Source organism: Pseudomonas sp. QL9, assembly GCF_041409665.1.
GTDB lineage: Bacteria > Pseudomonadota > Gammaproteobacteria > Pseudomonadales > Pseudomonadaceae > Pseudomonas > Pseudomonas knackmussii.
In genome coordinates, this window is the sequence record NZ_CP166971.1 from 2,754,684 (window position 1) to 2,802,500 (window position 47,817).

A 47,817-nucleotide genomic window follows, 5' to 3' on the forward strand; every position below is an offset into this window, starting at 1 on the left:
GTCCTTGGTGTTGAACATGCGAATGCGAGTGTGGGTAGGCATCGTCTTACTCCCAGGAGGCGGCTTTCTGTACGGGTACGCTGGCGTCGGACTGGCGTTGCCCGGCGTCGCGGTATTCGAGGTATTGGCGCTGCGTGGCGATGTGCCCGGCAACGTGCTTGGCGTCGTGCCACACACCCCAGATGAACGAGGAGCCACGGCGCGACAGCCACGGCAGGCCGACGAAGTACACGCCCGGCTCGCGGGATACGCCGCGCTGGTGCTTGGGCTTGCCCTTGTCGTCGAAGGCGTCCACCTGCAGCCAGCTGAAGTCCACGGCGTAGCCGGTGGCCCAGATGATCGAGGTGATGCCGGCGGCGGCCAGGTCCAGCTCGCGGATCGGGTTGCGGATGCACTCGGCGTCCGGGTAGACCTTGCGGGCTTCCGGCTCTTCCGGCAGGTCCAGGCCGTTGCGGGCGATGTAGGCATCGGCAGCATCGAGCAGGCCGAGGTAGTTCTCGTCGCCGGCCTTGAGGTTCTTCACCAGGTCGTCCTGGAAGCTCACCTTGCCGTCCTGGAAGGACTGGGTCAGGCCGACCAGGGTCATGCCCTCGTTGGCCAGGCGGCGGAAGTCGATGGTCTCGCCGCCACGCGCACCGCTCACGGCGATGGTCACGTGCTCGCGGCCCGGCTGCACTTCCTCGGCATCCCACAGGCCCAGCACGCCCAGCCACCAGCAGAAGTCGCGGTTGCGGTAGGAGCGCGGCGGACGGTCATGGGCGCCCACGGAGAGATAGACCTTCTTGCCGGCGCGCATCAGCTCGTCGGCGATCTGCACGCCGGAAGAACCGGCACCGACCACCAGCACGGCGCCTTCGGGCAGCTGCTGCGGGTTGAAGTAGGCGGCGGAGTGGATCTGGTACAGGCCTTCGTCCTTCGGCGCGATGGCAGGGATCACCGGGCGCTGGAACGGACCGGTGGCGGACACCACGCGGTTGGCGACGATGGTGCCTTCAGAGGTCTCGACGGTGAAGCCGGGACGGTCGGCGTTGCGGGTCACCTTCTTCACTTCCACGCCGGTGCGGATCGGCGCGTTGAACTGCTTGGCATAGGCCTCGAAGTAGGCAGCGACGGTTTCCTTGGGCGCGAAGGCGTCCGGATCGATGTCGAATTCCATGCCCGGGAAGCGGTCGTGCCAGGCCGGACCGTTGGCGACCAGCGAATCCCAGCGGCCGGTGCGCCAGGCTTCGGCGATGCGGTTCTTCTCCAGGACCAGGTGCGGGACACCGAGCTTGGTCAGGTGTTCGCTGACGGCCACGCCGGCCTGGCCAGCGCCGACCACCAGGGTATCGATTTCCATGTTGCCTACCGTCCTGTGCAGGGCGGTTTGATTCAGCTCGGTCATGGACTGCCTCCTTCCGACTCTGATCGTTGTTGTTCTAAGCGGCTGTCTGCCGGGTTGGCCGCATTCTGTTCAGAGCCGGGCAATAGCGAAATTATGTTTTTTGTAGTCGCTGGCTAGGGAAAAGCTGCACGCACGCCAAGCCCGCGGCCTGCGGGGCGGCGGGCAGGGGTTATAGGATTTTTGCGCTCAGGGCAGAGGAAAGCGCTGGGCTGGTGATGGGCGGTTGGCCAGGTCACCAGTAGTCGGGCTTGCAGGCCGGGCGTTTGCGGGTCGGAACCCGTGGCGGAAACTGGTGCGCCCGCAGCTATTCCTTGGTGATGATTCGGCGCATCCAGTGCGAATGTTCCTGCAGGGAGCCCGGCGGCTCGCGCTTCAGGCCTTCGCGGTGGGGAAGGATCACGCCGAGGCGCAGTTCAGGAAAGTCTTCCCGCATTGCCCTCAGGGCCGGCGCCATGTCCGTGTCGGCAGACACCAGAACGATCTGCTCGATGCGTTCTTCCGGCGGAAGGTCGGATTGCCGAGCCGCCAGGCGATACATGCTGATGGCCAGGTGGACGTCGGTTTCCTTTTCTTCCATTTCCCAGATATCGACCTGATCCGCCCTGGATGCCGGTATGTGCTTGCTGATGAATCGCGGAGCGCGGCCGGGCTCGATGCGGTGCCGCCCAAGAAATACCTCTACACCACGCGCTTTCAGGGCGCGGATGTAGGTGTCCTGGGCTTCCTTGGAGGCCACGCCTCGCGATGCCAGGTCGGGCTTCACGCTGGCAGTGAAGTAGCGGATCGCCGCTGTCTGGGCGGAAGGGTCCTGCACCCGCAGGACATGCTGGAGGAGGCCGGGGAGGTCCAGCCATTTGAATTCGGTGCCGGCCAGCAGGCCGTAGAAGAGGTTGTAACCGTCGACGAAGAAGGCGGTACGCACAGTTTTCCAATCCTCAGAAACGAAAAAACCGGCCAGCGGGCCGGTTTTTTCACCCCAACGGCCAGCGAACTGAATCGCTGCGTACGGGGCTGAGTCGTAAAGGAGATGCTAGGGAACGGGTGCGAAAGCTGTCAACCGGATTCAGTTGAGTGAAAAGGCTCACAAAGGGCGTCTAGCTTCGCCGCATTGCTGCTTTTCGTAGGAGCGAGGGGGACGCCCAGTTCTTGCTCGCGAACCGCATGGCAGGTTGTAACCGCTCCTACGTTGTTTTCTGGGTCTCCGCGTTCGCGGAGATGACGCAGGAGAAGGCGAAGCCTAAACCCGTCACTCCCGCGAAAGCGGGAGCCCAGAAGACAGTTGCTCCCACATAGAGCAAGTGCTCAGCCATCAGCGGCTCTCCGCCACCGCCTCCAGGAAGCGCTCCAGCACCAGGTTCGGCCGGCGGCCCTTGCGGGTCACCACGGTCAGCGGGATGTCGTAGTGGAAGCGCTCCGCGCGCAGCGCGCGCATGCTGCCCTGGGCTACCCAGTCCGCCGCGTAGTGGTCGGGCAGATAGCCGATGTAGCTGCCGGTGAGGATCAGGAAGGCCATGCCCTCGCGGTCAGAGGCGTTGGCGCTGCCGGTCAGCTCCTGGTGCCTTTCCTGGGCTTCGGCGGGGATGCGGTAGCTCGGCGCCACCGCGTCGCAGGCGTGGATTTCCGCCACCGTGATGCTCGCGTCGTCGCGCTCGAACATCGGGTGTTCCTGGCTGCAATAGAGCAGCGAGCGCTCCTCGTACAGCGCCGAGTACTCCAGCCCCGACAGCGGGCTGATGAGCGGCACCACGCCGACGTGCAGGCGGCCGTCGAGCACGCCCAGTTCGATCTCGTTGGGCGTGGTCATGCCGATATTGATGCGCACCCCCGGCCCGCTGCCCTTGAGCGCGCGCAGGGCGTGGGTGATGCGCATCTGCGGCAGGGTCACCAGGTTGTTGATGATGCCGATGTTCAGCTCGCCGCGCAGGTGCTGGTGCAGCTCGTTGACCTCCGCGCGAAAGCCCTCCAGCGCCGCCAGCAGCGAGCCGGTGGCGCGGTACACCTCGCGGCCTTCGTCGGTCAGCGCGAAGCCGGCGCGGCCGCGCTGGCACAGGCGCATGCCCAGGCGCTTTTCCAGGTCGCCCATGTGCAGGCTGATGGCCGAGCGGCTGATGCCGAGGGTGCTTTCGGCGGCCGAGAAGCTGCCGCATTCCACGATGGTCTTGAATATCCGCAGCAGGCGGATTTCGAAGTCGCTGACCTGGCCCAGGGAAGGGCTACGGGGTTTCGCCATTTTAGTTTTACCTAATCGAAACTGAGCGTGAGAAGAATAGGCTTTAACTCACGTTAAGTCAGGCCCAATCTTGCTTCATCGCAGCAGGTGTGACGCGGCCTGCGCGCCCAACAAGACAGTCGTCGAGGACGAGCTCCATGAACCAGCAAGTGAACGTCACCCCGTCGGTGGCCAGCGACCTGAACCTGAAGGCCCACTGGATGCCCTTCAGCGCCAACCGCAACTTCCACAAGGACCCGCGCATCATCGTCGCCGCCGAAGGCAGCTACCTGGTGGACGACAAGGGCCGTCGCATCTACGACAGCCTGTCCGGCCTGTGGACCTGCGGTGCCGGTCACTCGCGCAAGGAGATCGCCGAAGCCGTTGCCAAGCAGATCGGCACCCTCGACTACTCCCCGGGCTTCCAGTACGGCCACCCGCTGTCCTTCAAGCTGGCCGAGAAAATCACCCAGCTGACCCCGGCCGGCCTCGACCACGTGTTCTTCACCGGCTCGGGCTCCGAGTGTGCCGACACCTCGATCAAGATGGCCCGCGCCTACTGGCGCATCAAAGGCCAGGCGCAGAAGACCAAGCTGATCGGCCGCGCCCGTGGCTACCACGGCGTGAACGTCGCCGGCACCGCCCTGGGCGGCATCGGTGGCAACCGCAAGATGTTCGGCCAGCTGATGGACGTCGACCACCTGCCGCACACCCTGCAGCCGGGCCTGGCCTTCACCAAGGGCATGGCCGAAACCGGCGGCGTGGAGCTGGCCAACGAGCTGCTCAAGCTGATCGAACTGCATGACGCCTCCAACATCGCCGCCGTGATTGTCGAGCCGATGTCCGGATCCGCCGGCGTGATCGTGCCGCCCAAGGGCTACCTGCAGCGCCTGCGCGAAATCTGCGACCAGCACAACATCCTGCTGATCTTCGACGAAGTGATCACCGCCTTCGGCCGCATGGGCAAGGCCACCGGCGCCGAGTTCTTCGGCGTGAAGCCGGACATCATGAACGTCGCCAAGCAGGTCACCAACGGCGCCATCCCGATGGGCGCGGTGATCGCCAGCAGCGAGATCTACGACACCTTCATGGGCCAGAACCTGCCGGAATACGCGGTGGAATTCGGCCACGGCTACACCTACTCCGCGCACCCGGTCGCCTGCGCCGCCGGCCTCGCCGCGCTGGACCTGCTGGAGAAAGAAAACCTCATCCAGCAATCCCTGGAGCTGGCGCCGCACTTCGAGAAGGCCCTGCACGGCCTGAAGGGCGCGAAGAACGTCATCGACATCCGCAACTGCGGCCTGGCCGGCGCGATCCAGATCGCCGCCCGCGACGGCGACGCCATCGTGCGTCCGTTCGAAGCCAGCATGAAGCTGTGGAAAGAAGGCTTCTACGTGCGCTTCGGCGGCGACACCCTGCAGTTCGGCCCGACCTTCAACGCCAAGCCCGAAGACCTGGACCGCCTGTTCAGCGCCGTCGGCGAAGCCCTGAACGGAGTGGCGTAAGTGAGCCAGCGTCCCAAGGCCATCCCGACCGTGCAGATCGACAATGCCAAGGTCCTGGTCACCGAATGGCGCTTCCCGCCCGGTGCCGAGACCGGCTGGCACCGTCACGGCATGGAGTACGTGGTGGTCCCGGTGACCGGCGGCGAGCTGCTGCTGGAAACCCCCGAGGGCGAGCGGCGCGCGCCGCTGGTCCTGGGCCAGAGCTACACCCGCCAGATCGGCACCGAGCACAACGTGATCAACCCGTGCGACCACGAAGTGGCCTTCATCGAGATCGAGCTCAAGGACGGGCAGCCGCACGACCATTGAGCGCGCGGGCACGCAAGAAAGCGGCGCCGGGCGAGTCACCTTAGAGTGCTTCCCGGCGTCCCTTGCAGCCCACCGCAAACCGAACAATCCCCGCTCCCTTCTGGGCGCGGGCTAGGGAAAGGGGCTCCTGAAGGAGCCTCGCCCCGACCCACTTAGCGAGAAGAGAATTCCCATGACCACCGTCAAGCACCTGATCGGCGGCGAGATGATCGCCGACACCGGCCGCAGCGCCGACGTCTTCAACCCGTCCACTGGCGAAGCCGTGCGCAAGGTCCCGCTGGCCAGCCGCGCCACCGTGCAGAAAGCCATCGACGCCGCCAAGGCCGCCTTCCCGGCCTGGCGCAACACCCCGCCGGCCAAGCGCGCCCAGGTGCTGTTCCGCTTCAAGCAACTGCTCGAAGCCAACGAGCAGCGCATCGTCCAGCTGATCAGCGAAGAACACGGCAAGACCATCGAAGACGCCGCTGGTGAGCTCAAGCGCGGTATCGAGAACGTCGAGTACGCCACCGCTGCCCCGGAAATCCTGAAAGGCGAATACAGCCGCAACGTCGGCCCGAACATCGACGCCTGGAGCGACTTCCAGCCGCTGGGCGTGGTCGCCGGCATCACCCCGTTCAACTTCCCGGCGATGGTTCCGCTGTGGATGTATCCGCTGGCCATCGCCTGCGGCAACACCTTCGTGCTGAAGCCGTCCGAGCGTGACCCGAGCTCGACCCTGCTGATCGCCGAACTCTTCGAAGAGGCCGGCCTGCCCAAAGGCGTGCTGAACGTGGTGCACGGCGACAAGGAAGCCGTGGACGCGCTGATCGAGGCCCCGGAAGTGAAGGCCCTGAGCTTCGTCGGCTCGACCCCGATCGCCGAGTACATCTATTCCGAAGGCACCAAGCGCGGCAAGCGCGTCCAGGCCCTGGGCGGCGCCAAGAACCACGCGGTGCTGATGCCCGACTGCGACCTCGACAACGCCGTCAGCGCACTGATGGGCGCGGCCTACGGCTCCTGCGGCGAGCGCTGCATGGCCATCTCCGTGGCCGTGTGCGTGGGCGACCAGGTTGCCGATGCACTGGTCGAGAAGCTGGTTCCGCAAGTCAAAGGCCTGAAGATCGGCGCCGGCACCTCCTGCGGCCTCGACATGGGCCCGCTGGTCACTGGCGCGGCGCAAGCCAAGGTCACCGGCTACATCGACACCGGCGTAGAGCAAGGCGCCGAGCTGGTGGTCGACGGCCGTGGCTACAAAGTGGCCGGTCATGAAAACGGCTTCTTCGTCGGCGGCACCCTGTTCGACCGCGTGACCCCGGAGATGACCATCTACAAGGAAGAGATCTTCGGCCCGGTGCTCTGCGTCGTCCGCGTGAACAGCCTCGAAGAAGCCATGAAGCTGATCAACGACCACGAATACGGCAACGGCACCTGCATCTTCACCCGCGACGGTGAAGCGGCCCGCCTGTTCTGCGACGAGATCGAAGTGGGCATGGTCGGCGTCAACGTCCCGCTGCCGGTACCGGTGGCCTACCACAGCTTCGGCGGCTGGAAGCGCTCCCTGTTCGGCGACCTCCACGCCTACGGCCCGGACGGCGTGCGCTTCTACACCAAGCGCAAGGCCATCACCCAGCGTTGGCCGCAGCGTAAGTCTCACGAAGCGGCGCAGTTCGCTTTCCCCAGCAATAGCTGATTGGGGTTAGGGGGTACGAAAAGGCCGGTCTTTTGACCGGCTTTTTTTATGCTGGTGAGCGCTCTCTATTCAGAGAACTATCGCCTGCCCTTTCACTGGCTTCTTTTAGAAGTGCGTTGAATGTTGTGTTGTCATATTTTCCATAGAGGAAGTCGCGAAGAGCATCTTTCTCAATGGCTATGTTCTTCTCTTTGCTTGAGCTCAATAGCCTCGAGACCAAGGCGAGATCGACAGAAAGTAAAAAATTGACGGACTTGTCAACCGACCAAAGTTTTTCTCCATGTGCTTCAGGTTCAGCAGTTGGTGATTTAATTACACCGGACTTAATTAAAATTGTTAGTGCCTTGTTTATGTCGGCACGGGTCTCTGAGTTCTCTTCGTGAGCTAATACGGCCTGGGCTATTTGCTCTTTTGTTCTTAGGTCATGAGCTCCGCAAGTTTCATATACAAAACGGAGCGTATTGCTGGAAACAGGGCGCCATTGTTTCTTACGTAAGAGACTCTCGTATTGCTTTTCCAGGGGAGCGCTCTGCTCGGCAGATTGGATAGGGTTTGCTTGTTCTTCGGAGTTTATGCTGGCTGACCAGCTTTTGTTTTTTGGATCCTGAATGAGAGTTATCAATTCATTTGACTTGATGAAATCAGTAAAGGAACTAAAACCAAGAGAGCGCTCATTGAAGGCGCTATCGATGTTCAGGATGCTGTTCTTAATTGAAGACAACGCAAGCGGGCCACTTGCCTTGCGCAAAATTCCCTCGGCTACGTCCATCGCGTCATCTATGGCAGAGCGAATTTCCTTCTTGCTAACAGGCTGTTCGGTGTTCGTATAAATAAATTTTGAGCAAGATGTCTTGACGCTTTCACTTAAAGGGGATTTTGGGCCGACACCTATTACATCTTTTCCTTTTTCGCGAAGTCGGCGGAACAGAGGGGAGAAATCTGAGTCTCCTGTAGCGAGTACAAACCACTGAACGTCTTCTAATTTAAGGGCGTACTCCATTACATCTATGGTTAGCTGGATGTCGGATGAATTCTTTTTGCTGACGGGGTGATAGTTGTGAACTAACTCGAAGCCAAGCCTGTTTAGTTCGCTCTGAAAGCCTTGTACGCAAGGGTTTCCCCAATTTCCATACGCTCGTCGGACGATAAGTTGTCCGGTGGCGCCTAGCTCGGAAATTAGAGCTTCCGGACCGTTATGCTTAATCCAATGAGTGAGGTTCTCAACATCGATGAATAGAGCGATCTTTGATCGTTCCATGAGCGAAATTCCCTTTTATTTGATGCGGTCTGCATGATGCTCTTATTAGCACAGGGCTAGCAGTTTTGGCATCTCCTCCCAAGCCATCCATAACTCTCCTTGCCACTCCAGCAAAATCATCTGCCTCTGTTGCCATTGCATCATCATTCGCCTGGGTGCGGGGCCGTCCGGGGCGTATTGGTCGCGGAGGGTGGGGATCACTTCCTGGGTCAGCCAGCGATCCAGCGCTTCCAGTTCCGGGTGGCCGAAGCGGATGAGTGCTTTGTAGACCGCGGCTTCGCTGAGCATCACGGTTTGTTCTTCGCTGCCTGTCGCGTAGGCGACGCGAACGGTTTGGACTTCGTGGGCGTAGAAGCGGTGATGGATGCTGTGGGGGAAGCGGTAGGCGAGCAGGCGGGCGAGGTCGGGGGCGGAGAACCAGGGTTGGTTGTCGATCATTACGCCGCGCAGGGGGCGGTTGTGGCGGATGAAGAAGGTGGGAATGTACGAATCGGTCATGGCGAAAGCTCTAGCAGTTCATTTCTGACGCCATAGCGCACATGCAAAAACGAAGGCCGTTCCTGAATGCGCCGATTGGCGCCGTTTGCCTACCAGTTCGAGTCGCCAAACTCGGTCGCGGGATTGACCGTGACCGGGGCAGGATAGGGATTGGACCGAGGGTGGAAAAGTGACCGGATGCCTCAGGGGCTCGTTGTAGGAGCGCGCCATGCGCGCGAATCGCGGCCATGGGCCGCTCCTACAGGGTTGTGCTGTGTTTTCCCTTCACGTCATCCCCGCGAACGCGGGGACCCAGAAAATGGATTTCCAGAGGAACATCCGCGCGCACCGGACCGCCCCTTACAGAAGGCCGAGCAAAGCCCACGCAGAGGAGGTTGCGCGACATGGATGTCGCAAAAGCCCCGATCAGTACAGGGACGTGCTGTCGGGGCGGGCCGCCGGGTGCGTGGGGATGTGCGAGGGAAGTCCGGCTCCGCCGGACCCGTATGTCGGGGCAAGCGTTCTTGGTTACTTCTTTGGCGTTTGAAAGAAGTGACTCGCCGAGGGGCGAAACAAGATCTATCCGAGCATGCCGGAGCGGCGCATACACACCGGGCCATACGTACTTATTCCCAGAGAATGGAGGGCGAGCGTCTTGTCTCGTGTAACGCGCCGCTTCGGCGTTTGTGGATGTTTTTTGTTTCGCCCCCTCGGGCGAGTCACTTTCTCAAACGCCAGAAAGTAACCAAAGCGCTTGCCCCGTCATACGGGCCCGATGAAGCCGGGCTACCCTCGCGAATTCCCCCGCACCGGAGGCACGCCGTCGAGAGTACGTCCCTGTACTCACGACGGCTCTTGCGACATCCATGTCGCATGACCTCCTCAGCGTGGGTTTCGTTCGGCCTTCTGAAAGGGGCGTTCGGCGTGTGTGGAGGTTTCTCTGGAAGTCTCAAGAGCCAGAGCGGTGGTCGGCGCGAAAGCTGGAGCGCTTTTCGTAGGGCGAATAACGCTCCGCGTTATCCGCCATCGCCCCGTGCCGATGCCTGGCGGCGGATAACCCCTTCGGGGTTATTCGCCCTACGGGAGATCGTGGAAGTCTGTGGGAGTGGTGCGCGGTGGGGCTGATCTTGCCTTCCCGCTAGGCGCGGGTCTTCTTGCTTGCCAGGCGCTTCAGGTTCGCCCCGCGCTTTTGCGGCGTTGCAGGTTCGTTGCCGAGCTTGTGGTCGTTTTCGTCGCGGTAGATCGAGCCGAGCGTCATGCCCATGCCGAACGGCCTCAGGATGTTGTTGAGGGTGTTGACGGTTGGATTGCCCTTGTCGTTTTCCAGGGAGGACAGGGTCCTCACGGTCATCTTGCACATCTTCGCGAACGTCGCCTGATCCAGCCCGGTGATTTCCAACCGTATTCGGCGAAGCGATGTCCCCAGGCTTTCTTTGCCCATAGCGCTCTGAGCCTTGATGTCGTCGAGAATGTTCTGTCGTTCTTCCAAGCTGAGTGTCTTCATTGCAGGCCTAATCCCCCCAACGTGCATCCAGGTTGTTCAATGGAATCAACTGAGCACATCGAAGTCGTCCGACAATTTCTATGGGCGTCGCCATTGAACAGGAAATATATTGCTTGATCTGGCGTGTTACTCCGAATAACTGGAAGTATGGTTCCAGTTCTATGGCGGGATTCCCTGTCACGGTCTATCGCCCAGCGGATTAGCCAGGACTTGCAGGAGCGAGGGGGATGCCTGGTTATTGATCGCGAACGGCCCGCTGCGGGGGTTGGTTCGCGAGCAAGCTCGCTCCTACCAAAAGCCCTGCGCGGTGTGGTCAGGCGCTGAGGCGTTTCTTCAGGTAGATGCGCTGGTGCCCCGGCGGGCAGTCTTCCAGTACGCCCATCACTTCGAAGCCTTGTTTCTGGTAGAAGCCCGGCGCCTGGAAGCTGTAGGTGTAGAGGAACACGCCCACGCATTCGCGGCGGCGGGCTTCTTCTTCGGCCAGCGCGATCAGTTGGGCGCCCAGGCCCGAGCCGCGTTGGTCGGATTGCAGCCAGAGGTAGTCGATGTACATCCAGCCCATGCCCGAGTGGCCGAACAGGCCGCCGACCACCTGGCCGCTTTCGTCGCGGGCGTAGAGTTCGACGTCGATGTAGCCGCCGGGCGTTTTCATCTGTTCGAGGTTGTAGGCCTCGAGGCCTTGGGTCACGACTTCGCGGGCCTGGGCGTCGGCGCCGAGGTTGAATTGGTAGTGCGGCATGGGGGGCTCCGGTAGGGCAAAGGCGCGAGTTTAGGCGAAACCCGTTCAGCCGTTGAGCCGTCGTACGTCGAATGCGTCGCGCAGCTCGTAGGCGGTGTAGGTCGCCTGGGCGGCGGCCATGCCGGCGAGGCCGAAGGCGTTGGGCAGGCCGAAGCGTTTGAAGCCTGCCGGCACCGCTTGCTTGCCGCTGATGGCGTCGGCGAGCACTTCGCCGGCTACCGTCGTCGGTGCCATGCCGTGGCCGCCGAAGCCGATGGCGTGCCAGATGCCGGCTTCGTCCTGGCCTATTTGCGCCATCAGGTGGCGGGCGTAGCTCATCAGGCCGCCCCAGGAGTATTCGACCTTCACGCCTTCGAGCTGTGGATAAACCGCCAGCAGGTCGCGTTGGAGCAGGCCGGCGATGGCCTCCGGGCCGCGGTTGAGGATGGAGATGCGGCCGCCCCAGAGGATGCGGGTGTCGGCCAGCGGGCGGTAGTAGTCGAAGGCGAAGCGGGTATCGTAGACCGCCGCGCGGGTGGCGATGGCGTCTTTCAGGCGTTCGCCCAGGGGTTCGGTGGCCATGACGTAGGTGGCGATCGGCAGTACCGAACGCTCGATGGGGCGGTACACGCCGCGTGCGTAGCCGCCGCCGCAGAACACCACTTGCTCTGCATGCACTTCGCCGCCGGCCGTGCGTACGACGTAGCGTCCGTCGCGCTTCTCGATGCCTTGCGCCGGGCTGCCTTCGTGGATGCGCACGCCCAGGCCGGCTGCCGCGCGGGCTATGCCGCCGCAGTATTTCAGCGGGTGGAAGTGGAAGGCGTTGCGTTCCAGCAGGCCGCCGAAATAGTGGGCGCTTTTCAGCTGCTCGCGCAGCGCGGCGGTGGAGATCGGCTCCCAGTCCACGCCGTAGGCGCTCTTCATCAGCTGGCGTGGTTTTTCCAGGCGCGAGGGTTCGTTGAACCAGTTGGCGAGGATCACGCCTTCGTCCACCAGGTCGCAGTCGATGCCGTAGTGGCGCACGCGCTGGCGGATCAGGTCGACCGCTTCGAGGGTCAGGTGGTAGAGCCGCCGCGCTTCCTCGGCGCCGAGGGTGGCGAGCAGGTCGGCGTTGCCCAGGCTGTAGCCGCCGAAGACGAAGCCGCCATTGCGCCCGGAGGCGCCGTGGCCGACCTGGTGCGACTCCAGCAGCACCACGTCGCTGACGCCGCGTTCGGCGAGCCCCAGGGCGGTGTTCAGGCCGGCGAGGCCGCCGCCGAGGATGCACACGCGGGCATCGAGGCGGCCGCGCTGGGCGGCGAAGGGCGGGCGTTCGGCGGTGGCTTCGTAGTAGGTCTGGCTGAAGGTGGGCATGGGCTGGGATCGATGAGTTATTTGAACGACTGTTTAGCGTCGCCGGCGGGGCGGGACAACTGAAAATTCCTCTGCATGTCATTCCCTGGCGGCATGCAGGGGCTCACTTGCGCACGTTGCGTACGTAGAAGTCCTTGCCGCCGCCGTTGCTGCCACCGCGCGCCTGCAGTTCGAAGCGCTTGGGCTGGCTCTTGATGAGGTCGCTGAGTTTCTTGAAGCCGTACAGCCGTGGATCGAAGGCCGGGCGCAGCTTGCTGATGGCCTGCCCGAGGGCGCCGAGGCCGACCCAGTCGTCCTCGTCGTCGGCGATGTCGTCGAGCAGCTTGGCGATGAAGTCCAGCGGCGGCTTCTGCGGCTTGGGCTTGGCGTCGGCCTTGGGCGCTTGCGGCTGGTCGGTTTCGGCCGGGGCTTCCGGCTCGGGGCGGAGGATCTCGGTATAGATGAACTTGTCGCAGGCACGCACGAAGGGATCGGGCGTCTTGCTCTCGCCGAAGCCGTAGACCATCAGCCCTTCCTCGCGCAGGCGGGCGGCCAGGCGGGTGAAGTCGCTGTCGCTGGAGACCAGGCAGAAGCCGTCGAATCGGCGGGTGTAGAGCAGGTCCATGGCGTCGATGATCAGCGCGCTGTCGGTGGCGTTCTTGCCCTTGGTGTAGGCGAACTGCTGGATCGGCTGGATGGAGTGGTCGAGCAGCACTTGCTTCCACTTGCCCAGCTGCGGCTGGGTCCAGTCGCCGTAGATGCGCTTGACGCTGGCGACGCCGTACTTGGCGATCTCCTCGAACAGGCCTTCGACGATGGCGGCGGGGGCGTTGTCGGCGTCGATCAGGACGGCGAGGTGGGTCTGTTGGCGGGGACTGGGGGACTTGATGGCCATGCGGGCTCCGAAAGACGGGTGTGCATGGACCTTAGACCGGGAGCGGGTGGGGTGCGAGTGCAGAAGTTGGCGTAGCCCGGCACGAAAATGGCGGATAACCCCTTCGGGGTTATTCGCCCTACGGGTATGGCGTCGCGCGATATCTCGGCGTGGGAGGGGGATTGGTAGGGCGCATAACCGCGAGGCGGTTATGCGCCGTGGGCGATCAGTACTCGATCACCACATCGCCCTTGGGCACGCTGCAGCACGACAGGATGTAGCCCTCGGCCACGTCCTCGTCGGTGATCCCGCCGTTGTGCTCCATGTCCACTTCGCCGGCGCGCTTCATCACCTTGCAGGTGCCGCAGATGCCCATGCCGCAGGCCTTGGGGATGTGCAGGCCGAGCTTGGCGGCGGCGGCGTGGACGGTTTCGCCCGGCGCCACGCGGATGCTCTTGCCGGTTTCGCAGAAGTCCACCAGGTGCAGGTCGGCGGCGGGCACGGCCGGGGCGTCGGCGGCTTCGGCGGCCAGTTCGTTCACTTCCTGGCGGACTTCCGGCGGGGTCGGGCCGAAGGCTTCCTCGTGGTAGCGCGACATGTCGAAGCCCTCGGCTTCGAGCAGGCGCTTGATCGCGTGCATGTAGGGCGTCGGGCCGCAGCAGAAGACTTCGCGTTCCATGAAGTCCGGGGCGATCAGCTGCAGCATGGCCTTGTTCAGGTAGCCGCGATAACCGGCCCAGGTCTCGCCGATCTCGTACTTCTCGCAGATCAGGTGCAGCTTGAAGTTGTTGATCCGCGAGGCCATGTGGTCGAGCTCGCGGTGGTAGATGATGTCCTTCGGCGTGCGCGCGCTGTGCACGAAGATCATGTCGACGTTGCCGTTGGTGTCGAAGAACCAGCGCGCCATGGACATCACCGGGGTGATGCCGACGCCGCCGGAGAGGTAGAGCACCTTGTCGGCCTGGAAGTCGATGGCGTTGAAGTTGCCCACCGGGCCGTGCACCGGGAGCACGTCGCCTTCCTTGAGGTTGTCGTGCAGCCAGTTGGAGACCTTGCCGCCGGGCACGCGCTTGATGGTGATGGAGAAGCTGTAGGGCACCGAGGGCGAGCTGGAGATGGTGTAGGAGCGCATGATCGGCACGCCGTCGATTTCCAGCTCCAGGGTCACGAACTGCCCGGGCTTGAAGAAGAACATCAGCGGCTGGTCGGCGGCGAAGCAGAAGGTGCGCACGTCCCAGGTTTCCTGGATGGCTTTCACGCAGCGCACCAGGTGGCGGCCGTTGGTCCAGGTCTGGGTGTTCACCGGATTGAGGAAGTTGCTCGACATGATGTCTCTCCGCGCACGCCGGCCGTCGTCGGCCTTGTAGGGGCAGCGCCGGGCGGGGGGAGCGTCGCTCTTGCGAGGGCGGCTCAGGCCCCGGCCATTCGGCATGCCTGATGGAACCGATTGTGCGCACGCCCCGTGCCACCCATTTACCTGCCTGCGACATTTGCATGCTTATCGCGACCTGCCGCCTGTGGCGGGGGCTGCCGCGTCGGAAACGGATGCGGTCGTGTCGCCCATGGATAAGGGTGTTTGTCGCCGGCAGCGCCACACTGGTCGCCAGCCGAGCAACGCTATGCCTTGAACGAGGACGGTGGAGAACGCGCACTCGGCGCGCCTCGCATCCGCCGCCATGCCCTGCGTGGCACACCGTATCAGCCACTTATTTCCGCCAGCAGCCACGCGGCTGCGGCATGAGGACCTACCGATGGACGTCACCACCACCCTGAGTCTGGGCGATCCGCTGGAACCGGCCCGCAAGGCCACCGCCGAGATGCTGCGCACTCGCGACCATTCCTTCTCGCTGCCGCAGCCGTTCTACAACGACGAGCGCCTGTTCCAGATCGACATGCAGGAGATCTTCCAGAAGGAATGGCTGATCGCCGGCATGACCAGCGAGATCCCCGCCAAGGGCAACTTCCTCACCGTGCAGATCGGCGACAACCCGGTGATCGTCCTGCGCGGCGCCGAGGGCAAGGTCCACGCCTTCCATAACGTCTGCCGCCACCGTGGCTCGCGCCTGTGCGTGAGCGACAAGGGCAAGGTCGCCAAGCTGGTCTGCCCCTACCACCAGTGGACCTACGAGCTGGACGGCCGCCTGTTGTTCGCCGGCACCGAGATGGGCGACGACTTCGACATGAAGGACTACAGCCTGAAGCCGGTGCATGTGAAGACCGCCGGCGGCTACATCTTCATCTCCCTGGCCGAGAACCCGCCGGCGATCGACGACTTCCTCGCCACCCTGGCTCACTACATGGAGCCCTACGACATGGAGAACACCAAGGTGGCGGTGCAGACCACCTTGATGGAAAAGGCCAACTGGAAGCTGGTGATCGAGAACAACCGCGAGTGCTACCACTGCAACGGTTCGCACCCGGAACTGCTGAAGACCCTGCTGGAGTGGGACGACGTCACCGACCCGCGCGCCAGCCAGGCGTTCAAGGACCAGGTCGCGGCCTGCACCAAGGCCTGGGACGAGGAGAAGATCCCCTACGCCCACGCCAGCTTCGGCCTGCGCAACCGCATCGTGCGCATGCCGCTACTCGACGGCACCGTGTCCATGACCATGGACGGCAAGCAGGGCTCGAAGAAACTCATGGGCCGCATCAAGAACCCGGACCTGGGCTCGATGCGCATCCTGCACCTGCCGCATTCGTGGAACCACTGCATGGGCGACCACATCATCGTCTTCACCGTGTGGCCGATCAGCGCGCAGGAAACCATGGTCACCACCAAGTGGCTGGTACACAAGGATGCCGTGGAAGGCGTCGACTACGACGTGCAGCGCCTGCGCGAAGTCTGGGACGCCACCAACGACCAGGACCGTCGCCTGGCCGAGGAAAACCAGCGCGGCATCAACTCCACCGCCTACCAGCCGGGCCCGTACTCGAAGACCTACGAGTTCGGCGTGATCAACTTCCTCGACTGGTACAGCGAGCGCCTGCTCAACAACCTCGGCGAAGAGTCCGCCCACGCGCGACTGGTCGCCGGCGAGTAAGCCCCTACCACCCGGCGCCCCCTTCGCGGGGGCGCCTGCGTTTCGCAGAGGTCCGCATGGACAGCCTGCTCTTCTACGCCAGTTCCACCTTCGTCGGCGCCCTGCTGGCGTGGAACCTGTTCGCCTGCTGGCGCAAGCGCTAGTCGCAGCGAAGCCCTGCTCTTCGTAGGAGCGAGCTTGCTCGCGAACCTGCCCCGCAGCGGAGTCGTTCGCGAGCAAGCTCGCTCCTACAAGGTGCTCCCTGTTCGTCCTTCCTCATTCCCCCGCGCTCTCTAAAACGTCGCGCTCATGCCCGCATGCGCCTGTGCGACGCGGTTGCCGTCGCCCATGTCGTTGCCTTGACGCTTTCGGTACGACCCTAGTCGTTTTCGAACCGGGTCGCCCGGATGGCCGGGGATATGCTGCCTCCAAAGCGTCGGCCAAAGCGCCGGCGCCACCAGCCTGACAAGGGGTAATGCCAGATGAGCCCAGCCGAACTTCACGCCGACAGCATCGTCATCGACGGTCTGATCATCGCCAAATGGAGCCGCGAACTCTTCGAGGACATGCGCAAGGGCGGCCTGACTGCCGCTAACTGCACCGTGTCCGTGTGGGAAGGCTTCCAGGCCACGGTGAACAACATCACCGCGAGCAACAAGCTGATCCGCGAGAACAGCGACCTGGTGATCCCGGTACGCAGCACCGCCGACATCCGCAAGGCCAAGGAGCTGGGCAAGACCGGCATCCTCTATGGCTTCCAGAACGCCCACGCGTTCGAGGACCAGATCGGCTACGTCGAGGTGTTCAAGCAGCTGGGCGTGGGCATCGTGCAGATGTGCTACAACACCCAGAACCTCGTGGGCACCGGCTGCTACGAGCGTGACGGCGGCCTCTCCGGCTTCGGTCGCGAGATCGTCGCGGAGATGAACCGCGTCGGCGTCATGTGCGACCTGTCCCACGTCGGTTCCAAGACTTCCGAGGAAGTCATCCTCGAATCCAAGAAGCCGGTCTGCTACTCCCACTGCCTGCCCTCGGGCCTCAAAGAGCACCCGCGCAACAAGTCCGACGAAGAGCTGAAGTTCATCGCCGACCACGGCGGCTTCGTCGGCGTGACCATGTTCGCGCCCTTCCTGGCCAAGGGCATCGACTCGACCATCGACGACTACGCCGAGGCCATCGAGTACGTGATGAACATCGTCGGCGAGGACGCCATCGGCATTGGCACCGACTTCACCCAGGGCCACGGCCAGTCGTTCTTCGAGTGGCTGACCCACGACAAGGGCTACGCCCGCCGCCTGACCAACTTCGGGAAGATCGTCAACCCGCTGGGCATCCGCACCGTGGGCGAGTTCCCCAACCTGACCGAGACCCTGCTCAAGCGCGGCATGCCCGAGCGCGTGGTGCGCAAGGTCATGGGCGAGAACTGGGTCCGCGTCCTGGCGGATGTCTGGGGCGAGTAACGCGCCTCGCAGTCCTCTTCTCCCTAATTCCCTCTTCCCAGCCCTCTCCCCCGACCGGAGAGGGCGCCCAAAGAATCCGGAGCTTTATCACCATGGCCAAACACGCCCCCGAACTGCCCATCGAAGTCGACAGCGAAACCGGTGTCTGGACCACCGACGCCCTGCCGATGCTGTACGTTCCGCGGCATTTCTTCGTCAACAACCACATGGGCATCGAGGAAGAACTGGGCGCCGAGCGCTATGCCGAGATCCTCTACAAGGCTGGCTACAAGTCCGCCTGGCACTGGTGCGAGAAGGAAGCCGAATGCCACGGCATCGAAGGCGTGGCGGTGTTCGAGCACTACATGAAGCGCCTGTCGCAACGCGGCTGGGGCCTGTTCCAGATCGAGCAGATCGACCTCGACAAGGGCACCGCCCAGGTCCGCCTGAAGCACTCGGCCTTCGTGTACGTCTACGGCAAGGTCAATCGCAAGGTCGACTACATGTTCACCGGCTGGTTCGCCGGCGCCATGGACCAGATTCTCCAGGCCCGCGGCAGCAGCATCCGCACCGTCGCCGAGCAGGTGTACAGCGGTTCGGAAGAAGGCCACGACGACGGCCTGTTCATCGTCAAACCCCTCTGACCCTGTAGGAGCGGCCCATGGCCGCGATAAGCGGGCTCGGCCCGCTTCCACAACAAGAACCTCTGATTCCGTGAGGACGCCGCAATGGCTTTCGAGGCAATGTTCCAGCCGATCCAGATCGGCAAACTGACCATCCGCAACCGCGTACTTTCCACCGCTCACGCCGAGGTCTACGCGACCGACGGCGGCATGACCACCGAGCGCTACGTGAAGTACTACGAGGAGAAGGCCAAGGGCGGCATCGGCCTGGCCATCTGCGGCGGGTCTTCGGTCGTCGCCATCGACAGCCCGCAGGGCTGGTGGAAGTCGGTGAACCTGTCCACCGACCGCATCATCCCGCACTTCCAGAACCTCGCCGACGCCATGCACAAGCACGGCGCCAAGATCATGATCCAGATTACCCACATGGGCCGTCGTTCCCGCTGGGACGGCGAGCACTGGCCGACCCTGATGTCGCCCTCGGGTATCCGCGAGCCCGTGCACCGCGCCACCTGCAAGACCATCGAGCCGGAAGAGATCTGGCGCGTGATCGGCAACTACGCGCAGGCCGCTCGCCGCGCGAAGGAAGGCGGCCTGGACGGCGTCGAGCTGTCCGCCGTGCACCAGCACATGATCGACCAGTTCTGGAGCCCGCGCGTCAACAAGCGCACCGATGAGTGGGGCGGCACCTTCGAGGGCCGCATGAAGTTCGGCCTGGAAGTGCTCAAGGCCGTGCGCAAGGAAGTCGGCGACGACTTCTGCGTCGGCATGCGCATCTGCGGCGATGAGTTCCACCCGGACGGTCTGACCCATGAAGACATGAAGCAGATCGCCAAGTACTACAGCGACACCGGCATGCTCGACTTCATCGGCGTGGTCGGCTCGGGCTGCGACACCCACAACACCCTGGCCAACGTCATCCCGAACATGACCTATCCGCCGGAGCCCTTCCTGCACCTGGCGGCAGGCATCAAGGAAGTGGTCAACGTGCCGGTGCTGCACGCACAGAACATCAAGGACCCGAACCAGGCCACGCGCATCCTCGAAGGCGGCTACGTGGACATGGTCGGCATGACCCGCGCGCACATCGCCGACCCGCACCTGATCGCCAAGATCAAGATGGGCCAGGTCGACCAGATCAAGCAGTGCGTCGGCGCCAACTACTGCATCGACCGCCAGTACCAGGGCCTGGACGTGCTGTGCATCCAGAACGCCGCGACTTCCCGTGAATACATGGGCGTGCCGCACATCATCGAGAAGTCCACCGGGCCCAAGCGCAAGGTGGTGATCGTCGGTGGCGGCCCGGCCGGTATGGAAGCCGCTCGCGTGGCGGCCGAACGCGGTCACGACGTGACCCTGTTCGAGAAGAAAGACCAACTGGGCGGCCAGATCACCACGGCTTCCAAGGCGCCGCAGCGCGACCAGATCGCCGGCATCACCCGCTGGTTCCAGCTGGAGCTGGCGCGGCTGAACGTCGACCTGCGCCTGGGCACCGCAGCCGATCCGGACACCATCATGGACCTGCGCCCGGACATCGTGGTGCTGGCCAACGGCGGGCATCCGTTCCTCGAGCAGAACGAGCACTGGGGCGCCGCCGAAGGGCTGGTGGTCAGCAGCTGGGACATCCTCGACGGCAAGGTCGCGCCGGGCAAGAACGTGCTGGTGTACGACACCATCTGCGAGTTCAGCGGCATGTCCGTGGCCGACTTCCTGGCCGACAAGGGCTCGCTGGTGGAGATCGTCACCGACGACATCAAGCCGGGCGTGGCCATCGGCGGCACCACCTTCCCGACCTACTACCGCAGCATGTACCCCAAGGAAGTGATCATGACCGGGGACCTGATGCTGGAGAAGGTCTACCGCGAGGGCGACAAGCTGGTGGCGGTGCTGGAGAACGAATACACCGGCGCGAAGGAAGAACGCGTGGTCGACCAGGTCGTGGTCGAGAACGGCGTGCGTCCGGACGAGACCCTGTACTACGCGCTCAAGCAGGGCTCGCGCAACAAGGGCCAGATCGACGTCGAAGCGCTGTTCGCCATCCAGCCGCAGCCCTGCCTGAGCCAGCCCGGCGACGGCTACCTGCTGTTCCGCATCGGCGACTGCGTGGCCCAGCGCAACACCCATGCGGCGATCTACGACGCACTGCGTCTGTGCAAGGATTTCTAAAAGCGGCGCTATCGAATCGTAGGAGCGGGCCATGCCCGCGATGGAACCACCGAGCCATGCCGGCCATTCGCGGGCATGGCCCGCTCCTACAGATCTCGTCCTGGTGAGGACAGACTGATGTTGAACACCCTCCTTCCCATCCTGCTCTTCGCCGCCCTGGCACTGGCCGTGCTGGGCGCCGTGAAGCGCTTCGCCATGTGGCGCCGCGGGCGGCCGTCGAAGGTCGACTGGCTCGGCGGCCTGCTGGCCATGCCGCGTCGCTACCTGGTGGACCTGCACCACGTGGTCGAGCGCGACAAGTACATGTCCAAGACCCACGTGGCCACCGCCGGCGGCTTCGTGCTCGCCGCGCTGCTGGCCATCGTCGTGCATGGCTTCGGCCTGCACAGCCGGATCCTCGGCTTCGCCCTGCTGGCGGCCACCGCGCTGATGTTCACCGGTGCGCTGTTCGTCGCCAAACGCCGCCTCGACCCGCCGTCGCGGCTGTCGAAAGGCCCCTGGATGCGCCTGCCGAAGAGCCTGCTGATGTTCTCCGCGAGCTTCTTCATCGCCACCCTGCCGGTGGCCGGCATCCTCCCGGAAGGCTTCGGCGGCTGGTTCGTCGCCGGCCTGCTCGCCATTGGCGTGGCCTGGGGCGTGTCCGAGCTGTTCCTCGGCATGACCTGGGGCGGGCCGATGAAGCACGCCTTCGCCGGCGCGCTGCACCTGGCCTGGCACCGCCGCTCCGAGCGCTTCGGCGGTGGCCGCTCCACCGGCCTGAAAGCCCTGGACCTGACCGACCCGACCGCGCCCCTGGGCGTGGAGAAGCCCACCGATTTCACCTGGAACCAGCTGCTCGGCTTCGACGCCTGCGTGCAGTGCGGCAAGTGCGAGGCTGTGTGCCCGGCCTTCGCTGCCGGCCAGCCGCTGAACCCGAAGAAGCTGATCCAGGACATGGTCATCGGCCTCGCCGGTGGCAATGACGCGAACTTCGCCGGCTCGCCCTATCCGGGCAAACCGCTCGGCGAGCACAGCGGTGGCCCGCACCAGCCGATCGTGTCGCTGGAGGGCAAGGCCCTGGTCGATGCCGAGACGCTGTGGTCGTGCACCACCTGCCGCGCCTGCGTCGAGGAGTGCCCGATGATGATCGAGCACGTCGACGCCATCGTCGACATGCGCCGCCACCTCACCCTGGAGAAGGGCGCGACCCCGAACAAGGGCGCCGAGGTGCTGGAGAACCTGATTGCCACCGACAACCCCGGCGGCTTCGCCCCCGGCGGCCGGCTGAACTGGGCGGCCGACCTGAACCTGCCGCTGATGAGCGAGAAGAAGCAGGCCGACGTGCTGTTCTGGGTCGGCGACGGCGCCTTCGACATGCGCAACCAGCGCACGCTGCGCGCCTTCGTGAAGATCCTCAAGGCCGCCAACGTCGACTTCGCCGTGCTCGGCCTGGAAGAACGCGACAGCGGCGACGTGGCCCGTCGCCTGGGTGACGAGGCGACCTTCCAGACCCTCGCCAAGCGCAACATCGCCACCCTGGCGCAGTACCGCTTCAAGAAGATCGTCAGCTGCGACCCGCACAGCTTCCACGTGCTGAAGAACGAATACGGCGCACTGGGCGGCAGCTATGACGTGCTGCACCACAGCACCTTCATCGACGAGCTGGTGAAGGCCGGTTCGCTGCAGCTCGGCCAGAGCAAGGCCGACAGCGTGACCTACCACGACCCGTGCTACCTGGGCCGCTACAACGGCGAGTACGAAGCGCCGCGCAACGTGCTCAAGGCCATCGGCATCGAAGTGAAGGAGATGCAACGCTCCGGCTTCCGCTCGCGCTGCTGCGGCGGTGGCGGCGGCGCGCCCATCACCGATATCCCCGGCAAGCAGCGGATCCCGGACATGCGCATGGTCGACATCAAGGAGACCGGTGCGGAACTGGTGGCCGTGGGTTGCCCGCAATGCACCGCGATGCTCGAAGGCGTGGTAGCCCCGCGCCCGGAGATCAAGGACATCGCCGAACTGGTCGCCGAAGTGCTGATCGAGTCCGCGGAGGCCCCGGCAAAAAAGTCCCCGGCCAAGCGTGAAGAAGCGGCGGAGGTGCATTGATGAACGCGCTGCACCTTTCCGTAGGGCGCATAACCACGAAGGGGTTATGCGCCATCCACACCTGCCTGGAGGCCCTGTCATGAGCGACATCATCCGCCGCGATCCCCGCGCCGAGTGGATCGCCCGCAACCGCCTGCACCCGCTGCATGCGGCCATGCAGTCCGCCCAGGGCGGCGAGGCACGCTGGATGGGCCCCCATGGCGTCATCCGCAAGAATCCCCATGCCGTCGGCTTCGTCGGCCCCAACGGGGTCAAGCGCATCGACCGTTCCGGCGGCCAGCAGGGTGGTCTCGGCAAGCGCAGCAGCGCGCCCGAGGTCGTGCAGCTGCCGTTGCATGTCGTCGAGCAACCGGCCTTCCACATCGCCGTGGTACCGGACATGGTCGGCGGCCGCCTCTCCAGCCACGACCGCGACCTGCTGGGCCTGGCCCGCAAGCTCGCCGGCAACGACGGCGCGGTGCTGGCGGTGGTCTTCGGCGAGCACAAGGAATCGGCCTTCGACACGGCTGGCGTCGACCGCCTGCTGCTCGTTGAGGGCGACGAATACGCCGGCTATGCCCCGGAACAACGGGTGCTGGCGCTGCGCGCCGTGGAGAGCCAGTTCGCCCCGCGTCACTGGCTGCTGCCCGACAGCCGCACCGGTGGCGGCGAGTTGGGCCGACGCCTGGCCGCGAGCTTGGGCGAACGCCCGGCCACGCGCGTCTGGCAGGCCGAGGGCGAACGCTGCATCGGCCGCGCCGGTGCCGGCCAGCAAGATATCCACCGGCCGCTGGCGCGGCTGATCCTGGCCGCCGCCGAGTGCGCCGAGCCGGTCAGCGAAACCCGCCACGAAGCCCGCGTCGTCGAGCTGCAAGGCGGCGTCGCACGCAATCTGCCGCGCATCGAAGACCTCGGCCCGGTGGCCGTGGACCCGGCGCAGATTCCTATGGCCGAGGCGGAGTTCATCCTCTCCGGCGGCAACGGCATCAAGGACTGGGACCTGTTCCACCGCGCCGCCGTCGCCCTTGGCGCCACCGAAGGCGCCTCGCGCGTGGCGGTGGACGACGGGCACATGCCGCGCGCCCGCCAGGTCGGCGCCACCGGCACCTGGGTCACCGCGCGGGTCTACCTGGCGGTGGGCATCTCCGGGGCGATCCAGCACCTGCAGGGCATCGGCTCCTGCGACAAGGTGGTGGCGATCAACCTCGATGCCGGCTGCGACATGATCAAGCGCGCCGACCTATCGGTGATCGGCGATTCCTCGGCGATTCTCCAGGCGCTGATCCGCCTGGCCGAGGAATACCGCGATGGAGCGGCGCGCGATGCAGCTTGAGTGCGGGATGAATCCCGTAGGGCGCATGACCGCAAGGCGGTCATGCGCCGTCCCCGGTACTTCGGCGGATAACCCTGCGGGTTATTCGCCCTACTTCGAGGTTGCGGTATGACCGACCTGAACATCATCGCCCTGGTCTCCATCGGCGCCCACCCGGCCTCCGGCCGCGCGCGCCGTGCCGAGCAGGACGCCCGCGCGGTCGAACTCGGCCTGCGCCTGGCCGGCAAGCGCCTGCAGGTGCTGCACGCTGGCAACCCGCAGGAAGAAGCGCTGCGCAGCTACCTGGGCATGGGCCTGGACGAGCTGGCCGTACTCGAACAACCGGCCGGCGCCGACGCCCTGCCGGCGCTCGCCGACTACCTGGACAACGCCAAGGCCCAGCTGGTGCTCACCGGCAGCCAGGCGGAAACCGGCGAAGGCTCCGGCATGTTGCCGTTCCTGCTCGCCGAGCGCCTGGGCTGGCCGCTGGTGGTGGGCCTGGCCGAAGTGGAGAAAGTCGAGGGCGGCAGCGCCCAGGTCCTGCAGGCCCTGCCGCGCGGTCAACGGCGTCGGCTGAAGGTGCGCCTGCCCTTCGTCGCCAGCGTCGACAACGCCGCACCCGTGGCGCGCCAGAGCGCGTTCGGCCCGGCGCGACGCGGCTTCATCGAGGCCCACGAAGTGGAAATCCTCGACGACGAACTGCTCGCCGACAGCAGCCTGCAACCGGCCCGCCCGCGGCCCAAGCGGCTCAAGGTGATCAAGGCCAAGACTGGCGCCGAACGCATGAAGGCCGCGACTGCCAAGGCTTCCGGCGGCGGCGGGCAGGTGCTCAAGGACCTCAGCGCGGAAGCCGGCGCCGAAGCCATCTTCAAGCTGCTGCGCGAGGAAGGCGTTATCCGCTGAATCGCGTAGCTCACTACTGTAGGAGCGGGCCATGCCCGCGATTCGCGCGCATGGCGCGCTCCTACGGTTGTATTTGGACAGGTCGTGAACCTATCCAGATGTCCAATTCGGCACGGCGCTCGTTGCAGCATGGGTTTCGCTTCGCTCAACGCCATCCTACGTCGCCATGTGGTTGAAATGGCGCGAAAAATCGCGTCTAAGCCATTGAATTGACAGCATACTTTCCGTCCGGAAAACGTGATTTTCCCTGGCCGGAACGGGTGCTTTTCTTTATCCTCCGCGACCTTTCAAACGGCCTCGGAGACTCCCATGCTCGACAGCACAATCGAACAGCTCGAAACCCTGGTGGCTGAGCTGCTGCAGCAGAACCAGCAACTGGCCAACGACAACGCGCAACTGCGCGACAGCCTGGGCAAGGCCAGCGAAGAAAACGACGCCCTGCAGCTGCAACTGATGGAACAGGAAGAGAAGCACAGCGCCACCGCCGTGCGCCTGCAGGCCCTGGTCCAGCGCGTCAGCGATAGCCGCGCCAGCGCATGAAGAACGACGGCGTGCGCGTCCTGCGCATCCTCGGCCGCGAGTACAGCGTCAAGGCGCCGGCCGGCGAGGAGGGCGCCCTGCAGGAGGCCGCCGCATTGCTGCAGGCGGAGATCTCCGCCAACAAGCAGAAATTCCCCTACGTCACCGCCAACGAGCTGTTGCTGCTCAGCGCGTTGAACCTCTGCGCGCGCCAGCTGGCGCCGCGCGAGGACGAGGGCGACGAGGGCGAGGCGGTGCAACGCCTGACCGCCCTCAACCGGCGCATCCTCGCGCACCTGCAGTCGCAGGATTGACCCCCGCGTCTCGGCATGTGGGATAACCGCTTCGCGGTTATCCCCCTACGCCACCCGCTTCGGCCCCCGTAGGAGCGGATCTCATCCGCGAAAATCCCAGCACCGATTCCGGCCTGTAGGAGCGCGCCGTTCGCGCGATTCGCGGACAAGGTCCGCTCCTACGAAAGCGTAAGCGCGCTTCGCTCTTGGGACTTCCAGAGAAACGTCCGCGCACTCCGGACTGCCCCTTACAGAAGGCCGAGCTAAGCCCACGCAGAGGAGGTTGCGCGACATGGATGTCGCAAAAGCCCCGACCAGTACAGGGACGTGCTGTCGGGGCGGGCCTCCGGGTGCGTGGGGATGTGCGAGGGAAGTCCGGCTTGCCGGACCCGTATGTCGGGGCAAGACTTTTGCCCACTTTGTGTCGTTTGACAAAGTGGGTCGCCCGAGGGGGCGAAACAAGAAACATCCGAGCACGCCGAAGCGGCGCATACACACAGGGCTATAAATGCCTTTTTCGTAAATGGAGGGCCAAGCGTCTTGTCCGGCGTAGCGCGCCGCATTGGCGTTTGTGGATGTCTTTTGTTTCGCCCCCTCGGGCGACCTACTTTGGCAAGCGGTGGGACGCCACCCCGGCCCAAAGTAGGCAAAGGTCTGTGCCCCACCATACGGGCCCGATGAAGCCGGGCTACCCTCACGAACTCCCCCGCACCGGAGGCCCGAACTAGGCGTCCCCCCCCGAAAATACGTCCCTGTACAAATCGGGGCTTGTGCGACATCCATGTCGCCCGACCTCCTCTACGGGGGTTTCGCTCGGCCTTCTGAAAGGGGCGTTCGGCGTGCTCGGAGGTTTCTCTGGAAGTCTCAAGAGCCGGAGCCGGAGCCGGAGCCGGAGGCATGGCTGGGTGTTGGGCGTATGACCGTTCGCGGTTATTCGCCACCAAATCGCAGACAAAAAAAGGGGACACCACTTCCGTGGCATCCCCGTGAATGGAGAGAGGGCTGAATGTCCTCTCGACCGGTGAGACGTGGCGCTTCGGGTAAACCCGCCGCGCCGGGCATAAAAGAAGGGAAGGGGGGTGACCCGACCCTGAAGGGTGGAGAGCGGGTACTGCTCTCCGACCGGTGAGACGTGCCCGGCTCGCGCCGGGCGGTGTATCAGGCGCTGAGCGGGAGCAGGCGCGGAGCGATCATGTTCTCCGGGCGCAGGATGTCGGCCAGGGTGGCTTCGTCCAGCAGCTTCTCCTCGCGCACCAGTTCCAGGACGCCGCGGCCGGTTTCCAGCGCGGTCTTGGCGATACGGGTGGCGTTCTCGTAGCCGATGTACGGGTTCAGCGCGGTCACCAGGCCGATGCTGTGCTCCACCAGCTGGTGGCAGCGCTCGACGTTGGCAGTGATGCCGGTGATGCAGTGCTCGCGCAGCATGTCCATGGCGCGTTGCAGCAGGCGGATCGAGTCGAAGATCTTGTAGGCGATCAGCGGCTCCATCACGTTCAGCTGCAGCTGGCCGCCTTCGGCAGCGATGGTCAGCGCCAGGTCGTTGCCCATGATTTCGAAGGCGACCATGTTGACCGCTTCCGGGATCACCGGGTTGACCTTGCCCGGCATGATCGAGCTGCCCGGCTGGCGAGCCGGCAGGTTGATCTCGTTGATGCCGGTGCGCGGGCCGCTGGAGAGCAGGCGCAGGTCGTTGCAGATCTTCGACAGCTTGACCGCGGTGCGCTTGAGCATGCCGGAGAACAGCACGAAGGCGCCCATGTCGGAGGTGGCTTCGATCAGGTCGGCGGCCGGGACGACCGGGTGGCCGCTGATGGCTGCCAGGCGCTCGACGGCGATCTTCTGGTAGCCCGGGTCGGCGTTGATGCCGGTGCCGATGGCGGTGCCGCCGAGGTTCACTTCGGTCAGCAGCTCAGGGGCCAGGCGGCGCAGGCGGTCGAGGTCTTCACCCAGGGTGGTGGCGAAGGCCTGGAATTCCTGACCGAGGGTCATGGGTACGGCGTCCTGCAGCTGGGTACGACCCATCTTCAGTACGTGGGCGAACTCCTTGCCTTTGGCAGCGAACGCCTGGATCAGGCTGTCGAGGCTGGCCAGCAGGGTGTCGTGGCCGAGCAGCAGGCCCAGGCGAATGGCAGTCGGGTACGCGTCGTTGGTCGACTGCGCCATGTTCACGTCGTTGTTCGGGTGCAGGTACTTGTACTCGCCCTTGGCGTGACCCATCGCTTCGAGGGCGATGTTGGCGATCACTTCGTTGGCGTTCATGTTGGTGGAAGTACCGGCACCGCCCTGGATCATGTCCACCACGAACTGGTCGTGGAAGTCACCGCGGATCAGGCGAGCGCAGGCTTCGCTGATGGCGGCGTGCTTCTCGTCCGACAGGTGACCCAGCTGGTGGTTGGCATCGGCCGCGGCCTGTTTGACCATCGCCAGCCCGACGACCAGTTTCGGGTAGTGCGACAGCGGCACACCGGTCAGGCGGAAGTTGTTCACAGCGCGCAGGGTCTGAATGCCGAAGTAGGCGTCAGAAGGTACTTCGAGGGTGCCGAGGAGGTCTTTCTCGATGCGGAACGATGCAACAGGGGACATGACGTGTTTTGTCTCAGGAGGACACGGCCAGCGCCGCGATGCCCATAAGACTAAGGATTACGCCGATTGTCGGCCAATGCTGTTGGAAGCTGCCTCATGCACAATCGGCATAATGTATTCTGTGACGACCTGATGACGGCGAGCGTGTCGGCATGCTACGCGGGCCCGCTCATCTCTCACCTATCGATCAAGTCCGCCGCGCCTGTGCGAGAGGAACCGACGTGAACCTGGAAACCAAATGGCTGGAGGATTTCAGCGTCCTTGCCACCACCCGCAGTTTCTCCCAGGCGGCGGAAAAACGCTTCGTCACGCAGCCGGCGTTCAGCCGGCGCATCCGCAGCCTCGAAGACGCCCTCGGCCTGACCCTGGTGAACCGCCAGCGCACGCCCATCGAGCTGACCGAGGCCGGGCAACTCTTCCTGGTCACCGCGCGCGCGGTGGTCGAGCAGCTCGGCCAGGTCGTCCGCCACCTGCATCACCTGGAGGGCGGGCAGGGCGAAGTGCTGCAGTTCGCCGCCGCGCACTCGCTGGCGCTGGGCTTCTTCCCCAGTTGGATCGCGCGCCTGCGCAACGAAGGGCTGAATATCGCCAGCCGTTTGGTCGCGACCAACGTCGGCGAGGCGGTGCACCTGCTTCGCGAAGGCGGCTGCGACCTGATGCTGGCGTTCTACGACCCGGACGCCGCGTTGCAGATGGACCCGGAAGTCTTCCCCTCTCTGCACCTGGGCCGCACCGAGATGTTGCCGGTGTGCGCGGTGAATTCCGGCGGCGTGCCGTTGTACGACCTCGACGGTGGCCAGAGCGTGCCGTTGCTGGCCTATAGCGCCGGCGCCTTCCTCGGCCGCGGCGTCAACCTGCTGCTGCGCCAGCGCAACCTGCGCTACACCACGGTCTACGAGACGGCGATGGCCGACAGCCTAAAAAGTATGGCCTTGCAGGGAATGGGCGTGGCCTGGGTGCCGCGCCTGAGCATGGAGTCGGAGCTGGCGCGCGGCGAGCTGGCCGTGTGCGGCGGCCCGCACTGGATCGTGCCGCAGGAAATCCGCCTGTACCGCTGCGCGCTGGTGAAGAAGGCGCAGATCCGCCTGCTCTGGCGCAAGCTGGAAGGCGGGCTGGGGCTGGGCGAGACAGCCTGAGTCGCTCCGGGGACTGACAGGTTTACTTGATAAGCATTATCATTCGCGCCTTTCCCGGGCCTCTCCCAGCGCCAGTCCGGCGCGGCCCCTGGCGAGCCTGCAGTCCCCCGATGTCCAACCACGAACTCCCCGTCCGGCCGCTGGCCGATTCGACGGCGTCCGGTGATACGGCGCAGCGCGAGGACTTCCTGCGCGTGTTCCTCAGCCAGCGACCGCGCCTGGAGGCCCTGGTGCAGCGCCGCGTCGGCTGCCGGGCGACGGCTGCGGACCTGGTCCAGGAGCTGTTCCTGCGCTTCTGGAAGCGCCCGCAGGCGCCGGTGGAGGAGTTGGGTAGCTACCTGCTGCGCAGCGCGCGCAACCTGGCCATCGACCACCTGCGCGGCGAGGACTCGCGCGGGCGCACCCTGAGCGCACTGCTGCCCGACGAGGGCGAGGCGCAACCTTCCCCGGAACAGGCGGTGCAGGCTGGCGCCGAACTGGCGCGCATCGAGGCTGCGTTGCGAGCGCTGCCCGAGCGCACCCGTCACGTGTTCCTGCTCAGCCGCGTGCATGGCCGCACCTACGGCGAGATCGCCGAGGCCATGGGCGTCACCCGCAGCGCGGTGGAAAAACATATGATGCGCGCCCTCGATGCCTGCAAGGCGAGCCTGGAGCCCGCCGCAGCGGCGCCCCGCCGTGGAGCCACCGACCATGACGCCTGACGTTTCGATTTCCCCGGCTGCCCGGCAGCAAGCGCGGCAGTGGCTGCTGCGCCGGCGCGAAGAGCCGGGGCAGGGCGTCGCCGAGTTTCAGCGTTGGCTGGAAGCCGATCCGGCACATGCACCGGCCTACGCCGAGGCCGAAGCACTCTGGCGTGCCTGCGAGCACCCGGCGCAGGCCCTGGCGGCGGAAGAAGCGGATGCCTTGCAGGGCTATCTCAACGCCATGCAGCGAGCGCGGCAGCGCCGCCGCAGCAATCCCCGGCGCTGGGTTTACCCGCTCGCCAACGCCGCCTGCCTGCTCGCGATGCTCTGGGCCGGTGGCTGGTGGACGCCGGGGCATTGGCTGACCGACCTGTCCGCCGACTACGTCAGCGCGCCCGGAGAAGTGCGCGAACTGACGCTGGCGGACGGTTCGCAACTGACCCTCGACGCCGATAGCGCGGTGACGGTTTCCGTCGATGGAGACCAGCGTCGCGTGGAGCTGCTGCGCGGGGCAGCTTCCTTCGCTGTGAAGCACCTTTCCAAGCCTTTCGTGGTGCGCGTGGGGGAGGGTGAGGCGCAGGTGCTGGGCACTGAATTCGAGGTCCGCCGGCTGGGCGAGCAGACTCGCGTCACCGTTGCCGAGGGACGCGTCGCCGTGCGCGCCAGCCGGGCTGCCGGCGCGCCCGAAGTGGTGCTCGGCGCCGGCGAGCAGGTGGCCTTCGCGGCGCAACTGGGCACGCCGGAAAGCGCCGACAGCCGCGCCGCGCTGGCCTGGCGCCAGGGCTGGCTGAGCTTCTACCGCGTGCCCCTGTGCGAGGTGCTGGAACGCCTGGCGCCCTACTACCCGGGACGCATCCTGCTGCTCGATGGCGAACTGGCGCAGCGCCGGGTCAGCGGCAGCTTCCCCAGTGGCGACCCGCAGGCCGCGCTGGATGCGCTGCAAGCGGTGGTCGGCTTCCGCCAGCAGCATTGGCTCGGGCGTTGGGTGCTGATTCGCTGAGCGCCTGAAAAATTCTTCGTTGGTTGCTGAGGTACTTCGTGGGCTGCTCCGTGTAGTGGGTATGAATGCGATTTATTCGCAGTTGGTGTTTCCCTTTCGCCCACCGAGAGCCCCATGAAAGCGCAGCCGTCCCGTCGTCCCGCACTGCCCCTGAAACCCCTCGCGCTGGCGCTGTTCAGCGCCCTGGCCGGCGCTGCCGCGTTGCCGTCGAGCGCGGCCCAGCCCGGTGCGCAGTTCGAGGCGCGCTTCGCCTTCGATTTGCCGGCACAGCCTCTACCCCAGGCGCTAGGCGCCTTCAGTCGGATCACCGGGCTGAGCCTGGTCTACAGCGACGAAGCGCCCTACAGCGTCCAGGCGCCGGCGTTGCGCGGCCAGTACAGCGCCACCGAGGCACTGGAGCATCTGTTGAGCGGCTCCGGCCTGCGCTACCGCGCTCTCGATGGCCGCAGCCTGACCCTGGAACGCATTCCCGGCGACGCCCTGAACCTGGGCGAGACCACGGTTTCCGCGCAGGCCGAAGCGCAGGGCTACCTGCCGGCGCCGGTCAGCGCCATCGGCCGCAGCGACACGCCGGTGCTGGAAACCCCGCAGAGCATCGTCAGCGTGCCGGAGCAGGTGCTGCGCGACCAGAAGCCGCGCAACCTCGACGACGCCCTCGGCAACGTCAGCGGCATCACCCAGGCCAACACCCTCGGCGGCACCCAGGACGCGGTGATGAAGCGTGGCTTCGGCGACAACCGCGACGGCTCGATCATGCGCGACGGCCTGCCCTCGGTGCTGGGGCGCAACCTCACCGCCAGCGCCGACCATGTGGAGGTGCTCAAGGGCCCGGCCTCGCTGCTCTATGGCATCCAGGACCCGGGCGGGGTGGTCAACGTGGTCAGCAAGAAACCGCAGCTGGAGCAGCACAACGAAGTCACCCTGCGCGGCTCGACCTACGCCCACGGCAAGCAGGGCAGCGGCGGTCAGCTCGACACCACCGGCGGGCTGGGCGATTCGGGTTTGGTCTATCGGCTGATCGTCGACCAGCAGGACGAGAACTACTGGCGCGACTTCGGCCAGCAGCGCGAGACGCTGGTGGCGCCTTCGCTCGCCTGGTACGGCGACGCCACCACGGTGAACCTCAGCTACGAGCACCGCGAGTTCAAGACGCCCTTCGACCGCGGCACGGCCATCGACCCGCGCACCAACAAGCCATTGGACATCCCGCGCACGCGGCGCCTGGACGAGCCCTTCAACATCACCGAGGGCCGCTCCGACCTGACCCGCCTGGACATCGAGCACCAGCTCGACGAGCAGTGGAAGGCGCATTTCGCCTACGGCTGGACCCGCGAAACCTACGACGACAACCAGGCGCGGGTGACCGCCGTGAACAGCACGAAGGGCACCGTCACCCGCCGCGTGGACGGCACCCACGGCGCGGTCAGCAGCGACAGCTTCGCCACCGCCGGCCTGAACGGCGACCTGCAATGGGGCGGCTTTCGCCACGAGCTGCTGCTGGGCGTGGACAGCGAGAAGCGCAAGATCTTCCGCGCCGACCTGATCCGCAGCGCCAAGACCAACACCCTGGACTACAACGACCCGGTCTACGGCCAGGTATCACCGGCCACGACGGTCAGCGCCAGCGACAGCGACCAGACCGACAAGCTGCGCAGCGATTCGCTGTTCCTGCAGGATTCCTGGCACCTCGACGAACACTGGATCCTGGTCGCCGGCGGGCGCTACCAGATGTACGACCAGTACGCCGGGCGTGGGCGGCCGTTCCAGGCCAACACTGACATCAACGGGCAGAAGTGGGTGCCGCGCGCCGGCGTGGTCTACAAGATCGACGATGAGCTGTCGCTGTATGGCAGCTACACGAAGTCGTTCAAGCCCAACTCGACCATCGCGCCGCTTTCCACCGGCCAGGTGATCGACTCGTCGATCCAGCCGGAGGAGGCCACTTCCTGGGAGATCGGCGCAAAACTCGACATGCCCGAGCGTTTCAGCGGCAACCTGGCGCTGTTCGACATCCGCAAGCGCAACGTGCTGGTCAACCAGCTCGACAGCAATGGCGACACCGTCGTGCGCACCGCCGGCAAGGTGCGCTCCTACGGCGCGGAACTGGACCTGGCGGGCCAGCTCAGCGAGCGCTGGAGCCTGATCGGCAGCTATGCCTGGCTCGATGCGGAGGTGACCGAAGACCCGGAACTGGAGGGCAACCGCCTGCAGAACGTGGCCAAGCAGACCGCCTCGCTGTCGGCGGTGTACGACGCCGGCTCGATCTTCGGCGGCGACAAGCTGCGCCTGGGCAGCGGCGCCCGCTACGTCGGCAAGCGCGCGGGCGACCCGGCCAACTCCTTCGAGCTGCCGTCGTACACGGTGGCCGATGCCTTCGCCAGCTACGACACCCGGCTCGGCGGGCATGACGTGGGGTTTCAGTTCAACGTGAAGAACCTCTTCGACCGCACCTACTACCCGTCGGCAGCCAATACCTACTACGTGGCAGTGGGCGAGCCGCGGCAGTTCGAGGTTTCGGCTACGGTGGGGTTCTGAGGGGAGGGCGAATGGCAGGTATCGGCACAGGCCGCAGGATGGGTTGAGCTTGCGCTCAACGCCATCCTGCGGGGCCGGATCTCACATCTCGACGACGATCCGCCCCTCGATCTGCCCGGCCTTCATCTTGTCGAAGATGGCGTTGATGTTGTCGAGCTTGTCCGAGCTGACCGTGGCTTTCACCAGGCCTTCGCCGGCGAAGTCGATGGCCTCTTGCAGGTCCGCGCGTGTGCCGACGATGGAGCCGGTGATGTGCAGGCCCTTGAGCACCACGTCGAAGATCGGCGTGGGGAAGTCGCCTGGCGGCAGGCCGACCAGGGAGATGGTGCCGCCGCGGCGGGCCATGCCGATGCCCTGGCCGAAGGCGCTGTTGGACACCGCCGTGACCAGCACACCGTGGGCGCCGCCGATGTCGCGCTGGAGCACTTCGACCGGGTCTTCCTTCTTCGCGTTGACCGTCAGCGTGGCGCCGAGCTTGCGCGCCAGTTCCAGCTTGGCGTCGTCGACGTCGATGGCCGCCACGTGCAGGCCCATGGCGCGGGCGTATTGCACCGCCACGTGGCCGAGGCCGCCGATGCCGGAAATCGCCACCCACTGGCCGGGCCGGGCCTTGGTTTCCTTCAGCCCCTTGTACACGGTGACGCCGGCGCAAAGAATCGGGGCGATTTCGAGGAAGCCGACATTTTTCGGCAGGATGCCGACAAAGTTGGGGTCAGCCAGCACATATTCCGCATAGCCGCCGTTCACCGAGTAGCCGGTGTTCTGCTGGTGGGTGCAGAGGGTTTCCCAGCCGGTCAGGCAGTGCTCGCAGCAGCCGCAGGCGGTGTACAGCCAGGGCACGCCGACGCGGTCGCCTTCCTTCACGCGGGTCACCCCGGCGCCCACCGCGGCGACGAAGCCGACGCCCTCGTGGCCGGGAATGAACGGCAGGCTCGGCTTCACCGGCCAGTCGCCCTGGGCGGCGTGCAGGTCGGTGTGGCAGACGCCGGAGGCCTCGATCTTCACCAGGATCTGGCCGGGGCCGGGCAGTGGCACCATGACTTCTTCCAGGCGCAGCGGCGCGCCGAAGCTGTGTACCACCGCGGCTTTCATGGTTTGTGGCAGGGTCGTGGACATGCGTGCTCTCCTTGTGCGAACAAACGAGAAGCGGGCGAAAACCGGCTGCACCGCAGGATCGTTCCAGTCTGGACCCATGAGCCCAGACCACTCATTGAGCTGACGCAAGTCCGCGGCGATTCGCCGATATCCCGGCCTGCTCAACGGTTGACGCGCGGACTCCACGAACGGCGCGGGCTTGCGGTATACTGCGCCGCCTCCGAACCGACCCCGCTCGTCGGTTCATCCATGTACAAGCCACGCCCGGGTCCGGATTGCGTGGCTTGTTGGTTTTTGACGCGCACCCGAGCGCACTACCTAGAGGCACGATGATGAGCGTACTGGTTGGCGTGATCATGGGCTCCAAGTCCGACTGGAGCACCCTCAGTCACACCGCGGACATGCTGGACAAGCTGGGCATTCCCTACGAAGTGAAGGTGGTTTCCGCCCACCGCACTCCCGACCTGCTGTTCCAGTACGCCGAAGAGGCCGAAGGCCGTGGCATCGAGGTGATCATCGCCGGTGCCGGCGGTGCCGCCCACCTGCCGGGCATGTGCGCGGCCAAGACCCACCTGCCGGTGCTCGGCGTGCCGGTCCAGTCGTCCATGCTCTCGGGCGTCGATTCGCTGCTGTCGATCGTGCAGATGCCCGCGGGCATCCCGGTCGCCACCCTGGCCATCGGCAAGGCCGGCGCGACCAACGCCGCACTGCTGGCGGCGAGCATCCTCGGCGGCAAGTATCCGAAGTACCACGTGGCGCTGAAGGAATTCCGCACGACCCAGACCGACATGGTCCTGGACAACCCGGACCCGCGCGAAGTGTGAGCAACGGCCGCCCGGCCGGGCGGCCCTGAACAGCGTTAGGAAGCACAGGCTCGAACATGAAAATCGGTGTCATCGGTGGTGGCCAGCTCGGCCGCATGCTGTCCCTGGCGGGTACCCCGCTGGGCATGAACTTCGCCTTCCTCGATCCGGCGCCGGATGCCTGCGCCCAGGCCCTGGGCGAGCACATCCGCGCCGACTACGGCGACCAGGACCACCTGCGCCAGCTGGCCGACGAAGTCGACCTGGTGACCTTCGAGTTCGAGAGCGTGCCGGCCGAGACCGTGGCCTTCCTCTCGCAGTTCGTGCCGGTCTACCCGAGCGCCGAAGCCCTGCGCATCGCCCGCGACCGCTGGTTCGAGAAGTCCATGTTCAAGGACCTGGGCATCCCGACCCCGGCCTTCGCCGACGTGCAGTCGCAGGCTGATCTCGACGCCGCGGTGGCCAGCATTGGCCTGCCGGCGGTGATGAAGACCCGCACCCTGGGCTACGACGGCAAGGGCCAGAAGGTCCTGCGCAAGCCCGAGGACGTGGTCGGCGCCTTCGCCGAGCTGGGCAGCGTGCCCTGCATCCTCGAAGGCTTCGTGCCCTTCACCGGCGAAGTCTCGCTGGTGGCGGTACGCGCCCGCGACGGCGAGACGCGCTTCTACCCGCTGGTGCACAACACCCACGAGAACGGCATCCTGCGCCTGTCCGTCGCCAGCTCCGCGCACCCGCTGCAGGCGCTGGCCGAGGACTACGTCGGCCGCGTGCTGGACAAGCTGGACTACGTCGGCGTGCTGGCCTTCGAGTTCTTCGAGGTCGACGGCGGCCTGAAGGCCAACGAGATCGCCCCGCGCGTACACAACTCCGGGCACTGGACCATCGAAGGCGCCGAGTGCAGCCAGTTCGAGAACCATGTGCGGGCCATCGCAGGCCTGCCGCTGGGCTCCACCGCCAAGGTCGGCGAGAGCGCCATGCTCAACTTCATCGGCGAAGTGCCGCCGGTGGCCGATGTGCTGAACATCGCCGACTGCCACCTGCACCACTACGGCAAGGCCTTCAAGGCCGGGCGCAAGGTCGGCCACGCCACCCTGCGCAGCGCCGACCTGCCGACCCTGAAGGCGCGCATCGCCGAGGTCGAGGCGCTGATCGCCAAGGACTGACGGCTACGGAGGTCTTTTCTCGATCTCCTACGTTGAACGTCGGGCTTTCCTACACTGTCTGAAAGGGGCGCGCCGTCGGGCGCGTCCATTCACAGGAGGGAATGCCATGGGCTTCATCGGAACCATCGTCATCGGCCTGATCGTCGGCCTCATCGCCCGTTTTCTGAAACCGGGCGACGACAGCATGGGCTGGATCATGACCATCGTGATCGGTATCGGCGGCTCGCTGCTGGCCACCTACGGCGGCCAGGCCGTGGGCATCTACCAGGCCGGACAGACCGCCGGCTTCATTGGCGCGGTGGTCGGTGCCGTGATCCTGCTGGTGATCTACAACAGCCTGAAGAAGAGCTGAGCCACGCCTGTCGGTCGGCGGGCAACGCGCCTGGCGCTGGTCATTTGCCCACCGATCCTCAAGAATGTGCGCCGAATTACCGCCTGCCCGCCCGGGGAGGCGGGTGGTGAAGTCTTTTCTCATCCCTTCGTTGCATGGGCCCCCTCACGGCGCCCGAGAGCCGTTTTCATGCGTCGTATCCTTATCGCCTGCAGCCTGGCGCTGCTCACCGGCCTGGCCCATGCCGCCGACCTCCCGGAAACCGACTGGCTGCAGCTGATGCCGCCCAGCGACCGCAAGGCGCTGGAGGCGATGCCGGACATCGACCACAACAGCCCCGAGTCCGCCGGTACCTTCACCCAGAAGAAGGGCGGCTTGAAGCAGAAAGGCAAACTCGCGCCGGTGATGTACTCGACCAAGACGGTCGCCGCGCTAGACGGCAAGCAGATCCGCCTGGGCGGCTACCCGGTGCCGCTGGCCAACGATGCCAAGGGCCGCGTCACCGAGTTCTTCCTGGTGCCCTATCCGGGCGCCTGCATCCACGTGCCGCCGCCGCCGCCGAACCAGATCGTGCTGGTGCGCTACCCCAAGGGCATCAAGATCGACGACATCTACAGCCCGTACTGGGTGACCGGCACGCTGAAGGTGGAGAAGGTCAGCAACGACATGGCCGATGCGGCCTACGCGATGGACGACGCCAAGGTCCGGGCGGTGCAGGACAGCGATCTGTAGATAGCCGCGATCCGGCGTCACCTGTAGGAGCGAGCTTGCTCGCGAACCGCACGAATGCCGACCCCGTAGGGCGAATAACCCCAAGGGGGTTATCCGCCGTTTTCGTTCGGGGCGGCGGCGCATAACCGCGAACGCGGTTGTGCGCCCTACGAGTGGATCGGTGCGGGGACTTTCGCGGAAGAGCCCGTCAGGCCTCCAGCGGCGCGCTCCAGATCTCCACGCTCATGGTCTCGCTGCGTCCCGGCGCGACGTTCAGCACATCTTCCCAGACCCGCGCCGTCTCGATGCAGAGCATGTCCTGCCAGGCGTCGTTGGCGAACTGCGAGAGGCGTTGGGATTTGTCCACCCAGGGGTTCCACACCACCGCCGAGCGCGAGTGGCTGGCCTGGATGTGGATGCCGCGCTGCCACTGCGGATCGCGGATCACCAGGGTGCGGTCGACGTCGAGGTAGATGCGGTCTGTTTCGCCCTCGATGCGCACCACGCCGTCCTGGCGGCGTTCCTCCCAGTTATCCAGAGTCTCGATGTAGCGGCAGCCCTGCAGGCCGTCGATGCTGATATCGCGGCTGTCGCTGACGGCGAAGTAGGTGTGCAGCGCCTGGCTCACGGCCAGCGGCTTGTCACCGAGGTTGCGGGTGGTCAGCTCCAGGCCCAGGCGTTCGCCGAAGCGCATCACCAGGCTCAGTTCCGCCGCGTGCGGCCAGCCCGGCAGGCCGTGGTGGGCGTCGAATTTCCAGTGCACGGAGAGCACGCCCTGTTCGTCGGCGATGTCTTCCAGTTGCCAGTCGATGCCGCGCACCAGGCCGTGGGCAGGGGCTTTCTCGCCGTCGAATTCGGTGCGTACTTGCACCGGGTTGCGCGCGAGGTCGCCGAACCAGGGCCAGCACACCGGCGCGCCACCGCGCAGCGATTGCCCATGCTTGTACTCGGCCTGTTCGCTGAGCCACACCAGCGGCGGCTGTTCGTGGGGCTGGTAGCTGAGCAGCTGGGCGCCCTGCTGGGCGATCAGTGCTTCGCCGAATTCGGTGTGGATGCGCCAGCAGGGCAGCTCGTCGATCGTCAGCTGTTCGACGCGGGGTGTGGTATATGCGCTGCTCATGGGGGCCTCCGGCACAGCAAGGGGAAAGGATTCAGTATCACCGATCCCCTTGCGGCCTGGCAGTTCCCCGAAAAGGCTTTTTTCAGGCGCCGCGCAGCGTTTCCAGGCCGCGTTTCTGCCGGCCTTCGGCATCGAAGTTTTCCGGCGCGAGCCACTGCTCGAAGGCGGCCTGGCGCACCGGCCATTCGCTGTCGAGGATGGAGAACCAGGCGCTGTCGCGGTTCTGGTCCTTGACCACCATGTGCTGGCGGAAGGTGCCCTCGTAGACGAAGCCCAGGCGCTCCGCCGCGCGCATGGAACGGGCGTTGCGCGAGTTGCACTTCCATTCCAGGCGGCGGTAGCCCAGGTCGAAGGCGCGCTTGGCCAGCAGGTATACCGCCTCGGTGGAGGCCGGGCTGCGCTGCATGACGCGGCCGAAGGCGATGTGGCCGATCTCGATCACGCCGTCCTTGGGGGTGATGCGCAGGAAGCTGAGCAGGCCGGTGACGCGCCCGCTGCGCTTCTCGCGCACGGCGTAGAACTGGGGATCGGCGCCGGCAGCGTTAGTGGCGACCCAGGCGTCGAACGCGGCGCGCTCGGTGAAGGGGCCATAGGGCAGGTAGTCCCACAGCAGCGCGTCGGATTCCGGGCCCTGCAGCGCGTCCCAGAGGTCGGCGCCGTGGCACGCGACGTCCAGTGGCTCCAGGTCCAGGTAGCGGCCCTTCAGCGGTTCATGGGCCGGCGCGGCTACCGGCTTCCAGTGCAATAGCGGGTGCGAATCGGTCATGGCGCTTCTCCGGTCAGAGGATCTTGCGGTACTGGATGAAGCCGGAGCGGTCGGCGATCCGGTCGTAGAGGAACATGGCGTCGGTGTTGGTCTCGTGGGTCAGCCAATGCACCCGCGAGGCGCCGGCGGCACGCGCCATGGCGTAGACGTGCTCGATCAGCTCGCGGCCGACGCCACCGCCGCGCAGGTTTTCGTCGACGTACAGATCCTGCAGGTAGACGTAGTCGCCTTGGGTCCAGCAGGAGCGGTGGAAGATGTAGTGGACCATGCCGATGGCCTTGCCATCGCGCCAGGCGAGGGCGCAGTGCATGGGCTCGGCGGGGTCGAGGAAGCGCTGCCAGGTCACGGCGCTGGTGGCCTCGTCGATGCTGGTCTTGTAGAAACGCTGGTAGCCCTGCCACAGCGGCAGCCAGGCAGCGTGGTCGTCGGCGCTGACGGCGCGGATTTCGAGAGGAGCGGTCATGGGGTGCGGCCTTGTGGTCGGAAGTCTGAGTTCAGACTAGTGGCTCGATTGGTTCCGCTAAAGATCCATTCATGGTCCAATTCATGGAGCCATTGTTGGAGCCCGCCATGAGCGTTCCCTTGCCTTTCGACCCTTCCGGCATCCGCCTGGACCCCGCCCAGGGGCTGGGCGTGCAGTTGTTCCAGGCCCTGCGCGAGCGGATTCTCGACGGCCGCCTCGGCGCGCGTTCGCGCCTGCCGGCCAGTCGCGACCTGGCCAACGCGCTCGGCGTTTCGCGCAATACCGTGGTGCGTGCCTACGAGCAACTCTACGCCGAGGGTTACATCGAGGGCCGCACGGGCGATGGCACCTATGTCGCTGAGCGAGTGCAACCGCAGGGCGTACCGGTGCCGCAAGAGCATCGGGTGCCGGAAGTCGCCTCGCTGGAGCGCCTGCAGAAGCATCACTTGCCGAAGCCGCCGAGCGGGGCGCCGCGTGCCTTCCGGGTCGGCGTGCCGGCGTTCGACCTGTTCCCCTTCGAGACCTGGGCGCGCTTGCAGTCGCGCTTCTGGCGCAACCCGCCGGCCGATTGCCTGGGTTATGGCGATGCCGCCGGGGAGTGGCGCTTGCGCGAGCTCGTCGCGGCATACCTGCGCGGCTCGCGTGGCCTGCATTGCGAGGCGGGGCAGGTGATCATCACCAGCGGTGCGCAGCAGGGCATCGCGCTTTGTGCTCAGGTACTGCTGGGCGAGGGTGACGGCGTCGCCATCGAAAATCCCGGTTATCGCGCCGCTGGGCATGCCTTCGCTACTGCTGGTGCGCGTTTGCACGGCGTGCCGGTGGATGCCGACGGCTTCCAGGCCGAGCGCCTGCGGCAGCTGCCGGATTGCCGGCTGGTCTACGTTACGCCTTCGCACCAGTACCCAACCGGCGTAACGCTCTCCCTGGCGCGGCGCCTGGAGCTGCTGGAGTGGGCCGAGCGCAGCGGCGGCTGGATAGTCGAGGACGACTACGACGGCGAGTACCGCTACAGCGGCACCCCGCTGATGCCGCTGGCCGCGCTGGATCGCCAGGACCGCGTGCTCTACGTCGGCACCTTCTGCAAGATCGCCTTCCCCGCCATGCGCCTGGGCTACCTGGTCGTGCCGCCGGCCCTGGCCGAAGCCTTCGCCCGCCGTCGCGCGCTCGATGTCCGGCATTCCGAGGTCGGCACCCAGCGGGTGATGGCCGACTTCATCGCCGAAGGGCATTTCCAGCGTCACGTACGGCGCATGCGCCGGGCTGCCCGTGCCCGGCGCGATGCCCTTCTACGCGGCTGGCCCGAGGTGCCCGGCTGCGCGCCCATGCCGACGGTGGAGGCGGGCCTGCATCTCTGTGTGCGCGTGGAGAGTCGCGAGCGCGAACGCTGGCTGGTGGAGCGTGCGCTGCAGGCTGGCGTCGAGGTCAACGCGCTGAGCGACTACTGGCTGCCGGAGTCGGCGGAACATCCGGACGAGCGCGCCGGCCTGGTGCTGGGCTTCGCCGCAGTGCCCGAAGTGCGGATTGCCGAGGCGCTTAAGGCCCTGCGCAAGGCGTGGGGCTTGAGCTCGTTGTAGGAGCACGCCATGCGCGCGATCGCGGGCATGGCCCGCTCCTACGGGGGAGGGGAGATCTCCTCCGGCTCCGCCCAATACGTCTGCTTGTGCCCGCGCGCCTGGTAGTCGCGCGCCAGGGCCTCGGCTTCCTCGCGGGTCAGGCCGCGGCGCATGACGAAGCGGTTGCCGTTGTCGTCCAGGCGCACCAGGCACCAGTTGGGTGAGGGCGAGAGCATGGCTTCTCCACGGAAGGGAAGTTCACCTCAGTCTGCGCCAGAAAAAGAAAGCCCGGCGCGGGGCCGGGCAAAGGGGCCTGCCCCTCGGGGCAGGCAGGTGGCGTCGGGCGGGACGCCACCGGGGAGCAGTTGGTCAGCCGACGGCGTTCAGCTCGGCAGGGCGCGCGACCGGCCGGGCGTGGCCGTACAGGCGCTCATAGTCGGCGCTCATGGCCTTGTAGAGGCCGAACATGAAGAGGATCAGCACCGCCGAGAAGGGCAGGCCGGCCAGCACCACCACGGTCTGCATGGCGGTGAAGTTGCCGGCGAACAGCAGCCCGATGGTCACCAGCGTGACGATCACCGACCAGAGGATGCGCAGCCAGTTGGGCGCGTCCTCGTCGAGATCGCCGCCCTGGCGCGACAGGTTGGCCAGCATCACCGAGCCGGAATCGGCCGGGGTGAGGAAGAGCACGAAGCCGACGAAGATCGAAACGCCGATCACGATCTTGGCCAGCGGGTAATGCTCCAGCAGCAGGTAGATGGACATCGACGGCTGCTCCAGCGCGGCCTTGCCGATGTCGGCGGCGCCGTGATTCATCACCAGGTCCAGCGCGCTGTTGCCGAACACCGAGAGCCAGGCGAGGGTGAAGCCCAGCGGGATCAGCATCACCCCGCAGACCAGCTCGCGGACGGTGCGGCCACGCGAGATGCGCGCGACGAACATGCCGACGAAGGGCGCCCAGGAGATCCACCAGGCCCAATAGAACAGGGTCCACAGGCCCAGCCACTCTTCGCTCTTGGCGGCGCCGCCACCGGTGTAGACGTAGAGGTCGAAGGTCTTCAGCACCAGGCCGTTGAGGTAGTCGCCGAGGTTCTGCACGAAGCCGTTGAGCAGCTCCAGGGTCGAGCCGCAGGCCAGCACGAACACCAGCAGCGAGCTGAACAGGATGATGTTCAGGTTGGACAGCCGGCGGATGCCCTTCTCGATGCCCGAGACCGCCGCCAGGGTGGCCACCAGGCTCATCACCAGCAGCACGATCAGCAGGGTGGTCTTGGAGTGCTCCATGCCGGTCAGGTATTCCAGTCCGGACGACACCTGCAGCGCGCCGATCCCCAGGTTGGTGACCAGGCCGAGCAGGGTGACGAAGATGCCGAAGATATCCACCGCGTGGCCCGCCGCACCCTTCACCCAGCGTTCGCCGAGGATCGGGTAGAGCGCCGAGCGCAGCGCCAGAGGCTGGCGGTGGCGGTAGGCGAAGTAGCCGACGGCCAGGCCGACCAGGGCGTAGATCGCCCAGCCGTGCACGCCCCAGTGGAGGAAGGTCAGCTGCAGCGCCTGGCGAGCCGCCTGGGCGGTGCCGGGTGTGCCTTCGGGCGGGTTGTACAGGTGGTCGAGCGGCTCGGATGCTGCGAAGTACAGCAGCGAGATGCCGATGCCCGAGGAAAACAGCATGCCGGCCCAGGCGCCGTAGCTGAAATCGGGTTTGTCATGGTCGGCGCCAAGCTTCAGCGTGCCGAAGCGTGAGAAGGCGATCCAGACCACGAAGAACAGATAGGAACCGATGGCCAGCATGTAGTACCAGCCAAAGCTGTGCGACAGCCAGGCCTGGGTGCGGGCCAGCGCGGCGCCGGCGCTGTCGGGGAAGAGGATAAGGGCGGCGGTCAGAACCAGGATCAGGGCGGTGGAGCCGAAGAACACGGTTGGATTCAGACGGACCTGCTCGTTTGTTTTTGTTGGCGAAGCAGAACTCATTTTTCGGGAGACCCCATGGCAGTGAACGCATGGCGGCCGGCGACCGGTGCTTTTGGCTGGACGTCGAGCCGCGAACCACAGACACAGCATTGCCGTCGCGCCACTTGGAGGCCGGATTCTGCGATCCTTGTGCCTTTTGCGCGGCGCGCAGCTGAACGGCTCGGGCCCGGTTGCACGCAAGGCACGGAGCAGTTCACGGAGCGCAGCTTATTCTTAGTTGATTGAACGTTCAATAAAAACAAAATAGACTGACCCACATCATCGACGCCGGGCGGCACAGTCGCGCCCCGCGTGAGGAGAGAAACCAATGCCCAAGGTCGGTATGCAGCCGATTCGCCGTTCCCAACTGATCCACGCCACGCTAGAGGCGGTGGACCAGGTTGGCATGAGCGACGCCAGCATCGCCCTGATCGCCCGCCTGGCGGGGGTCTCCAACGGCATCATCAGCCACTACTTCCAGGACAAGAACGGACTCCTGGAGGCGACGATGCGGCATCTGATGTCGGCTTTGAGCAAGGCCGTGCGCGAACGTCGCGCTAGCCTGCGAACCGACGATGCGCGTGCCCACCTGCGGGCGATAGTCGCTGGCAACTTCGACAACAGCCAGGTCAACGGCCCGGCGATGAAGACCTGGCTGGCGTTCTGGGCCAGCAGCATGCACCAGCCGGCATTGCGCCGACTGCAACGGATCAACGACCACAGGCTGTATTCCAACCTGTGTTGCGAGCTGCGTCGCGAGCTGCCACTGAAGCAGGCGCGCACCGCCGCTCGCGGGCTGGCCGCGCTGATCGACGGCTTGTGGCTGCGTGGCGCGCTTTCCGGCGACGCCTTCGACACCGACCAGGCCCTGGCGATCGCCTACGAGTATCTCGACCAACAACTGGCCAAGCGCACCGGTTAGCGGGCGCGGCCTTACGTGCTGCAACGACCTATAAGAGAGGACAACAACCCCATGGCTCGATTCGACGTACAGAAGCTCTACATCGGTGGTCGCTACGTGGAGGCCACCAGCGGCGCCACTTTCGAGACCATCAACCCGGCCAATGGGGAAGTCCTCGCGCAGGTCCAGCGCGCCTCGAAGGAAGACGTCGAGCGCGCCGTGCAGAGCGCGGTCGAAGGCCAGAAAGTATGGGCGGCAATGACCGCCATGCAGCGCTCGCGCATCTTGCGTCGTGCCGTGGAAATCCTCCGCCAGCGCAATGACGAACTCGCCGAACTGGAAACCCTCGACACCGGCAAGCCGCTGGCCGAGACCCGCAACGTCGACATCGTCACCGGCGCCGACGTGCTCGAGTACTACGCCGGCCTGGTCCCGGCCATCGAAGGCGAGCAGATCCCGCTGCGCGAAACCAGCTTCGTCTACACCCGCCGCGAACCGCTGGGCGTGGTCGCCGGCATCGGCGCCTGGAACTACCCGATCCAGATCGCCCTGTGGAAATCCGCACCGGCCCTGGCTGCCGGCAACGCGATGATCTTCAAGCCCAGCGAAGTCACCCCGCTGTCCGTGCTGAAGCTCGCCGAGATCTATACCGAGGCCGGCCTGCCCGATGGCGTGTTCAACGTCCTCACCGGCAGCGGCCGCGAAGTCGGCCAGTGGCTGACCGAGCACCCGCTGATCGAGAAGATCTCCTTCACCGGCGGCACCTCCACCGGCAAGAAGGTCATGGCCAGCGCCTCCAGCTCCTCGCTCAAGGAAGTGACCATGGAACTGGGCGGCAAGTCGCCGCTGATCATCTTCGACGACGCCAACCTCGACCGCGCCGCCGACATCGCGGTCATGGCCAACTTCTTCAGCTCCGGCCAGGTCTGCACCAACGGCACCCGCGTATTCATCCCGCGTGCCCTGCAGGCGCGCTTCGAAGAGAAAGTGGTCGAGCGCGTGAAGCGCATCCGCCTGGGCAGCCCGCAGGACGAGAACACCAACTTCGGCCCGCTGGTCAGCTTCCCGCACATGGAAAGCGTGCTCAGCTACATCGAAGCCGGCAAGGAACAGAAAGCCCGCCTGCTCTGCGGCGGCGAGCGCGTCACCCACGGCGAGTTCGGCAAGGGCGCCTACGTCGCGCCGACAGTGTTCACCGACTGCACTGACGACATGACCATCGTCCGCGAAGAGATCTTCGGCCCGGTGATGAGCATCCTCGTCTACGACACCGAGGAAGAAGCCATCCGCCGCGCCAACGACACCGAGTACGGCCTCGCCGCTGGCGTGGTGACCCAGGACCTGGCCCGCGCCCACCGTGTGATCCACCGCCTGGAAGCCGGCATCTGCTGGATCAACACCTGGGGCGAGTCGCCCGCAGAAATGCCGGTTGGCGGCTACAAGCAATCCGGCGTCGGTCGCGAGAACGGCCTGACCACCCTGGCTCATTACACTCGGATCAAATCCGTGCAGGTAGAACTGGGCGACTACGCCTCGGTGTTCTGACCGCCGCGATCGAGCCCTGAGCGGCCGGTCGCAGAGCGACCGGCCTTTCCAAGATTCCGACACCGGCGCGCATGCGTCGCGGGCGGTGTCGCGCCCAGAAAAAGAGGTTGGCCTGCATGACCCAGGAATTCGACTACATCATCATCGGTGCCGGCTCGGCCGGAAACGTCCTCGCCACCCGCCTGACCGAGGACGCGGACGTCAGCGTGCTGCTGCTCGAAGCCGGCGGCCCGGACTACCGCGCCGACTTCCGCACGCAGATGCCCGCGGCGCTGGCCTACCCGCTGCAAGGTCGGCGCTACAACTGGGCGTATCTCACCGATCCCGAGCCCTACATGAACAACCGCCGCATGGAGTGCGGCCGCGGCAAGGGCCTGGGCGGTTCCTCGCTGATCAACGGCATGTGCTACATCCGCGGCAACGCCATGGACTTCGACGGCTGGGCGAAAGAGAAGGGCCTGGAAGACTGGACCTACCTCGACTGCCTGCCCTACTTCCGCAAGGCCGAGACCCGCGACATCGGCCCCAACGACTACCACGGCGGCGACGGCCCGGTTAGCGTGACCACGCCCAAGGCCGGCAACAATCCGCTGTTCCACGCAATGGTCGAGGCCGGTGTTCAAGCGGGCTATCCGCGCACCGAGGACCTCAACGGCTACCAGCAGGAAGGCTTCGGCCCGATGGACCGCACCGTCACCCCGCAGGGTCGCCGCTCCAGCACCGCACGCGGCTACCTGGACCAGGCGCGCAACCGCCCGAACCTGACCATCGTCACCCACGCGCTGACCGACCGCATCCTGTTCAACGGCAAGCGCGCAGTGGGCGCGACCTACCTGCATGGCAACGACAACACGCCCAAACAGGTCCGCGCTCGCCGCGAAGTGCTGGTTTGTTCCGGCGCCATCGCTTCTCCGCAGCTGCTGCAGCGCTCGGGCGTTGGCCCGGCTGCCGTGCTGCGCGATCTGGGCATCGACGTCGTGCATGACCTGCCCGGTGTCGGCCAGAACCTCCAGGACCACCTGGAAATGTACCTGCAGTACGCCTGCAAGGAGCCGGTCTCGCTGTACCCCGCGCTGCAATGGTGGAACCAGCCGCAGATCGGCGCGCAGTGGATGTTCCTCGGCACCGGCCTGGGCGCGAGCAACCAGTTCGAGGCCGGCGGCTTCATCCGCACCCGTCCGGAATTCGAGTGGCCGAACATCCAGTACCATTTCCTGCCGGTGGCGATTAACTACAACGGCAGCAACGCGGTGAAGGAGCACGGCTTCCAGGCGCACGTCGGCTCCATGCGCTCGCCGAGCCGCGGGCGCATCCAGGTGACCTCGCGCGATCCGCGCAAGCACCCGAGCATCCTCTTCAACTACATGTCCACCGAGCAGGACTGGCAGGAGTTCCGCGACGGCATCCGCATCACCCGCGAGATCATGAATCAGCCGGCGCTGGATCCCTATCGCGGCCGTGAGCTAAGCCCGGGCGTGGACAAGAAGTCCGATGCCGAGCTGGATGCATTCATCCGCGAGCATGCCGAGACGGCTTTCCACCCCTCCTGCTCGTGCAAGATGGGCGAGGACGACATGGCGGTGGTCGACGGCCAGGGCCGCGTACACGGCATGGAAGGCCTGCGAGTGGTGGATGCGTCGATCATGCCGCTGATCATCACCGGCAACCTCAACGCCACCACCATCATGATGGCCGAGAAGATCGCCGACCGAATCCGCGGTCGCCAGCCGCTGCCGCGCAGCAAGGCGGACTACTACAAGGCCAACGGTGCGCCGGTGCGCGGCAAGCCGATGCGCGCCTGAGTCGAGGGTTGGAAACAAGAAAGGCGCCACATCAGGCGCCTTTCTTTATATAGAGGAGAAGAGCCCGGCAAAGGCTCTCCTTTCTGGAAGAGGGCTGGGAAG

At 65.6% G+C, this 47,817-nt stretch carries 41 protein-coding genes and 1 pseudogene (1 of these 42 cut by a window edge); 24 read left to right on the forward strand and 18 right to left on the reverse strand.

Features of this window, described 5'->3' with window-relative positions; translation table 11 throughout:
* The 4 genes and pseudogenes from ACA097_RS13025 to ACA097_RS13040 all read right to left on the reverse strand — a co-directional run.
* Positions 1-42 carry the 5' portion of a RidA family protein gene (locus tag ACA097_RS13025; protein WP_371370352.1) on the reverse strand. The gene continues 381 nt to the left of window position 1, outside the view, so only the first 42 of its 423 coding nucleotides appear in the window; it begins with the start codon at positions 40-42; its stop codon lies off the left edge, out of view.
* A gap of 4 nt (positions 43-46) precedes the next feature.
* On the reverse strand, positions 47-1,384 hold the full coding sequence (locus tag ACA097_RS13030) for a flavin-containing monooxygenase (RefSeq protein ID WP_371370353.1): 1,338 nt from the start codon (positions 1,382-1,384) through the stop codon (positions 47-49).
* A gap of 232 nt (positions 1,385-1,616) precedes the next feature.
* Positions 1,617-2,306: pseudogene (locus tag ACA097_RS13035) on the reverse strand (NYN domain-containing protein).
* Between the two features lie 387 nt (positions 2,307-2,693).
* On the reverse strand, positions 2,694-3,614 hold the full coding sequence (locus ACA097_RS13040; RefSeq protein WP_371370354.1) for a LysR family transcriptional regulator: 921 nt from the start codon (positions 3,612-3,614) through the stop codon (positions 2,694-2,696).
* Positions 3,615-3,751: 137 nt separating this feature from the next.
* On the opposite strand from ACA097_RS13040, the gene ACA097_RS13045 reads away from it, so the two are divergent.
* The 3 genes from ACA097_RS13045 (at position 3,752) to ACA097_RS13055 (ending at position 7,076) form a co-directional block, all read left to right on the forward strand.
* Positions 3,752-5,098, forward strand: coding sequence for an aspartate aminotransferase family protein (locus tag ACA097_RS13045; RefSeq protein ID WP_371370355.1), 1,347 nt, complete (start codon positions 3,752-3,754; stop codon positions 5,096-5,098).
* A complete protein-coding gene (locus ACA097_RS13050; RefSeq protein ID WP_043256617.1) occupies positions 5,099-5,407 on the forward strand; it encodes a cupin domain-containing protein in 309 nt (102 codons plus the stop codon).
* Positions 5,408-5,579: 172 nt separating this feature from the next.
* Positions 5,580-7,076: a CoA-acylating methylmalonate-semialdehyde dehydrogenase gene (locus tag ACA097_RS13055; RefSeq protein ID WP_371370356.1), complete on the forward strand. Its 1,497-nt coding sequence runs from the start codon at positions 5,580-5,582 to the stop codon at positions 7,074-7,076.
* Positions 7,077-7,122: 46 nt separating this feature from the next.
* Here the strand turns inward: ACA097_RS13055 and ACA097_RS13060 are convergent, their stop codons facing one another.
* The 7 genes from ACA097_RS13060 to gbcB form a co-directional block, all read right to left on the reverse strand.
* Positions 7,123-8,334: an NYN domain-containing protein gene (locus ACA097_RS13060; RefSeq protein ID WP_371370357.1), complete on the reverse strand. Its 1,212-nt coding sequence runs from the start codon at positions 8,332-8,334 to the stop codon at positions 7,123-7,125.
* 45 nt (positions 8,335-8,379) lie between these two features.
* Complete coding sequence (locus tag ACA097_RS13065) at positions 8,380-8,832, reverse strand: Bro-N domain-containing protein (protein ID WP_371370358.1); 453 nt, start codon at positions 8,830-8,832, stop codon at positions 8,380-8,382.
* A gap of 1,117 nt (positions 8,833-9,949) precedes the next feature.
* Positions 9,950-10,315: a helix-turn-helix transcriptional regulator gene (locus tag ACA097_RS13070; protein WP_160288810.1), complete on the reverse strand. Its 366-nt coding sequence runs from the start codon at positions 10,313-10,315 to the stop codon at positions 9,950-9,952.
* A 313-nt stretch (positions 10,316-10,628) separates the two neighbouring features.
* Positions 10,629-11,054 carry a GNAT family N-acetyltransferase gene (locus ACA097_RS13075; RefSeq protein WP_371370359.1) on the reverse strand — a complete coding sequence of 142 codons (426 nt, stop codon included), beginning with the start codon at positions 11,052-11,054 and terminating at the stop codon, positions 10,629-10,631.
* 45 nt (positions 11,055-11,099) lie between these two features.
* Complete coding sequence (locus ACA097_RS13080) at positions 11,100-12,386, reverse strand: NAD(P)/FAD-dependent oxidoreductase (RefSeq protein ID WP_371370360.1); 1,287 nt, start codon at positions 12,384-12,386, stop codon at positions 11,100-11,102.
* Positions 12,387-12,489: 103 nt separating this feature from the next.
* Positions 12,490-13,260 carry an NYN domain-containing protein gene (locus ACA097_RS13085; protein ID WP_371370361.1) on the reverse strand — a complete coding sequence of 257 codons (771 nt, stop codon included), beginning with the start codon at positions 13,258-13,260 and terminating at the stop codon, positions 12,490-12,492.
* Positions 13,261-13,465: 205 nt separating this feature from the next.
* Positions 13,466-14,566 (reverse strand): glycine-betaine demethylase subunit GbcB, encoded by a 1,101-nt coding sequence (gene gbcB / locus ACA097_RS13090; RefSeq protein ID WP_043256602.1) that lies wholly within the window; start codon positions 14,564-14,566, stop codon positions 13,466-13,468.
* Between the two features lie 424 nt (positions 14,567-14,990).
* On the opposite strand from gbcB, the gene gbcA reads away from it, so the two are divergent.
* From gbcA to zapA, 9 genes are all read left to right on the forward strand, one after another.
* Positions 14,991-16,280, forward strand: a complete 1,290-nt coding sequence (gbcA, locus tag ACA097_RS13095; RefSeq protein WP_043256600.1) for a glycine-betaine demethylase subunit GbcA — start codon at positions 14,991-14,993, stop codon at positions 16,278-16,280.
* Between the two features lie 461 nt (positions 16,281-16,741).
* The gene (locus tag ACA097_RS13100) at positions 16,742-17,719 is read left to right on the forward strand and encodes a dipeptidase (protein WP_371370362.1); all 978 of its coding nucleotides are present in this window, start codon (positions 16,742-16,744) and stop codon (positions 17,717-17,719) included.
* A 92-nt stretch (positions 17,720-17,811) separates the two neighbouring features.
* On the forward strand, positions 17,812-18,342 hold the full coding sequence (locus ACA097_RS13105) for a DUF5943 domain-containing protein (RefSeq protein WP_043256596.1): 531 nt from the start codon (positions 17,812-17,814) through the stop codon (positions 18,340-18,342).
* Positions 18,343-18,426: 84 nt separating this feature from the next.
* On the forward strand, positions 18,427-20,487 hold the full coding sequence (gene dgcA / locus ACA097_RS13110) for a dimethylglycine demethylation protein DgcA (RefSeq protein WP_160288807.1): 2,061 nt from the start codon (positions 18,427-18,429) through the stop codon (positions 20,485-20,487).
* Positions 20,488-20,604: 117 nt separating this feature from the next.
* Positions 20,605-22,569, forward strand: a complete 1,965-nt coding sequence (dgcB, locus tag ACA097_RS13115) for a dimethylglycine demethylation protein DgcB (RefSeq protein ID WP_371370363.1) — start codon at positions 20,605-20,607, stop codon at positions 22,567-22,569.
* A gap of 79 nt (positions 22,570-22,648) precedes the next feature.
* Positions 22,649-23,881, forward strand: a complete 1,233-nt coding sequence (locus ACA097_RS13120; RefSeq protein WP_043256588.1) for an electron transfer flavoprotein subunit alpha/FixB family protein — start codon at positions 22,649-22,651, stop codon at positions 23,879-23,881.
* A gap of 108 nt (positions 23,882-23,989) precedes the next feature.
* A complete protein-coding gene (locus tag ACA097_RS13125) occupies positions 23,990-24,763 on the forward strand; it encodes an electron transfer flavoprotein subunit beta/FixA family protein (RefSeq protein ID WP_043256587.1) in 774 nt (257 codons plus the stop codon).
* 309 nt (positions 24,764-25,072) lie between these two features.
* Positions 25,073-25,303, forward strand: coding sequence for a hypothetical protein (locus ACA097_RS13130; protein ID WP_043256583.1), 231 nt, complete (start codon positions 25,073-25,075; stop codon positions 25,301-25,303).
* Positions 25,300-25,596, forward strand: coding sequence for a cell division protein ZapA (gene zapA / locus ACA097_RS13135; protein WP_043256581.1), 297 nt, complete (start codon positions 25,300-25,302; stop codon positions 25,594-25,596). Before ACA097_RS13130 ends, zapA begins: the two co-directional genes overlap by 4 nt.
* 1,137 nt (positions 25,597-26,733) lie before the next feature.
* Here the strand turns inward: zapA and aspA are convergent.
* Complete coding sequence (gene aspA / locus ACA097_RS13140; RefSeq protein WP_371370364.1) at positions 26,734-28,158, reverse strand: aspartate ammonia-lyase; 1,425 nt, start codon at positions 28,156-28,158, stop codon at positions 26,734-26,736.
* Between the two features lie 221 nt (positions 28,159-28,379).
* On the opposite strand from aspA, the gene ACA097_RS13145 reads away from it, so the two are divergent.
* From ACA097_RS13145 to ACA097_RS13160, 4 genes are all read left to right on the forward strand, one after another.
* Positions 28,380-29,294: a LysR substrate-binding domain-containing protein gene (locus ACA097_RS13145; protein ID WP_043256579.1), complete on the forward strand. Its 915-nt coding sequence runs from the start codon at positions 28,380-28,382 to the stop codon at positions 29,292-29,294.
* Between the two features lie 110 nt (positions 29,295-29,404).
* On the forward strand, positions 29,405-29,995 hold the full coding sequence (locus ACA097_RS13150; RefSeq protein ID WP_043256578.1) for an RNA polymerase sigma factor: 591 nt from the start codon (positions 29,405-29,407) through the stop codon (positions 29,993-29,995).
* Entirely contained in the window at positions 29,985-30,977 is a 993-nt protein-coding gene (locus ACA097_RS13155; RefSeq protein WP_371370365.1) for a FecR domain-containing protein, read from the forward strand. Before ACA097_RS13150 ends, ACA097_RS13155 begins: the two co-directional genes overlap by 11 nt.
* A gap of 114 nt (positions 30,978-31,091) precedes the next feature.
* The gene (locus ACA097_RS13160) at positions 31,092-33,512 is read left to right on the forward strand and encodes a TonB-dependent siderophore receptor (RefSeq protein ID WP_371370366.1); all 2,421 of its coding nucleotides are present in this window, start codon (positions 31,092-31,094) and stop codon (positions 33,510-33,512) included.
* Between the two features lie 81 nt (positions 33,513-33,593).
* Here ACA097_RS13160 and adhP read toward each other — a convergent pair whose 3' ends face one another.
* Positions 33,594-34,628: an alcohol dehydrogenase AdhP gene (adhP, locus tag ACA097_RS13165; RefSeq protein WP_043256567.1), complete on the reverse strand. Its 1,035-nt coding sequence runs from the start codon at positions 34,626-34,628 to the stop codon at positions 33,594-33,596.
* Between the two features lie 311 nt (positions 34,629-34,939).
* On the opposite strand from adhP, the gene purE reads away from it, so the two are divergent.
* The 4 genes from purE to ACA097_RS13185 all read left to right on the forward strand — a co-directional run bounded on the left by purE (position 34,940) and on the right by ACA097_RS13185 (position 37,636).
* Complete coding sequence (gene purE / locus ACA097_RS13170; RefSeq protein ID WP_371370367.1) at positions 34,940-35,431, forward strand: 5-(carboxyamino)imidazole ribonucleotide mutase; 492 nt, start codon at positions 34,940-34,942, stop codon at positions 35,429-35,431.
* Positions 35,432-35,487: 56 nt separating this feature from the next.
* The gene (locus ACA097_RS13175) at positions 35,488-36,573 is read left to right on the forward strand and encodes a 5-(carboxyamino)imidazole ribonucleotide synthase (protein WP_371370368.1); all 1,086 of its coding nucleotides are present in this window, start codon (positions 35,488-35,490) and stop codon (positions 36,571-36,573) included.
* A gap of 106 nt (positions 36,574-36,679) precedes the next feature.
* A complete protein-coding gene (locus ACA097_RS13180; protein ID WP_160288799.1) occupies positions 36,680-36,925 on the forward strand; it encodes a GlsB/YeaQ/YmgE family stress response membrane protein in 246 nt (81 codons plus the stop codon).
* 168 nt (positions 36,926-37,093) lie between these two features.
* Positions 37,094-37,636 carry a DUF3299 domain-containing protein gene (locus ACA097_RS13185; RefSeq protein WP_043256562.1) on the forward strand — a complete coding sequence of 181 codons (543 nt, stop codon included), beginning with the start codon at positions 37,094-37,096 and terminating at the stop codon, positions 37,634-37,636.
* Positions 37,637-37,823: 187 nt separating this feature from the next.
* Here the strand turns inward: ACA097_RS13185 and ACA097_RS13190 are convergent, their stop codons facing one another.
* From ACA097_RS13190 to ACA097_RS13200, 3 genes are all read right to left on the reverse strand, one after another.
* Entirely contained in the window at positions 37,824-38,735 is a 912-nt protein-coding gene (locus tag ACA097_RS13190; protein WP_371370369.1) for a D-hexose-6-phosphate mutarotase, read from the reverse strand.
* Positions 38,736-38,817: 82 nt separating this feature from the next.
* On the reverse strand, positions 38,818-39,501 hold the full coding sequence (locus tag ACA097_RS13195) for a GNAT family N-acetyltransferase (protein ID WP_371370370.1): 684 nt from the start codon (positions 39,499-39,501) through the stop codon (positions 38,818-38,820).
* Between the two features lie 13 nt (positions 39,502-39,514).
* Entirely contained in the window at positions 39,515-39,964 is a 450-nt protein-coding gene (locus ACA097_RS13200; RefSeq protein ID WP_371370371.1) for an N-acetyltransferase family protein, read from the reverse strand.
* 107 nt (positions 39,965-40,071) lie between these two features.
* Between ACA097_RS13200 and ACA097_RS13205 the strand changes: the two genes are divergently transcribed.
* A complete protein-coding gene (locus ACA097_RS13205) occupies positions 40,072-41,538 on the forward strand; it encodes a PLP-dependent aminotransferase family protein (protein WP_371370372.1) in 1,467 nt (488 codons plus the stop codon).
* 38 nt (positions 41,539-41,576) lie between these two features.
* On the opposite strand, the gene ACA097_RS13210 is transcribed toward ACA097_RS13205, so the two are convergent.
* Complete coding sequence (locus tag ACA097_RS13210; RefSeq protein ID WP_371370373.1) at positions 41,577-41,753, reverse strand: hypothetical protein; 177 nt, start codon at positions 41,751-41,753, stop codon at positions 41,577-41,579.
* A gap of 133 nt (positions 41,754-41,886) precedes the next feature.
* Positions 41,887-43,434, reverse strand: coding sequence for a BCCT family transporter (locus tag ACA097_RS13215; RefSeq protein WP_043256548.1), 1,548 nt, complete (start codon positions 43,432-43,434; stop codon positions 41,887-41,889).
* A gap of 361 nt (positions 43,435-43,795) precedes the next feature.
* Here ACA097_RS13215 and betI point away from each other — a divergent pair, with 361 nt between their 5' ends.
* The 3 genes from betI (at position 43,796) to betA (ending at position 47,715) form a co-directional block, all read left to right on the forward strand.
* Positions 43,796-44,389, forward strand: a complete 594-nt coding sequence (gene betI / locus ACA097_RS13220) for a transcriptional regulator BetI (protein WP_043256546.1) — start codon at positions 43,796-43,798, stop codon at positions 44,387-44,389.
* A 51-nt stretch (positions 44,390-44,440) separates the two neighbouring features.
* Complete coding sequence (betB, locus tag ACA097_RS13225; protein WP_043256544.1) at positions 44,441-45,913, forward strand: betaine-aldehyde dehydrogenase; 1,473 nt, start codon at positions 44,441-44,443, stop codon at positions 45,911-45,913.
* Positions 45,914-46,029: 116 nt separating this feature from the next.
* On the forward strand, positions 46,030-47,715 hold the full coding sequence (gene betA, locus ACA097_RS13230; protein WP_043256543.1) for a choline dehydrogenase: 1,686 nt from the start codon (positions 46,030-46,032) through the stop codon (positions 47,713-47,715).
* Positions 47,716-47,817 lie beyond the last annotated feature (102 nt).

What these genes read in the sequence shown, in the direction of transcription:
- ACA097_RS13030 (WP_371370353.1), bottom strand. Translation starts at nt 1,384, where the DNA reads ATGACCGAGCTGAATCAAACCGCCCTGCACAGGACGGTAGGCAACATG.
- ACA097_RS13040 (WP_371370354.1), bottom strand. Translation starts at nt 3,614, where the DNA reads ATGGCGAAACCCCGTAGCCCTTCCCTGGGCCAGGTCAGCGACTTCGAA.
- ACA097_RS13045 (WP_371370355.1), top strand. Translation starts at nt 3,752, where the DNA reads ATGAACCAGCAAGTGAACGTCACCCCGTCGGTGGCCAGCGACCTGAAC.
- ACA097_RS13055 (WP_371370356.1), top strand. Translation starts at nt 5,580, where the DNA reads ATGACCACCGTCAAGCACCTGATCGGCGGCGAGATGATCGCCGACACC.
- ACA097_RS13060 (WP_371370357.1), bottom strand. Translation starts at nt 8,334, where the DNA reads ATGGAACGATCAAAGATCGCTCTATTCATCGATGTTGAGAACCTCACT.
- ACA097_RS13065 (WP_371370358.1), bottom strand. Translation starts at nt 8,832, where the DNA reads ATGACCGATTCGTACATTCCCACCTTCTTCATCCGCCACAACCGCCCC.
- ACA097_RS13070 (WP_160288810.1), bottom strand. Translation starts at nt 10,315, where the DNA reads ATGAAGACACTCAGCTTGGAAGAACGACAGAACATTCTCGACGACATC.
- ACA097_RS13075 (WP_371370359.1), bottom strand. Translation starts at nt 11,054, where the DNA reads ATGCCGCACTACCAATTCAACCTCGGCGCCGACGCCCAGGCCCGCGAA.
- ACA097_RS13080 (WP_371370360.1), bottom strand. Translation starts at nt 12,386, where the DNA reads ATGCCCACCTTCAGCCAGACCTACTACGAAGCCACCGCCGAACGCCCG.
- ACA097_RS13085 (WP_371370361.1), bottom strand. Translation starts at nt 13,260, where the DNA reads ATGGCCATCAAGTCCCCCAGTCCCCGCCAACAGACCCACCTCGCCGTC.
- gbcB (WP_043256602.1), bottom strand. Translation starts at nt 14,566, where the DNA reads ATGTCGAGCAACTTCCTCAATCCGGTGAACACCCAGACCTGGACCAAC.
- gbcA (WP_043256600.1), top strand. Translation starts at nt 14,991, where the DNA reads ATGGACGTCACCACCACCCTGAGTCTGGGCGATCCGCTGGAACCGGCC.
- ACA097_RS13100 (WP_371370362.1), top strand. Translation starts at nt 16,742, where the DNA reads ATGAGCCCAGCCGAACTTCACGCCGACAGCATCGTCATCGACGGTCTG.
- ACA097_RS13105 (WP_043256596.1), top strand. Translation starts at nt 17,812, where the DNA reads ATGGCCAAACACGCCCCCGAACTGCCCATCGAAGTCGACAGCGAAACC.
- dgcA (WP_160288807.1), top strand. Translation starts at nt 18,427, where the DNA reads ATGGCTTTCGAGGCAATGTTCCAGCCGATCCAGATCGGCAAACTGACC.
- dgcB (WP_371370363.1), top strand. Translation starts at nt 20,605, where the DNA reads ATGTTGAACACCCTCCTTCCCATCCTGCTCTTCGCCGCCCTGGCACTG.
- ACA097_RS13120 (WP_043256588.1), top strand. Translation starts at nt 22,649, where the DNA reads ATGAGCGACATCATCCGCCGCGATCCCCGCGCCGAGTGGATCGCCCGC.
- ACA097_RS13125 (WP_043256587.1), top strand. Translation starts at nt 23,990, where the DNA reads ATGACCGACCTGAACATCATCGCCCTGGTCTCCATCGGCGCCCACCCG.
- ACA097_RS13130 (WP_043256583.1), top strand. Translation starts at nt 25,073, where the DNA reads ATGCTCGACAGCACAATCGAACAGCTCGAAACCCTGGTGGCTGAGCTG.
- zapA (WP_043256581.1), top strand. Translation starts at nt 25,300, where the DNA reads ATGAAGAACGACGGCGTGCGCGTCCTGCGCATCCTCGGCCGCGAGTAC.
- aspA (WP_371370364.1), bottom strand. Translation starts at nt 28,158, where the DNA reads ATGTCCCCTGTTGCATCGTTCCGCATCGAGAAAGACCTCCTCGGCACC.
- ACA097_RS13150 (WP_043256578.1), top strand. Translation starts at nt 29,405, where the DNA reads ATGTCCAACCACGAACTCCCCGTCCGGCCGCTGGCCGATTCGACGGCG.
- ACA097_RS13155 (WP_371370365.1), top strand. Translation starts at nt 29,985, where the DNA reads ATGACGCCTGACGTTTCGATTTCCCCGGCTGCCCGGCAGCAAGCGCGG.
- ACA097_RS13160 (WP_371370366.1), top strand. Translation starts at nt 31,092, where the DNA reads ATGAAAGCGCAGCCGTCCCGTCGTCCCGCACTGCCCCTGAAACCCCTC.
- adhP (WP_043256567.1), bottom strand. Translation starts at nt 34,628, where the DNA reads ATGTCCACGACCCTGCCACAAACCATGAAAGCCGCGGTGGTACACAGC.
- purE (WP_371370367.1), top strand. Translation starts at nt 34,940, where the DNA reads ATGAGCGTACTGGTTGGCGTGATCATGGGCTCCAAGTCCGACTGGAGC.
- ACA097_RS13175 (WP_371370368.1), top strand. Translation starts at nt 35,488, where the DNA reads ATGAAAATCGGTGTCATCGGTGGTGGCCAGCTCGGCCGCATGCTGTCC.
- ACA097_RS13180 (WP_160288799.1), top strand. Translation starts at nt 36,680, where the DNA reads ATGGGCTTCATCGGAACCATCGTCATCGGCCTGATCGTCGGCCTCATC.
- ACA097_RS13185 (WP_043256562.1), top strand. Translation starts at nt 37,094, where the DNA reads ATGCGTCGTATCCTTATCGCCTGCAGCCTGGCGCTGCTCACCGGCCTG.
- ACA097_RS13190 (WP_371370369.1), bottom strand. Translation starts at nt 38,735, where the DNA reads ATGAGCAGCGCATATACCACACCCCGCGTCGAACAGCTGACGATCGAC.
- ACA097_RS13195 (WP_371370370.1), bottom strand. Translation starts at nt 39,501, where the DNA reads ATGACCGATTCGCACCCGCTATTGCACTGGAAGCCGGTAGCCGCGCCG.
- ACA097_RS13200 (WP_371370371.1), bottom strand. Translation starts at nt 39,964, where the DNA reads ATGACCGCTCCTCTCGAAATCCGCGCCGTCAGCGCCGACGACCACGCT.
- ACA097_RS13205 (WP_371370372.1), top strand. Translation starts at nt 40,072, where the DNA reads ATGAGCGTTCCCTTGCCTTTCGACCCTTCCGGCATCCGCCTGGACCCC.
- ACA097_RS13210 (WP_371370373.1), bottom strand. Translation starts at nt 41,753, where the DNA reads ATGCTCTCGCCCTCACCCAACTGGTGCCTGGTGCGCCTGGACGACAAC.
- betI (WP_043256546.1), top strand. Translation starts at nt 43,796, where the DNA reads ATGCCCAAGGTCGGTATGCAGCCGATTCGCCGTTCCCAACTGATCCAC.
- betB (WP_043256544.1), top strand. Translation starts at nt 44,441, where the DNA reads ATGGCTCGATTCGACGTACAGAAGCTCTACATCGGTGGTCGCTACGTG.
- betA (WP_043256543.1), top strand. Translation starts at nt 46,030, where the DNA reads ATGACCCAGGAATTCGACTACATCATCATCGGTGCCGGCTCGGCCGGA.